This window comes from Lacticaseibacillus camelliae DSM 22697 = JCM 13995 (assembly GCF_001311195.1).
In the GTDB taxonomy this organism is placed as follows: Bacteria; Bacillota; Bacilli; order Lactobacillales; family Lactobacillaceae; genus Lacticaseibacillus; species Lacticaseibacillus camelliae.
Genome location: NZ_BBAJ01000001.1, coordinates 1 through 57,671 on the forward strand (window position 1 = coordinate 1; position 57,671 = coordinate 57,671).

The 57,671-nt window shown below is 55.5% G+C and carries 38 protein-coding genes, 16 pseudogenes and 1 riboswitch (1 of these 55 running past the window's edge); of the genes and pseudogenes, 34 read left to right on the forward strand and 20 right to left on the reverse strand.

The window, feature by feature from the left end; all coding sequences use genetic code 11:
• The 5 genes and pseudogenes from JCM13995_RS00005 to JCM13995_RS00025 form a co-directional block, all read left to right on the forward strand.
• Positions 1-2,371, forward strand: a 2,371-nt coding sequence (locus JCM13995_RS00005) for a SpaA isopeptide-forming pilin-related protein (protein ID WP_225350598.1), incomplete at its 5' end; no start/stop codon positions are given.
• Positions 2,372-2,507: 136 nt separating this feature from the next.
• Entirely contained in the window at positions 2,508-2,891 is a 384-nt protein-coding gene (locus tag JCM13995_RS00010) for a hypothetical protein (protein WP_156314249.1), read from the forward strand.
• Positions 2,888-3,625 carry a prealbumin-like fold domain-containing protein gene (locus JCM13995_RS00015; protein ID WP_054661231.1) on the forward strand — a complete coding sequence of 246 codons (738 nt, stop codon included), beginning with the start codon at positions 2,888-2,890 and terminating at the stop codon, positions 3,623-3,625. Before JCM13995_RS00010 ends, JCM13995_RS00015 begins: the two co-directional genes overlap by 4 nt.
• 33 nt (positions 3,626-3,658) lie before the next feature.
• A pseudogene (locus tag JCM13995_RS00020) lies at positions 3,659-5,197 on the forward strand (SpaH/EbpB family LPXTG-anchored major pilin); the annotation flags it as partial.
• Between the two features lie 80 nt (positions 5,198-5,277).
• Positions 5,278-6,399 (forward strand): class C sortase, encoded by a 1,122-nt coding sequence (locus JCM13995_RS00025; protein ID WP_054661237.1) that lies wholly within the window; start codon positions 5,278-5,280, stop codon positions 6,397-6,399.
• A 702-nt stretch (positions 6,400-7,101) separates the two neighbouring features.
• On the opposite strand, the pseudogene JCM13995_RS00030 reads toward JCM13995_RS00025, so the two are convergent.
• From JCM13995_RS00030 to JCM13995_RS00045, 4 pseudogenes are all read right to left on the reverse strand, one after another.
• Positions 7,102-8,033: pseudogene (locus tag JCM13995_RS00030) on the reverse strand (GRP family sugar transporter).
• Positions 8,034-8,046: 13 nt separating this feature from the next.
• Positions 8,047-8,432, reverse strand: a pseudogene (locus tag JCM13995_RS00035) (VOC family protein).
• 22 nt (positions 8,433-8,454) lie between these two features.
• A pseudogene (locus JCM13995_RS00040) lies at positions 8,455-9,329 on the reverse strand (ROK family protein).
• Positions 9,330-9,392: 63 nt separating this feature from the next.
• Positions 9,393-10,390 (reverse strand): annotated as a pseudogene (locus JCM13995_RS00045) (zinc-dependent alcohol dehydrogenase family protein).
• Between the two features lie 366 nt (positions 10,391-10,756).
• Between JCM13995_RS00045 and JCM13995_RS15265 the strand changes: the two are divergent.
• From JCM13995_RS15265 to JCM13995_RS00070, 5 genes are all read left to right on the forward strand, one after another.
• Positions 10,757-10,885, forward strand: coding sequence for a LacI family DNA-binding transcriptional regulator (locus tag JCM13995_RS15265; protein WP_225350599.1), 129 nt, complete (start codon positions 10,757-10,759; stop codon positions 10,883-10,885).
• Positions 10,866-11,369, forward strand: coding sequence for a LacI family DNA-binding transcriptional regulator (locus tag JCM13995_RS15275; RefSeq protein ID WP_054661242.1), 504 nt, complete (start codon positions 10,866-10,868; stop codon positions 11,367-11,369). Before JCM13995_RS15265 ends, JCM13995_RS15275 begins: the two co-directional genes overlap by 20 nt.
• Complete coding sequence (locus JCM13995_RS15280) at positions 11,366-11,764, forward strand: substrate-binding domain-containing protein (RefSeq protein ID WP_369385569.1); 399 nt, start codon at positions 11,366-11,368, stop codon at positions 11,762-11,764. Before JCM13995_RS15275 ends, JCM13995_RS15280 begins: the two co-directional genes overlap by 4 nt.
• A gap of 331 nt (positions 11,765-12,095) precedes the next feature.
• Positions 12,096-13,673, forward strand: coding sequence for a hypothetical protein (locus JCM13995_RS00065; protein ID WP_054661251.1), 1,578 nt, complete (start codon positions 12,096-12,098; stop codon positions 13,671-13,673).
• The gene (locus JCM13995_RS00070; protein WP_054661254.1) at positions 13,660-14,502 is read left to right on the forward strand and encodes an LPXTG cell wall anchor domain-containing protein; all 843 of its coding nucleotides are present in this window, start codon (positions 13,660-13,662) and stop codon (positions 14,500-14,502) included. Before JCM13995_RS00065 ends, JCM13995_RS00070 begins: the two co-directional genes overlap by 14 nt.
• Positions 14,503-14,675: 173 nt before the next feature.
• On the opposite strand, the pseudogene JCM13995_RS00075 reads toward JCM13995_RS00070, so the two are convergent.
• From JCM13995_RS00075 to galU, 4 genes and pseudogenes are all read right to left on the reverse strand, one after another.
• Positions 14,676-16,090: pseudogene (locus JCM13995_RS00075) on the reverse strand (glycoside hydrolase family 1 protein).
• A 122-nt stretch (positions 16,091-16,212) separates the two neighbouring features.
• Positions 16,213-17,066, reverse strand: a pseudogene (locus JCM13995_RS00080) (fructosamine kinase family protein).
• A gap of 83 nt (positions 17,067-17,149) precedes the next feature.
• Entirely contained in the window at positions 17,150-18,496 is a 1,347-nt protein-coding gene (locus JCM13995_RS00085; RefSeq protein WP_054661257.1) for a threonine/serine exporter family protein, read from the reverse strand.
• A 199-nt stretch (positions 18,497-18,695) separates the two neighbouring features.
• On the reverse strand, positions 18,696-19,628 hold the full coding sequence (gene galU, locus JCM13995_RS00090) for a UTP--glucose-1-phosphate uridylyltransferase GalU (protein ID WP_054661260.1): 933 nt from the start codon (positions 19,626-19,628) through the stop codon (positions 18,696-18,698).
• 202 nt (positions 19,629-19,830) lie between these two features.
• On the opposite strand from galU, the gene JCM13995_RS00095 reads away from it, so the two are divergent.
• Positions 19,831-20,712, forward strand: coding sequence for a DMT family transporter (locus tag JCM13995_RS00095; RefSeq protein WP_054661263.1), 882 nt, complete (start codon positions 19,831-19,833; stop codon positions 20,710-20,712).
• Between the two features lie 104 nt (positions 20,713-20,816).
• Here JCM13995_RS00095 and JCM13995_RS00100 read toward each other — a convergent pair whose 3' ends face one another.
• Positions 20,817-21,338, reverse strand: a complete 522-nt coding sequence (locus tag JCM13995_RS00100; RefSeq protein ID WP_054661266.1) for a GNAT family N-acetyltransferase — start codon at positions 21,336-21,338, stop codon at positions 20,817-20,819.
• A 21-nt stretch (positions 21,339-21,359) separates the two neighbouring features.
• The gene (locus JCM13995_RS00105; protein ID WP_054661269.1) at positions 21,360-21,602 is read right to left on the reverse strand and encodes a hypothetical protein; all 243 of its coding nucleotides are present in this window, start codon (positions 21,600-21,602) and stop codon (positions 21,360-21,362) included.
• A gap of 160 nt (positions 21,603-21,762) precedes the next feature.
• Between JCM13995_RS00105 and JCM13995_RS00110 the strand changes: the two genes are divergently transcribed.
• A complete protein-coding gene (locus JCM13995_RS00110) occupies positions 21,763-23,253 on the forward strand; it encodes a glycoside hydrolase family 1 protein (protein ID WP_054661272.1) in 1,491 nt (496 codons plus the stop codon).
• Between the two features lie 98 nt (positions 23,254-23,351).
• Here JCM13995_RS00110 and JCM13995_RS00115 read toward each other — a convergent pair whose 3' ends face one another.
• Together JCM13995_RS00115 and JCM13995_RS00120 are read right to left on the reverse strand one after the other, a co-directional pair.
• A complete protein-coding gene (locus tag JCM13995_RS00115) occupies positions 23,352-23,651 on the reverse strand; it encodes a hypothetical protein (RefSeq protein ID WP_379909673.1) in 300 nt (99 codons plus the stop codon).
• 315 nt (positions 23,652-23,966) lie between these two features.
• Positions 23,967-26,796: pseudogene (locus JCM13995_RS00120) on the reverse strand (cation-translocating P-type ATPase).
• A gap of 265 nt (positions 26,797-27,061) precedes the next feature.
• Here JCM13995_RS00120 and pyk point away from each other — a divergent pair.
• The gene (gene pyk, locus JCM13995_RS00125) at positions 27,062-28,507 is read left to right on the forward strand and encodes a pyruvate kinase (protein ID WP_054661278.1); all 1,446 of its coding nucleotides are present in this window, start codon (positions 27,062-27,064) and stop codon (positions 28,505-28,507) included.
• Between the two features lie 170 nt (positions 28,508-28,677).
• Positions 28,678-29,990 (forward strand): annotated as a pseudogene (locus JCM13995_RS00130) (NCS2 family permease).
• 230 nt (positions 29,991-30,220) lie between these two features.
• Here the strand turns inward: JCM13995_RS00130 and JCM13995_RS00135 are convergent.
• A complete protein-coding gene (locus JCM13995_RS00135; RefSeq protein WP_054661280.1) occupies positions 30,221-30,802 on the reverse strand; it encodes a TetR/AcrR family transcriptional regulator in 582 nt (193 codons plus the stop codon).
• Positions 30,803-31,080: 278 nt separating this feature from the next.
• Here JCM13995_RS00135 and JCM13995_RS00140 point away from each other — a divergent pair, with 278 nt between their 5' ends.
• The 7 genes and pseudogenes from JCM13995_RS00140 (at position 31,081) to JCM13995_RS00160 (ending at position 34,772) form a co-directional block, all read left to right on the forward strand.
• A complete protein-coding gene (locus tag JCM13995_RS00140; RefSeq protein WP_054661283.1) occupies positions 31,081-31,821 on the forward strand; it encodes a WxL domain-containing protein in 741 nt (246 codons plus the stop codon).
• 72 nt (positions 31,822-31,893) lie between these two features.
• The gene (locus tag JCM13995_RS14160) at positions 31,894-32,055 is read left to right on the forward strand and encodes a hypothetical protein (protein WP_156314253.1); all 162 of its coding nucleotides are present in this window, start codon (positions 31,894-31,896) and stop codon (positions 32,053-32,055) included.
• Positions 32,049-32,252 (forward strand): annotated as a pseudogene (locus JCM13995_RS17370) (WxL protein peptidoglycan domain-containing protein); the annotation flags it as partial. The gene JCM13995_RS14160 and the pseudogene JCM13995_RS17370, both read left to right, overlap by 7 nt.
• Before the next feature lie 65 nt (positions 32,253-32,317).
• On the forward strand, positions 32,318-32,560 hold the full coding sequence (locus JCM13995_RS15290; protein ID WP_054661286.1) for a hypothetical protein: 243 nt from the start codon (positions 32,318-32,320) through the stop codon (positions 32,558-32,560).
• Complete coding sequence (locus JCM13995_RS00150; protein WP_082397631.1) at positions 32,485-32,928, forward strand: DUF3324 domain-containing protein; 444 nt, start codon at positions 32,485-32,487, stop codon at positions 32,926-32,928. Before JCM13995_RS15290 ends, JCM13995_RS00150 begins: the two co-directional genes overlap by 76 nt.
• On the forward strand, positions 32,928-33,248 hold the full coding sequence (locus JCM13995_RS00155) for an LPXTG cell wall anchor domain-containing protein (protein ID WP_054661292.1): 321 nt from the start codon (positions 32,928-32,930) through the stop codon (positions 33,246-33,248). The genes JCM13995_RS00150 and JCM13995_RS00155 overlap by 1 nt, the downstream gene beginning before the upstream one ends.
• Before the next feature lie 60 nt (positions 33,249-33,308).
• Entirely contained in the window at positions 33,309-34,772 is a 1,464-nt protein-coding gene (locus JCM13995_RS00160) for a lectin-like domain-containing protein (RefSeq protein WP_054661295.1), read from the forward strand.
• 749 nt (positions 34,773-35,521) lie between these two features.
• Here JCM13995_RS00160 and JCM13995_RS00170 read toward each other — a convergent pair.
• The 6 genes from JCM13995_RS00170 to JCM13995_RS00190 all read right to left on the reverse strand — a co-directional run bounded on the left by JCM13995_RS00170 (position 35,522) and on the right by JCM13995_RS00190 (position 44,180).
• Entirely contained in the window at positions 35,522-36,238 is a 717-nt protein-coding gene (locus tag JCM13995_RS00170) for a TasA family protein (RefSeq protein WP_054661301.1), read from the reverse strand.
• A gap of 57 nt (positions 36,239-36,295) precedes the next feature.
• Positions 36,296-36,766 carry a signal peptidase I gene (locus tag JCM13995_RS00175; protein ID WP_054661304.1) on the reverse strand — a complete coding sequence of 157 codons (471 nt, stop codon included), beginning with the start codon at positions 36,764-36,766 and terminating at the stop codon, positions 36,296-36,298.
• A gap of 30 nt (positions 36,767-36,796) precedes the next feature.
• Positions 36,797-40,855 (reverse strand): GH92 family glycosyl hydrolase, encoded by a 4,059-nt coding sequence (locus JCM13995_RS00180; protein WP_225350600.1) that lies wholly within the window; start codon positions 40,853-40,855, stop codon positions 36,797-36,799.
• 337 nt (positions 40,856-41,192) lie between these two features.
• Positions 41,193-41,360, reverse strand: coding sequence for a CAT RNA binding domain-containing protein (locus JCM13995_RS17375; protein WP_369385568.1), 168 nt, complete (start codon positions 41,358-41,360; stop codon positions 41,193-41,195).
• Positions 41,361-41,836: 476 nt separating this feature from the next.
• On the reverse strand, positions 41,837-42,580 hold the full coding sequence (locus tag JCM13995_RS00185) for an amino acid ABC transporter ATP-binding protein (protein ID WP_054661310.1): 744 nt from the start codon (positions 42,578-42,580) through the stop codon (positions 41,837-41,839).
• A 13-nt stretch (positions 42,581-42,593) separates the two neighbouring features.
• Positions 42,594-44,180, reverse strand: a complete 1,587-nt coding sequence (locus JCM13995_RS00190) for an ABC transporter permease subunit (RefSeq protein WP_082397639.1) — start codon at positions 44,178-44,180, stop codon at positions 42,594-42,596.
• Positions 44,181-44,298: 118 nt separating this feature from the next.
• Positions 44,299-44,469: riboswitch (Lysine riboswitch) on the reverse strand.
• Positions 44,470-45,003: 534 nt separating this feature from the next.
• Here JCM13995_RS00190 and JCM13995_RS00195 point away from each other — a divergent pair.
• The 13 genes and pseudogenes from JCM13995_RS00195 to JCM13995_RS16510 all read left to right on the forward strand — a co-directional run bounded on the left by JCM13995_RS00195 (position 45,004) and on the right by JCM13995_RS16510 (position 56,373).
• Positions 45,004-45,977, forward strand: a pseudogene (locus tag JCM13995_RS00195) (mannose/fructose/sorbose PTS transporter subunit IIA).
• 42 nt (positions 45,978-46,019) lie between these two features.
• A pseudogene (locus JCM13995_RS00200) lies at positions 46,020-46,842 on the forward strand (PTS mannose/fructose/sorbose transporter subunit IIC).
• A gap of 48 nt (positions 46,843-46,890) precedes the next feature.
• Positions 46,891-47,804, forward strand: a pseudogene (locus tag JCM13995_RS00205) (PTS system mannose/fructose/sorbose family transporter subunit IID).
• A gap of 108 nt (positions 47,805-47,912) precedes the next feature.
• The gene (locus JCM13995_RS00210; protein WP_054661316.1) at positions 47,913-48,323 is read left to right on the forward strand and encodes a DUF956 family protein; all 411 of its coding nucleotides are present in this window, start codon (positions 47,913-47,915) and stop codon (positions 48,321-48,323) included.
• A 165-nt stretch (positions 48,324-48,488) separates the two neighbouring features.
• Positions 48,489-49,184, forward strand: a complete 696-nt coding sequence (locus JCM13995_RS00215) for a response regulator transcription factor (protein WP_156314258.1) — start codon at positions 48,489-48,491, stop codon at positions 49,182-49,184.
• A complete protein-coding gene (locus JCM13995_RS00220) occupies positions 49,174-50,559 on the forward strand; it encodes a sensor histidine kinase (protein ID WP_054661322.1) in 1,386 nt (461 codons plus the stop codon). Before JCM13995_RS00215 ends, JCM13995_RS00220 begins: the two co-directional genes overlap by 11 nt.
• A gap of 86 nt (positions 50,560-50,645) precedes the next feature.
• On the forward strand, positions 50,646-50,786 hold the full coding sequence (locus JCM13995_RS00225; protein WP_054661325.1) for a teichoic acid D-Ala incorporation-associated protein DltX: 141 nt from the start codon (positions 50,646-50,648) through the stop codon (positions 50,784-50,786).
• A gap of 10 nt (positions 50,787-50,796) precedes the next feature.
• Positions 50,797-52,298 (forward strand): annotated as a pseudogene (gene dltA / locus JCM13995_RS00230) (D-alanine--poly(phosphoribitol) ligase subunit DltA).
• Positions 52,298-53,504: pseudogene (dltB, locus tag JCM13995_RS00235) on the forward strand (D-alanyl-lipoteichoic acid biosynthesis protein DltB). Before dltA ends, dltB begins: the two co-directional pseudogenes overlap by 1 nt.
• A gap of 170 nt (positions 53,505-53,674) precedes the next feature.
• Positions 53,675-53,905, forward strand: a complete 231-nt coding sequence (gene dltC / locus JCM13995_RS00240; RefSeq protein ID WP_054661328.1) for a D-alanine--poly(phosphoribitol) ligase subunit DltC — start codon at positions 53,675-53,677, stop codon at positions 53,903-53,905.
• Positions 53,905-55,155: a D-alanyl-lipoteichoic acid biosynthesis protein DltD gene (gene dltD, locus JCM13995_RS00245; protein WP_054661330.1), complete on the forward strand. Its 1,251-nt coding sequence runs from the start codon at positions 53,905-53,907 to the stop codon at positions 55,153-55,155. The genes dltC and dltD overlap by 1 nt, the downstream gene beginning before the upstream one ends.
• Before the next feature lie 4 nt (positions 55,156-55,159).
• Positions 55,160-55,699, forward strand: coding sequence for a serine hydrolase (locus JCM13995_RS16505; protein WP_082397633.1), 540 nt, complete (start codon positions 55,160-55,162; stop codon positions 55,697-55,699).
• Positions 55,700-55,701: 2 nt separating this feature from the next.
• The gene (locus JCM13995_RS16510; protein WP_082397634.1) at positions 55,702-56,373 is read left to right on the forward strand and encodes a serine hydrolase domain-containing protein; all 672 of its coding nucleotides are present in this window, start codon (positions 55,702-55,704) and stop codon (positions 56,371-56,373) included.
• A 70-nt stretch (positions 56,374-56,443) separates the two neighbouring features.
• Here JCM13995_RS16510 and argH read toward each other — a convergent pair.
• Positions 56,444-57,671 (reverse strand): annotated as a pseudogene (argH, locus tag JCM13995_RS00260) (argininosuccinate lyase) (it continues 156 nt past the right edge of the window).

Here is a 57,671-nt window from a genome sequence, read left to right on the forward strand (position 1 = left end):
AAAATTGAGGAAGCGAAATACCATTCGGTTGATCCGTTTGTGCCTAGTTGCTGTGATGACTTTGGGTAATTTTGCTTATTTGCCTGCCGTGACGACTCGCGGTGATGGAATCGCCCCCCAGGCCGCGGGCGATTATTATCAGGATAATCAGGCGGGACGAGATGACGTGCTTGGGGCTGCTCAACGGTTCCATATTTTTACGCTGAATGCCGACCTGGGGGCCTCGGAAGATGGCAACGTCGCCGCCCAAAGTTTTAACGGGACGCACGATTTTGGCACTTCTCAGGGCCTAAAAGGGATCGAGCCTGACGGCGAGGAAATCAATTACCTGCAAACCATCGAGGGCATTCAAAGCGCGGCCCTAGACTCTGGCCGGTCGCAAAAGTTCGTGACCGGGCCGACCACCTCATTGACATCTGCGGATAACGGTCATGCGGTGGCCATTGCGGGGGTCAAGAACAACACGCTCAAGGCCAATGAGGTTTACCAGGACACTGACGCGGCTCCCTATATTGACTTTAAGACAGAGTTTGATCGGCTGCGGGCAGTGTCGGCACTGTTTGCCAACAAGGGCAAAACGTATCAAAAAACCAATGATAACCTCCTAAGCATCGATCTTAGCGATGATAGTTTACAAAGTGTGCCCTACCCACTGCGGCTCACGAAACAGGCTGAGGATGGCGCCCTTCTTCCTGGCGCGGTTTACCGGCTGGTTGATTCGGCGGGCAAGCCGTTAGATTCAAGTCAGGACGATCTTTGGGTCAATGACGCGAATAAGACGAGTGACCCCACTAAATTCCTGACCGATAAGCAAGGCCAGATCAATGTGTCTGTTTCTAAAGCCGGGACTTATTCCTTTGTAGAGACCACTGCACCCGCTGGGTATCGCGTGGATTCTGAGCCGAAAAAGGTCGAGACGGGGTCAATTCCCGATGCGACGTATGTCAACCTAAGTTGGAAGCAGCTTTATGCGGTTGGCGGCGAGGCGGCGAGCCATATCGATTTTACTGGGCGTGACTTCCACGCCGCCGACGCCACGCCGCTGATCATCGACGTTGATTTCACCGGTTACGATCCAAGCCAGATCGATTCTGGCCGGGCGGGGAACATTTCGCTTCAGGGCCTCACGGGGGATGATCTCAAGGACTCCAGTAAAGCCAAAGTCTTGTGGAACTTTTATGGCTATCCGAAAGACGCCACGATTCCAATCGGCAATGATGATTTTCTGGGTACGATATTGGCGCCAGACGCCAATATTACGGTCAACACTGGCGGTCACGTGTACGGCTCAATCATTGCTAAAAGTGTGAAGACTGGTGACACCAGTCATCGCTGGGATCTGAATTTTCAGTCTACTCCAGGAAGTAATGTCGTTGCGACGGACACGAAAATCCCGACGACCAGCCTCACCATTCAGAAGAAGTGGAAGTCGCTCACCGATGCGGATGCCGCGGGTGAAGCCGGTTTTCAGCTCTATCAGCATCAAGATGGGCACGAAGGCAAGGCCTATGGGGATGTGGTGACGCTTACCGGCAAACTGCAGGATCCGGCCAGTTGGAAGCACACGATTGGTGATCTCCCGATGGAAGACGCAGTCGGGCACAAACTGACATACACCGTTCAGGAAACCGGCGCGAAGGTCGCCGACCACGCTGCCGACACTTATCAGCAGTCGACTGACGGGACGACCGTCACGAACACTCAATACGGCTTGGTGGTGAAGAAGGTTGACGCCGATTCTGGCCAGGAGCTGACTGATGGTGTCACGTTTACCGTCACCGGTCCCGCTGGTTTCGAAAAGACAATCAAACCCGGTGCGACGGCGCCGCTTGCGCCAGGCACGTACCAGATCACTGAGACGACGCCGCCAACCGGGTATCAACTTGATCCCACGCCGCAGACTGTGACATTGACCAAGGACGGTAAGTGGCTGACCGGTGCCGGCAAGGCCCTGGGCACCACCGCGCCAACTGAAGATGGGAAACCAGTCGATGGCCTGTACGTCGATGCGTCTGATCAATATCGCGGTCAGCTCCTGCACGTGGTGAAGACTGACCACAAGTACTTGAGTTTAAAAATCATCAAGCACGACAAGGCCACTCACACCGCGCTTAAGGGTGCGGTGTTCACCCTGACCCCAACTACCGGTGCACCGAAGACGTTGACCACCGGTGATGATGGCACTGCGGTTGATGAGCAGCTTCAGTCAACGGCAAATCAACAGTACACCTTGGAGGAAACGACCCCACCTGGTGGATATGATGCGTTGACTGGGAGTGCCACGATTCAGGGTGATGCAGTGAGTTTGAATGGTGACTTCAAAGGCAATGTTGACATCTCGACTCAAGCAATCAGATCACCCTCACAGTGACCGATACGCCGCGCGGTCGGCTGCCCGCGACTGGCGGGACCGGGCCGCTGCAGGCCGTTTTGCTTAGCGGTTTGGCAGCGTTGATTGCTGTGCTTCTTTTCGCCTGGTCCTGGGTGCAAAAGCGAAGGGAGGAAGCATGATGAAAAAAATCAACTCACTGATTGTGCTCCTTCTCGGCATACTGATGCTGGCCTTTGGCCGCGGACATCCGGTGGCTGCCGCCACGGATGTCCAAGTGACGATTCAGCACGTGGTGAACCAGCAAAGCGCTAGAGGACAGCCGACCCGGCCCGGCGCGTTTGCCCACTTCACCGTTTACGATATGACGGCTACGGCGCATGAGCGGAGTGTCCGCGGCGAGCCGGTTTCAAGGCTGGCAGAAGCGCTGGGCCAAAAGGATGATCAGGCAATCGGTGCCTTTATCAAGCAGCAACATCTGCGACCGGTGGCCAACGTTGAAACTGATGCCGGCGGATCAGCCACTTTGCCGTTTCTGGTGCCTGGGGTAACGCTTATTTGATTGTTCAGACCACGCCGGGCTTTGACCCAACCAATGCCCTGAACGTGAATGAGAAGGCGCTGCCGATCGTCCTGAGTTTTCCGCAGGAGAATCAGGCGCAAGGCGTCACGATCGTCACGAAAGCGGTGCGCGTCCAGCGGGCGGTGTACTTTTACAAGTACGGGCGGTCCGGCCGGGAAACGGCGCCGCTAAAAGGGGCAATCTTTGCCGTTCGCCGAGCGGGCGCGTATCTGACCACCGCACAGCGGTGGCTTCAGACCAAGTCACCCTTGGCCGATCACCGGGTGCTGAAGATGCACTCGCAGGCAGACGGGTTGGTCATGTTGAAAGGGGTTCCGCTGGCGCCTGGCAGTTATGTGGTTCAGGAGCTGAAGGCACCCAAGGGCTATGCACTGACTCGGCAAGCACAGCAAATCAGGCTCAGCATTCCGCGTGCGGACACCATGGCTCAGATCACGGTCAACGGCGTTGCACTGAGGCCGCTGCTTGCCGATCGGGTTCAACGTGGTGAGGCAAGCCGTACTGAGCTGCGCATTTACAACCCAATTAAAGCTGTCCCGCCGAAGACCCCAGGTGGTAATGGCCCGGGGCCCCGTTTGACACATTATTGGGGACATCTCCCACAGACAGGGGAAGCGAAAGCAAGCTTGGCATTGTTAGGATCACTGATTATCGGCTTTACTGTTTACTACTGGAAACGACATTTAAGACAAGGTAGGGAGTGTAACAAATGAAAAAAAGGGACGTTAAAGCACTTTTTAGCGAGTGCGTTACTGATTTTACCGTTGGTGTTGCAGGCGGCCGTGGGGGTCCAGACCGTTGCCGCAGCTGACACACCGGACACCGTGAACATCACGTTGCATAAGCTGGCGTTTGATCATGCGGTTTCGCCAGAGGTTCAAAACGATGGCGAGACCGAACCAGATGCGTTAAAGGCCGGGAAGCCGCTCGAAGGGGCGACCTTTGCCGTTTACGATGTGACCGATCAGTATCAGCAATTATTGCAAAATGGCAAATCCACGACCGATGCGCAGGCGGCGATCCAAAAGGATGCCGCAGCCGGCGCCCCGGCATACGCTAAGCCGGTCAATGCGGCTGCTGCCAGCGATACTGACGCTGATGCCAAGGGTGACACGGATACACCGACTAAGGCGGAAGCGGAGACTAAAACGACCGATCAGGACGGGTTAGCAACGTTCTCTGATCTGCCTGCGACCATCGATGGTCACCATGCAGTTTACCTGTTTGTCGAAACCAGTTCCGTGGTGACCGGTCAGACCACCATTCAGCAGGCCACGCCGCTCGTTGTGGCACTGCCGCTGTACAAGTCTGATAAGACGACGGTTAACAAGGATATCCAGCTGTATCCCAAGAACGTTGAACAAGAGACAGCAACAAAGGATATCACCAATGCTGGCGCGCCAGACAAGGACGGTACCTTTAGCTCACAAATCGGTGCGGTTCTGAACTACTCGATCAAAGCGGCCATCCCAGCAGATCTTTCAGTGGCGAAATACGACAAGTTTGATATTAAGGATACGCCAGATAAAGGGCTAGCAATCGATACTGATTCGATTAAGGTGACCCTAGGTGATACGGAATTAAAGGCAGACACGGACTATAAGCTCACTGCCTCAGCGACAGGATTTTCGATTTCTTTACTGATGGACAAGGATTACTCGCCAGCTGTTCTGGCTGGTGCCGGCAAAACTCTTAATGTGACTTACAATGCAACTATTACTAAGGACGCCGCGGCTGGCCAGCCATTGGACAACCAGCTGACCGTGACTCCTGGCAACAATCCCGGGACGGACATTCACAGTCATCAAAAGCCTGAAATCGGTGAAGCTGACTTTAAGAAGCAAGACGTTAACAGTAAAAAGGGTCTGACAGGCGCGGAGTTTGAAGTCAAAAACAGCGATGGGAAATTTGCTGTGCAAGACCCCGACACCCTTGCAGTGACCTTTACGGATGACAAGGATCAGGCAACCAAGTTCATCTCGGGCGAGGATGGCCTGCTAAAGATTCAAGGCCTGCCATTCGGTGATTACACGCTGACAGAAACCAAAGCGCCAGAGGGTTACGTCTTGAGTGACACACCAGTGACGAAGTTTACGGTCAGCGCTGATAGTGATTATTCTGACGTAGGCAGCATTCCTACCGATCAGCAGATCAACAACACACCAAAGGGCATCTTGCCGCACACCGGTGGGATGGGGATCTACATCCTGATTGTCATTGGGCTTGCAGTCATGGGTGGTGCCTTCTTCTTCCTGAAGAAGGGCAGCCGTCACGAAGAAGTCTGATTGATACTAAAACGTCAAGAATGACGAAAAAGCGCTGCTTAGGCGGCGTTTTTTCGCATTAAACAGGAAGGAAGGCCCCGATGTCAAAGCGAAAACAGCGTCCACGCGCCTATCTTGCCACCCAAATCATCGCATTCCTGTTCCTGATTTTTGGTGCGGCGGTTGCCTTATACCCGTTTTACGTGGGCGGGCTGAACGACCTGCTGGATAACTATCGCGCGGCTCAGACTCAGCGAGCAAACCAGAAGAATGCCGATGACCAGCTTGCGGCGATGAGGCGGCGCAACGCAGCACTGAAAAAAAGTGGGATTCATGCGAACGCCGATCCATTCTCGGGTTTGAGTCGAAAGCAAACGGTGGACCTTAAGCATGACATGATTGGGGATGTCATTGTTCCCAAGCTGAAACTGACGGTGCCACTGTTTAAAACCCTGACGGAAGCCACGCTGCAAGTCGGCGCCGCCGTTGTGCCTGGCACATCGATGCCGGTTGGCGGCCCCAACACACATACGGTCATCGCCGGACACCGGGGCTTGGTCGACCGGCGACTGTTCTCCGACCTGAATAGGGTAAAAAAAGGCGATCTCTTTGTCCTGAAGGTGTTCGATAAACACTTAGCCTACAAGGTCTTCCGCATCCAAGTTGTGAAGCCGGATGATACAGATGTCCTCAGGATTGAAGCAGGTAAGGACCTGGCGACGCTACTCACGTGCACACCGTACATGATTAACAGCCATCGGCTTTTGATCACCGGGCATCGGGTGCCATACACGCCCGCGGTGGCACATGATGTCGCCGGGTCGCAGCAGCGCGAGCGTTGGCAGCAGCTCGCTATTTTACTTGCGGCTATTGGGGCACTCTTTGTGCTGGCGTGGGCGATGGGCCGCCGCATTCATACGCTGCTGCTCAGACGGCATGTTTTCAATCTCTTGTTTTATCGCGTTGATCTTGAAGGACATCCGGTTTCAGGCGCGGTTTACCAGCTCTGCAAGAAAAACGGCAAGCCACTGTACAGGCAAGGCAAAGTCCTCGAAGTCAAGTCGGATGAAACCGGTCAGGTGTTTATCGAACATTTGCCAGGCGGGGTTTACCTCCTCAAGGAACTTGCGCCTACCCGGTGGCGGGTGAAAGTCGGTAAGAAAAAAACTGCGCCAACAGAAGCTGCGGTTTTACCCGAAAAAAAGGTCAGGCTGAAGCAGTGACTGTTTCAAATGATCGCTGGGAAATTAAACGATAGAACTGCCGGCAACTGGCCAATTGGGTAGGCTGGCAGGTGTGGGCGCATGCCCGAAAAGTTAAATAATGTAAATTATTATTGATCAGAACGTCAGTGGCGTGATGATTTGAAGTGACGGTGGCGGCTGCCCGTTATCGAATCAGGCGGCTTCCTACAGCAACTGGCCATTGATAGGGAATCAGTTAAGCTCAAAGCGAAAGACAATACGGAAAAAAAGAAGAGAATGTTATTATAATGGCTTGATAAATGGGGTAAACATTATCAAAACCGGCAAATAATCATTCTTCGTGTTTTTCTTGATATATTTTTCAGAATAGATATAATGATTACGTTACAGGCATTAGTCTTGGGGGAGACTTTTGCAGGAGTGTTGGTTCACATCGGGTGCGAGAACTTTGTTCGCGTGCTTGGATCGAAAATCAATTTGGCGATCCCCAGGAAGCTGAGGATCGTTTTTTTATTACCATGGTACTCTGATCGACTCAAACCGGCTTGTTCGTCTGAGTTGACTGAGGCTGGATTGGCATGTTCTCTTCCCCTCCCTATAGTAAAGCCCACCTAGTGAATCACTCACCAGGTGGGCTTTTTTTGCCGAAATGACGCTCATGGCCGCAGCGTTCATCGATAGAGAAGCGGTAGTGGCCGTGACAAACAACAGGAATGCGGCCTACAAGTTAGCAATGATCATGCCGCCAAGGGCCATCAGCAGTGTACCTACAGCGATGTGCCGCATCTGCTGGTGACTCTTGCGCTCATGCAGCAGGAAGATGCCGCAGAAAGTGCCGACAATGACGCACATTTGGGAAAGGGTGGTCGCCACGGTTTGGCCGACCTGGGGGTTGCCCGCCGAAATCAGCATGCACAAGTTGCCGACGGCCCAAGTGAGGCCGGTCAGGATGTTGGTGAACGAGTGCTTTTCGAGGATCAAGTGTTTCTCGTGGAACACTGCGCTGATCAGCACTAGGGCGCCAATGAGTTGGCCGATCGCCTGGGGCAAAATCACGGCGGTCATGTAGGTCAGACCGTGGTCTGCGGCGTGAAAACTGGCAGAGACGATGCCCAGCTTTGCCATCAGGTTCGGGAACACGAAGTAGAGCATAAAGCCTAACGTGGACCAGGCCAGCACGATCAGGCCGTGCCGCATTTTGCTAGGCGCAATTTGACTTGCGCCGGTTTTGCTGCGGCCGGAGATTTGGGTGGCCCCAAAGACGATGATCAAAATCGCTAGGGTGCCAAAGCCCCACATTTTGCCGGTGGTCCAGCCGCCGAGGACGACGGCAGCCATCACCGCGTTGGCTACGATTTGGCCCGCGGTCGACAGCGGTAGGCCAACGGACACACCGAGGTCCTTGTAGGCCAGGTACTGCCCGGTGTTGCCCAGCGACCAGCACATGCCGGAAAGCAGCCCGGTCAACCAGACGCTGGCGGGGATGGTTACGCCGTGCGGCAGGACGTACAGCAGGTACACGCCCAGGCCGAGAACGAGCGCGCCCAGCTGGTGCCGAGGGTTTGCTGCCCGGCGGTGCCGCCGAGCTTGGTGGTAATGGTGGCCATGAGTCCCCAGGTGAGGGCCGGGACCAGTGCGATCAGCAGTGCCATGCCTTAACGCCTCCTAGAGCTTTTGGCAAAATTCGATGGTTTCGTGATTCGGGCCAAGAATGTTGAAGAAGCGGATGCCGTGGTCCCAGAAGCTGGGGATGCTTTGAATCTCGTTTTCGACAATGTTCAAGCCCTGCGCTTTCGCGGCGGCGTAAGTGGCGTCGACGTCGGTGGTGTTCAGTGAGACGTGGTTGATCGCGCCGGCCTGCAGCGCAGGTTGATCGCCTTCCCAGGTCTCGATCATGAGGTCCTGGTAAGCGACAAAACCGCAGCGGTTTGGGCCATTGTGAAAAATGCCGAGGCACTTGAAGCCGATGCTTTCATAGAAACGGATGGTTTCGTCCAGGTTCTTTGCCGGGATCCAATGTGCGAGATCCCGGTCACATGATCCATGATCATGAGGTGGTGCTCCTTTCTCAAATTACCGGTTGTATTCCTTCAGCGCCAAGCGTAGTTGCCAATTGTCGCCGAGCCGTTGTCTTTGGCCTGCGGCATGGTGAGGTACTGATCCAGTGGGCCGACTGCCACGTAATCATGGAGCAGCTGCTTGAACTGGGCGCGCACCTTGACCAGCAGTGGTTCGGAAATCACCCCGCCGCCGAAGACGATTTTGTTCGGCCGGATCGTCAGGGTACTTTGGATCGCGGCCTGAGCGATGTAGTACGCCAGAATGTCGAAGACGTGGTCGGTCAGTGGCACATCCTTGCCGGGTTTTCCCAGCCGGGCTTCAAAGGTGGGTCCCGAGATGAGGCCTTCCAAGCAGTCGCCGTGGAACGGGCAGATGCCCTTGAAGTTCAGGTCGTCCGGGTGACGCTTGACATAGACGTGGCCCATTTCGGGGTGGCCCAGGGTGCCGAGAAACTGGCCATTTTCCACGACGCCGGCGCCGACCCCGGTGCCCACGGTGTAGTAAACCAGCGAGGCGATTTTTTCGTTGAACAGCGAGGCGAGTACGTATTCGCCGTATGCCGAGCCGTTGACGTCGGTGGTCCAGGCGATGGGGCCCTTGAACTGCTGACGAATGGCGCCGACAAAATCGGTGTTCGACCAGCCAGGCTTGGGCGTGTTGGTGATGTAACCGTACTTGGGCGAGTGGCGGCGGATCTCAATGGGCCCAAATGAGGCGATGCCCATGGCCTTGAGAGCGGGGAACTGCGCGAAATAGGCGTTCACCGCGGCCAGCGTTTCCCGCGGCGTGGTGGTCGGGATGACCTGCCGCGACTGGGTGTGATAATTTTCATCGCCGACCGCACAAACGAACTTGGTGCCGCCGGCTTCGATACTGCCTAATTGCATGGTGAGACTCCTTTCCAAAAACGCAGAAGAGCCGCCTGAGCGACTCTGCGTGATCTGACCGGTTTAGCCGACTTTAACGACGGCCTTGGAGACGCCGGCGACCTTGCCTTGCAGCACGGGTTCGACCTGGTTGAGTTCCAGTTCGTGGCTGATCAGGGGATCGACGTTGACCTTGCCGCTGGCCAGCAGCGCGATGGAATCTTCAAACGCGTGCGGGTTGATGAAGGAGCCTTGGATGGTCAGCTGCTTTTGGTAAATCTCATATGTGTTCATCTGGAAGTGGGCGTCTGGGTGGCCGACGCCGAACATCAGGACCTGGGCCCCTTTGCGGGTGGCGTTGACCGCTTGTTCCTGGGTCTCCGGCTTGCGACCGCTTCAACGACGATATCGTAGTCGCTTGGCAGGGTGTCGCGGGTGGTGTTATAGGTGTTCTTAACGTTGAACAGCTTCTTGTTGAGCGCCAGTTTGTCATCGATAATGCCGGCAAAATCGACCTGGTGCACGCCGTATGCCTGCAGGATCTGAACGAACAGCTGGCCCATGAAGCCGTCGCCGATGACCAGTGCCTTAGCGTAAGGCGTCAGGTGCAGCAGCTGCACCCCGTGAACCGCGCAGGAAATCGGCTCGATGGTCGCGCCGGCCTTGAAGGAGATGCTGTCTGGCAGTTCGTAAACAACGGAAGCCGGCGCGGTGAAGTACTCCGCCAGGCCGCCGTTGCGAGTCACGCCGACCGCGGACAGGTGGTCGCAGAGTTCTGGACGACCGGTGCGGCAGTAGTAGCACTGACCGCAGTAGATGTTGGGGTCCACCGTGACGCGGTCGCCGACTTTGACATTGGTGACGTTTGCGCCGACCGCGGCGACAACGCCGGAGTTTTCATGGCCGAGGACAATTGGTGGGACGGCCTTGGCGGAACCGGGCAGGCCGTTGTACAGCGCGTGATCCGTGCCGCAGATGCCGGCGTACTTGGTTTGCACCAGGACCTCGTTCGGTAAGACGCTCGGCTTGGGCAGATCCTGAATTTCCATCTTCTTAACAGCAGTGAGTACTAAACCTTTCATGTTAATGACCTCCGATTTAAAATGCGTTGGCGGGAAAAGTCCCAATTTTGAGTAAACGTTTACTCAAAAGCCAGAAAATGACAGCCCTGTTCTGACCAGGCAGCCAGAGCTAAGGCCTAAATGCGTAAGCGCTTACCCAACGCTCAATTCATATTCTAAACGCTTTCATGAGTTTGTAAAGCCCTAATGAGCGAGAATCTGAATTTATAAAATCTCATAACTATTTTGCGGATGCGTTTGCGCAATTTTTTTCTAAGCCAACCGAAGCCGTCACACCAACGCTTCTCTTTATTCGTCAAGACAGCTAAAATGAAGCTGTTGCGTATGCGCTTACGCGAAGACTCGACGTTGAGGAGGACCATTACCATGCGTGTGACCATCGAAGATATTGCGAAAAAGGCCGGCTTATCCGCCGCTTCCGTGTCGCGAATTTTAAACAACACGGGGCGCTTTTCCGAAGCCACAGCGAAAAAAAGTGCGGGCCATTGCGGATGAGCTTGGTTACTACAAGAATCGCTCCGCGTCAGACCTAGCGAGTCACACGCAGACGACGCTGGGGGTCATTAACTACCCGGCGGAAACCGACTCCAACTTTCACGTTATTCGCGGCATTACCGAGCAGGCGCGGCAAAGTGACGTCGACGTGCTGATCATGATCGCCGAGCGGGATGATCAAACCGCCATTCGCAAAGTCGTGGAGGACTTGATCGAGCGGCGCGTTTTCAGCATTCTTTTCCTCTCTGTGCACCCCGACCAGGCCATCATCGACCTGATCAAGCGCGCCGGCATCTACCCGCAGGAAGTCGCCAGCGCTTACGCGCTCGATTTGTCTTACGTATCGTCCAACGACTACCAGATGGGCCAATTGGCCACGCGCACGCTGATTGACAAAGGGTACAGCCGCATCGGTTTTGTCGGCGCGACCCGGAAAAGGACATCGTCGGCACCCAGCGGTTTGCCGGCTACCAGGCAGCGCTGAAAGCGGCGGGGATCACGTACCGGCCTGAGTGGCTGTTCGTTGGCGATGGCAAGTACAGCTATCAGTCCGGTCTCGATGCGGTGCCATACTACACCGATAACGCCGACGTCGACTCCGTGTTTGCGACCTCCGACGATGGCGCGCTGGGTATTATTAACGGTTTGATCGACCGCGACGGCGCCTTCACTCACCAGTGGGGCATTATCAGTACCGACGGCTCCCAAATCTGTGAGCAAACCCGGCCGAAGATCTCCAGTGTCACCCAGGACTTTAACCTGATCGGCCGGATGGCTGTCGATGAGGCAGTTCGCGCCATTACAGACTTGCCCAAGGAGAAGCGTCAAATTGATGTGCCGTTCAGGCTGGAGCTGCGCGAAACCACGCCCGCAAAATAGAAGAATCGATAGATGGCGATGAAATTCTGTGAGGGTTAGTGATCACGCTGCCTATTGTGCGACTGCCTTTTTCGCAGTATATTATTCGTTGTATACGCACGCATAACTTCAAAAAATGGTTGGCCAACCTAGCAAAGAGAATCTTGAAATCAAGCATTTGCATATTAGTAACAAATGCGTTGATTGTCAGGGTTATTTCTTGGATAGGTTGGCCATTTTTGCGCACTTTTTACCATATGGGTCGCGTGTGTCGGGGGAATGTTTTTGGGCGTGTGTTCAGCAGTTCAGCATCAGCTCAATTTTGATTTTTATCTTTGGAGGAGGATCTTTTATGACCACAAACAGTAAACGTCTTATTTATACGTCGATGGCTGCCATCGCCTTGATGGCAGTCAAGGCGGCACCAGTTCATGCCGATACCAGCGATACAGCCAGCGCTGCAACCGATGCCCAAGCAACAACAGCCGCCGCGCCAACGAATAAGGCTAATAAAGCCATGGCGACAACTAAGCCAAAGTCACAAGCGGAGTATGATGCAAATGTGGCGGCTGGGCAAGCCGACGTTAATGCCGCGCAGAAGACGGTCAACCAGGACCATCAGACAGCTGATCCGGCAAACGCAGCAGTGACTAAAGCCCAAGCCGCCGTCAAAGAGGCAACCAAGGCTCAGCAGGCCGCCCAGGCGAATGCTGATGGCACGGCTATCAAGAGTGCAGCGTCAGCCCAGGCTGCAGCGCAAAAGGCGCTCGATGGTGTTCCTGCCGATCCGACTCAGGATGACCAAGATGCTGCCAACAAAGCAGTGACCAATGCCGCAGCCGATGCGGCTGCGGCAAAGACCGTCCAAACGGCCGCTGGCAAGGCCGTTGAAACTGCTCAGGGGAACGTTGACGCAGCACAAACTGCCGTCACCCAAGCTAAGGCAGCCCAGGCGGCGAAGGGAACGGCCATTGACATTTCCGGAGACCCTGCAGTAGTCAAAGCAACTAGCGAGGTGACCGCCGCTCAGAAGGCTGTCGATTCTGCCAAAGCGAACGTGACATCTGCCACCAAGGCCGCCAATGCTGCGAAGACAGCCAGCACTAAGGCCGCTGCGGCTGTTACCGCTGCCCAGGCAGCATTAGACAAAGCAAACGCTGAGTCTGCTACGATCCCTGGTAAAACGATTGCGGAGCACGACTATAATACTGCTAATTGGCCCGACTCTAAGCCTGCCAGCAAGACGACTACCGTGGTGACCGTTAATGGAGATCCATCAAAGTACACTGTAAACTGGTCAAATGTTGTCAAATACTTCTACCAGTATTTAAACGAGTTGCGAGCGGCGAACGGGGTCACTGGTAGTCTTGCACCTACTGATCGAGGCATGGCGTATGCGAATAAACAGGCCGCGGCGCAGACTGGGGTTCTGGAACACAAAAACGTACAACCCAATTCCGGTGAGAACTTGGCCGGTACATACCCTAGTTCTTGGTACGGCAGTGATCAGGAGTTTGCGTACAGTCTCTTGATGGGATGGTTTGACGAGTCGGAGAATGTCTTTCCTGCTGGCAGCAGTCTTCATTATGGACATCGTACAAACTTACTGTTTAGTGAAATAGCGGATAGCGGACTAGGATACAATCCAAAAGTTAATGCTGTTGCATTCGACTACTATATGAAGGACGAATCACCTGAGGATTACCCATCATATGAAGACTATATGGCCGCATACGACGCTATAAATGCAGAAATAAATCCATCACTTGCCGTTTCTCAAAGTCGTGTCGGTCTGGTTAACTACAAGTTTGTCTACGTTTCTGGTACGAAGCCCAGTTCCAAGGCAGCGGATGTTAAAAAAAGCGACGGCTGCCTTGACCAAAGCGAAGGCCAACTCGGAGACAGCAAGCCAGGCTTTGACTGCGGCTAATGCAAAAGTAACATCGGCTAACACTGCTTTAGCAGCGGCGCAGAGTCAGCTGACGACGGCTAAGGATAACTTAGATACTGTCAAAACAACCGCGACGCGCAGTGCTGAAGCCGCGCAATCCGAATCAGACACTCAGCTTCAGCAGGCAGTGGACGCCGCGCAGGCCAAATTGGAGTCAGCTCAAGTTGCACTAACTGAAGCTAAAGGCGCTAAGACCACCTCTGACGCAGCGGTCAAAACTGCAGAAGCAGCACTGGCTACTGCTCAGCAGCACGTTAAGGATTTAACTGATGCTGCTAATACGCGGGCAAAGTTGCAAAAAGCACTTGACGATGCCAATGCTGCGTTAAAAGCAGCTCAAGACGCTCAGCCTGCTGCAAAGCAAAGCCTCGATGCGGCCAACCAAGCATTAGCTCAGGCACAGGCTGACCTTGAGACGGCAATGGCATCTGCAAAGCAACCGAACGCACAACTTGCTGCAGACACTGCCATCCTCACACAGGCTAAGAGCCTTCTCGCACAGATCAAGGCCAACGTCTTCATCGTGAAAACCGCAACGAAGACACCAACCAAGCTTGCTGATGGCACCAGTGGTAACCGTGCTCAGAACGGCGCCGAGGCTGGTCACCCGAATGGGACGCCAGCTGCCATCCAACTGGCGGCCGCAATTGGGACTCAAATCAATCGCCCGGCTGGTAAGAGTGCGAGTCAAAACGGCAACCAATTACCCAAGACTGGTGATGAAACGAATGCCGCTTTCGCCGCTGCTGGGCTGGGTATTCTGGCCGCACTTGGGAGCCTCGTTGGCTTCAAGCGCCGGCGTGCCTGAGCGCTCAGTGTTTCAGCTAGGTACCTTGACATAAATTTGCGTGATGTCCCCACAATTCACTCTGAGTTGTGGGGATTTTTGTCGGTTCAGCCCTTAAAAACAGTCAGTATTGCGAGATAAGTAATCAAAACGGCGTGGCCGCTTCATCACGAAGCAGTCGCGCCGTTATTGCGCTACTTGTCGAAGACGCACTCACCGTTGCTGGCGATGATCTGCTTGTAAGTCTCAAAGCTGTCTTTTTTGCTGCGGGCGAGGGTGCCGTGGCCCTCGTCGTCGCGGTCAACGTAGACGAAGCCGTAACGCTTGCTCATCTGGCCGGTGCCGGCGGAGACGATGTCGATCGGGCCCCACCAGGTGTAGCCTATGATGTTGCAACCGTCCTTGATGGCCTCGCCGATGGCCTGCACGTGCTGCTTCAGGTAGTCCGCGCGCTCCGGGTCGTGAATGTTGCCGTCCGCGTTCACGGTGTCCTTCATGCCGAGGCCGTTTTCGACGATGAACATTGGGCAGTTGTAACGGTCCTGAACCAGGTTGCAGATCCAGCGCAGGCCGAGCGGGTCGATTTGCCAGCCCCAGTCGGTGGACTTCAGGTATGGGTTCGGCCGGCCGACCACGCCGCCGGTGTCGCCGTAAATCGGCGTGCCATCGGCGTAAGTCGAGGACCGGTAGTAAGAGAAACCGAGGTACTCAGATGGGTAGTCGTGGATCAGCTGCAGGTCGTCTGGGCCCATTTCGAGCTCAAAATGGTGCTCCTTGAAAATGCGTTTGGCATAGCCGGGGTACTCACCGCGCAGCTGAACGTCGGCGGAGATAAACGTGCGCCGCTGGAGCTGCATGGCGCCGAACACGTCCTTGGGTGCCGGGGTCGCTGGGTACACGGCGGCCTGGCTCAGCGACAGCATGATGCCCATGTGTGCGTCTGGCATCAGCTGTTTGGCTAGCCGCACCGCCTTGGCGTTGGCCACGTACATGTTGTGCTCGGCCTGGTACATCTGCTGCGTCTTGTGGTCGACGTCGCCGGTGACGTCGATCGCGGCGGCTGCGAAGGGGATGGTGTGGGTATTGTTCATCTCGTTGAATGTCATCCAGTAATGCACGGTTTTGCCGTAACGCGTGAACAAAACGCGGCAGTACTTTTCGTACAGGTCAATCAGGTGGCGGTCGGTCCAGCCGCCGTACTTATCGTGCAGCGCCAGCGGGGTCTCGTAGTGCTGATGGTGACGACGGGTTCCATGCCCAGTTTGTGCATAGTAGTAAACAGGTCGTCGTAATATTTCAGGCCGGCCTCGTTAGGTTCTGCCTCTTCGCCATCGGGAAAAATCCGGCTCCAGGCGATCGACGTCCGGAAGCAGTTGAAGCCCATTTCCTGCATGTACTGCAGGTCGCCTTGGTAGCGGTGGTAAAAATCAATGGCTTCGTGGTTCGGGTAGTATTTGCCGGGGATGGGCTTTTTGTCAATTTCGCCGCCCAGGCCGTGTGGGGTCACATCGCTGATCGACGGGCCCTTGCCATCCGTCTGCCAGGCGCCTTCCGCTTGGTTCGCGGCAATGGCGCCGCCCCACAGAAATCCTTTAGGAAAAACACTCATAAGTTCTGCCTCCAAGAATAGTTAATGCGCCGAATACACGCTAAGTTCATTTAACCACTGATGGAAGCCGCTTTCAAAACAGGTTGCGAAGGGCAGCGCACGAAGCCCTTATGCGACTGGCCTCAGTCTGCAATGATTCTACCTAAGAGTTGACTCACCGGCCGCGCGTAGCTGCTGCCGAACTTATCCAGGTGCACCATGAGCAGGTACAGCCGGTAAAAGTCGAGCCGCTTGCCCGCGCCGGGTTCGAGCGGTAGATCCGCCGCGTAGGCCTGGTAAAAGCGGTCGTTGAAGCCGCCGAACACGGTGGTGATGCCGATGTCGAATTCGCGGTCACCGTATAGCGCCGCCGGGTCGATCAGCGCCGGCTGGCCATTTGCTGTGAACATGAAATTGCCGGACCACAGATCGCCGTGCAGCAAGACAGGCTGACTGGCGCGTTTGGCCAGCGCGGCGACAATTTTGGCCCGGGCGGCCAGGTAGCGGGTGTGGTCGGCGGCAGTCCACAGGCCCTTGTGCGTGAGCGCGCGGTCCAGCACGTCCAGACGGCGGTCAACGAACAGCTCGGTCCAGGTGTCGGTCCACGCGTTGTCGAGCTGACCGAGGTGCCGGCGTAAGGTTGATCAAAGCCGAAGCGGCCATTGGGACTTTTAACCTGGTGGAGTTTCGCGACTAGATGGCCGAGGGCGGCCTGGTCGCCGGTGCCGCTGGTCATGTAGCTGAGCAAGAGGTAGCCGGCACCATCGATTGCGCCATTGCCCAGCACGCGCGGGGCGTTAATGTCGTTTTCCTGGAATGCTTTCAGACCGGCGATCTCACCGGCATAAAAACTGGCAGGCTGGCCGGGCTGGACTAACAGGAACAACTCGCGCTTGGCAGTGTTCAGGTGATACGCCTCGTTCACGTCGCCGCCGTGAACGCCTTGATACGAAGTTACCGGTTCGATGGGGAGCTGGTCAAGCCAATTTTGATCCATATGATCACCTCGCCTCAATTCTAACGCCAATGGCCAAAAAAAAGTGCTGGGCTCGCCGGCCCAGCACTTTGCGATCATCTAGTTCAGTCGGCGTGACGCCAGCTCTTGTCGGTGAGGATGCGCGCGCAGGCGAGGCCCAGGGGCAAGGCGACGACGATCATCGCGGCCTGGATCAACCAGGTGCCGCCAACGTCGAGGTTGGACAGTCCGAGGTTGAACATGGCGCGATACATGTACAGGCCAGGCACCATGATCACAATGGCGGGCACGGTGAGTGAGATGCGCGGGTAGCCATTTTTCGAATTGACCAGAGACGCCAGCAGGCCGGAAAGCAGTGCGCCAAGAAACGCGGCTGCCGCGGCCGGCACGGCAAAGCCGACCAGCGTCAGGCGCAGCGTGTTGGCGGCGGCGCCGATGAGGCCCGCCGTGGTGGCCATTTTGACTGGGCTGTTGAACATCAGAGAGAAGCCGAAGACCCCGCAGAAGCTGGCGACCAGGCGCAGGCCGAGGAGCGGCCAGAAGCTTAGCCCCAGCGGCAGGAAGTTTTGCGGCCGCAGCTGGATGATCATGGCGACGACCCAGCCGGTCAACGTCGCGACGACGATCGTTAAGATGGCGAACATCCCGCGCTCAAGACCGGAGCGCATGTCGAGCTTTGCCATGTCCAGCCCTGAGGTAATGAAGGGAAAACCGGGAATGACAAACAGCATTGCGCCAATGTAGCCGGCCTCGTGCGCGGCTGCCACATGGAAGGCCAGCTGCAGCAGGGCAAACACACCGGCGTAAGTCAGGCAGGCGGCTGCCACGCCCACTGAGACGTTGGCGAATAGGGTGATGTGACGGTCGAGCATGAGGCGGCGGACCAGGTTCCCCACACCAGCGCCGAAGAAGGCACAAAACATTTCAATGGGACCACCGCCAAGCAGAAACACGAAGGCTGCGCAGGCGAGCGCCGAGGCCAGGCCGACCTGAAACGGGGTGTAATTACCGCGCTTTTTATCAATTTTATCCAGCTCCGTGTGGAGTTGGTGGACGGTCAAATTGGTCAGCGTCTCGGCGAAGTTGTTGACGAAAATATCCATCGCGTGGAGCTTGTCGGTGTTGACGCCGCTGTTGGGCAGCGACATCGTCTGCGAGTAGTGGTGGCCGTGCTCAAAGCACGTGTACTCGATGGAGATCAGGCCGACATCGGCGGCACAGGTGAGCCCCAGCGGCCGGGCGACGCTGTTCATCGCCTCGCGGACGCGCCAAGCCCCGGTGCCGGCTCCCAGCAGCATCAACCCAACGCGGCCGACGATGCTGGCGCGCTCAGCCAGACTGGCCTCGGTCACCAGCACCTCATCGTCCTTGACGAAGTTGTGCCAGTGAATTGTCATGTGATGGTGGCCGTCCGGCACCAGGTCGGACGGGGATGCTTGATGCTGTGTCATGATGGCCTCCGCAGTGAAAAAGTTTACGATTAAGCGTACCACCGAACCGGGCAAGATGAAAGTGGGGCAAGCACTTAAGCCATTTTTCACCTCATCAAAATAGGATTGAAAGGGGGCCTTCGCCGCCGCAGGAAATTTTCATTGGCGCGCAGGGTATGCAAAAACCCCGATCAGAAATCTGATGATTTCTGATCGGGGCTCAGCTGTCAGCAGTTATTTCTTGGCATTGCCCTTCGCCTTGGCCGCGTCTTCTTTTTTTAATGCGGTCGGCGAGTCTGAGAATGTAGTCGTGCAGTTCATCCTTGATTTCCGGGTGAGTCAGCCCATATTCGACGCTGGTTTCCACAAAACCGAACTTGTTGCCGACATCGTAGCGCTTGCCCTTGAACTCGTGGGCAAACACACGCTGGGTCTGGTTCAGCGTATCAATGGCGTCGGTGAGCTGGACTTCGTTGCCTTTGCCCGGCTTCTGGTGCTCCAGAATGTCAAAAATCTCCGGCGTTAGGAGGTAGCGGCCGATGATGGCCAAGTCACTTGGCGCATCGTCAACAGACGGCTTTTCAACGAATTTGCGAACGTTGTACAGGCCCTCAGACACTTCGGTTTCGGGATCGATGACCCCGTAGGCCGACACGTCCTGGTGGGGGACCCGCTTGACGGCGAGGATCGAGGCGTGGGTGCGCTCGTACTCGTTGATCAGCTGCTGGGTGAGCGGCACCTTGTCCATCATGAGGTCATCGCCCAGCATGACCACAAACGGCTCATCGTTGACGAAGGACTTTGCCAGACGCACCGCGTCGCCCAAGCCCTTGGGATGGGTCTGACGCACGTAGAAGAGGTTGACACCCATGTCAGTGGTCGAGTGGACCAGGTTCAGCATTGCTGTCTTGCCTTTTTCCTGGAGGTTCTGTTCAAGCTCGGGGTTCGAGTCAAAATGGTCTTCAATGCTGCGCTTGTTCTTACCTTCGACGATCAGAATGTCGGTGATTCCACTGGCCTTGGCCTCTTCGACAATGAACTGAATGGTCGGTTTGTCGACGATCGGAAGCATTTCCTTCGCCAGCGCCTTGGTGGCAGGCAGGAAGCGAGTGCCGAGCCCGGCTGCCGGAATAACTGCTTTTCTAACTTTCACGATGGTCCTCCTTGGTATTTTGTTCTTTAATACCTCTATTATACGCATGACTAGGCGAAAGCGGTACCTCGGACGATTATTGATGCCCGGTTTGGGCGGCACCTGATGGGCCAAAATGTGGTCGCACGGCCGCTTAAGCAATATCCGTGAGGTAAGTTTATAATGTTGACTTAATGATTATTTCAAGTAGGGGGACGGCCATTTGCAAAAAGAACAATCACGTGCCGGCCATTTGGCAGCGCTGTTCACGATTCTGCTGTGGGGGACGACTTATATCGCGACCAAGGTGCTGCTGAGGCACTTTGGCCCGCTCGAGATTTTACTCACGCGGTTTGTGATCGGTTATTTGACGCTACTCATGATGCGGCCAGGTCGCGTGAGGCTGGCGCGGCCAAAGCAGGAATGGCTGTTTGTTTTTGCCGGACTCAGCGGCATCACCTTATACTACCTGCTTGAAAACTTAGCGCTGACCCAAACCACCGCCAGCAACGTGGGCATCATCGTCACGATCTCCCCGTTTTTCATGGCGCTGCTGACGGTCGTCTTTCTGCACGCCAAGCTGCCTAACCGCTGGTTTTACATTGGGTTTGTGGTGGCGATGAGCGGCGTGATCCTGGTCAGCGACCACAGTGAAGTCGCGATGGTCGGTCACTGGCTGGGGGACGCACTGGCCGTTCTGGCCGCGCTGGTCTGGGCTGTTTATTCGCTCCTGACGGCCAAAATAGGGACGCTGGATGTGAATCTGATTCAGGCCACCCGCCATACGTTTTTTTATGGGATCTTATTCATGCTGCCGCTGACGTGGCTGTTTGGCTTCAAGCTGGACTGGCATGAGCTGGTGCAGCCGGTCAATCTGAGCAACTTCCTGTTTCTGGGCATCGGCGCCTGTGCACTGTGCTTTGTGACCTGGAGCTTCGCGGTGAAGCGGCTGGGGACGGTGCGCACCAGTGTCTACATGTACCTGGTACCGGTGATCACGCTGGCCTTTTCCGTGTGGCTCTTGCACGAGCCACTCACGCCGCTGATCATGCTGGGGGCCGCACTGACTCTGGTGGGCCTGTGGCTGTCCGGAAAAACAGCCTAGCGCTGGTTAGCAAAAGACCCATGGCAGCATTGCCATGGGCCTTGGCTTAAATTCAGGCTGTTTCACGTGAAACGGCAGGGCGGGTCAAACCTGGCCGTTGCGTTTTAAAGCCCAAACGCCGGGTCGTATTCAAGCCGGCCGGACACGTTCTCCAAGCCGCCTTGGCGAATCGGTTTGATCATGAATTCGGCGCCTGTGAAGGGACCGGTAATGTCATACTGACTAGCCGGCAGGTAACCGAAGCGGCCGTAAAATTTGGGGTCGCCAAGGATGCTGATGGCCATGCGCTCGTCTTCACCAGCCTGCATTTCCAGGTATTTGATGAGGTTGCTGCCCACGCTTTGGTGCTGGTAGGCAGGCAACACGGCCAGCGGGGCCAGGACAAATACCGGCCAAGTTTGCGCGTCGCTGATGATCTTGGCCGCGGAGAGCAGGGCGCTGCCGATCACGGCACCGTCGTCGCTGGTGGCAATGACATCGTAGTCGGGATCGTAGGTGGGACTCTTGCGCAGTTTCTCGACCAACTCCGCTTCGTGGCCGTCGGTGTGGGCGGCCCCGGCGAAAGCCTGTCTGATGACGTCAAGGCTGGCGTCAAACTTTTTCGGGGTAATGGGTTCAATTTTCATCGTTATAAACTCCTTTGGTAATCAGGCGAAAAACAACATGACGATCATGACCCCAGCGGCGAGGACGAAGCCCCAAGGAATCAGGCGCTTGTAGACTGGCTGCGGTTCGCGTCGTAAAGCCAGGTACAAGCAGAGCGCGCCGACCGGTGGGAAGACTAAGGCGAGCCAGCCGATTTGGTGCAGCCACTGCAAGCCCAGCTGAGGAATGAGGTAGCCCGCCGCAAGCACCCAGTCAGGCGATGTGGTGCGGTCAGATTTAACCATGGTGTGTGCCTTCTTTCTAGTGACAAGCGTAGCACATCAAGCCGCTTCGGCGGGTCTTGAATAAAAAAAGTGGCATCGTTTTCACGATTTCTGGGTTACACTGATCATGTCCGCTGGCAGCCTTTGGCGACCAGCGGTGAGCCAGAAAGGAGTTTTTAACTTGGCATTTGATGATCACTTTTTGTGGGGCGGCGCCACTGCCGCCAACCAGTATGAGGGCGGCTACCGCGATGGTGGCAAAGGCCTGAGCACCGCCGATGTGATGACTGCTGGGGCTTACGACAAGCCGCGCCGGGTCACCTGGAAGAATCCGACCACCGGCGCAACCGGCGGCACCCCGATGCAGTTCGGCCAGGCCGGCCGGCAGGTTCCAGAAGGGGCGGAGCCGGCAGTATTACCCGGGGAATATTACCCTAGCCACATTGCCACCGACTTTTATCACCATTACCAGGAAGACATCAAGCTGATGAGCGAAATGGGCTTCAAGGTGTTCCGCCTGAGTATTAACTGGGCGCGCATTTTCCCAAATGGGGACGACGAAGAGCCTAACGAAGCGGGTCTGGCCTTCTACGATCACGTCTTCGATGAGTGCAAGAAGTACGACATTGAGCCGCTGGTGACATTGTCGCACTACGAAACCCCGCTGAACCTGGCAATCAAGTACAACGGCTGGGCGAGTCGCAAGCTGATCGATTTCTTCGTGAAGTACGCCACGACGGTCATCGAACGTTACAAGGGCAAGGTGCACTACTACCTGACCTTTAACGAAATCAACATGATCGACATGAGCGGTTTTCTCGGCGGTGGCATTATCAACGCGACCGAGCAGACGCGGGCCCAAGGGGCGCACAACCAGTTTGTCGCCAGCGCACTGACGGTGCGGGCGGCCCACAAGATCGATCCCGATGTCAAAATTGGCCAGATGCTGGCTTACAGTCCGCTGTATGCGCTGACGGCCGACCCCAACGATCAGCTCAAGGCGCAGGTCGACATGCAGGATACCTACTTCTTTGCCGATGTCCAAACCGGCGGGCACTATCCGGCCTATCGCCTGAAGAAATACGCTCGTGACGGGATCAAGCTCGACGACACGCCAGAGGATTACGAATTACTGGCGCATTATCCGGCCGATTTTCTCAGCTTTTCCTGCTATGGTTCTAACACCGTTACGACGCACAAGACGGCAGGCAGCGATGCCGGCAACTTCATGGCGGGTGTCAAGAATCCGTACCTGAAGACCAATGCCTGGGGCTGGGCGACTGACCCGCAGGTACTGCGCATTGCGCTGAACAACCTGTACGACCGCTACCACAAGCCACTGTGGGTCGTTGAAAACGGCATTGGCTGGGCCGATGAACTGACCGCTGATGGCAAGGTCCACGACAGCTATCGCATCGAGTACCTGCAGCAGAACATCGCGGCCATGCGCGATGCCGTAACGCTGGATGGCGTCGATCTGATGGGCTACACGATGTGGGGCTGCATCGACCTAGTTTCCGCCGGCACCGGCGAAATGAAGAAACGGTACGGCTTCGTGTATGTCGACCGCGACGATCAGGGTAATGGCACGCTGGCCCGCACGCCGAAGGATTCGTTCTACTGGTACAAGAAAGTCATCGCCACCAACGGCGAAGACCTCAGCAACAACTAGCCTTGGCTGGCCACTGACACGGATCGTGCTGGTGGCCTTTTTGGTGGCTTACGGCGCAAAAAAGCCCAACCGCTGAGGCGGCTGGGCTTGGTGAACCATCAGACGAGCGGCTCATAAACCAACTCGACCAGGTTTTTGTGGGACGCGATGTTGATGCCGGAAATCGGCTGGTCGAGGATCTTCTGATACTCATCCAGCACGTCGTTAGGCAGGGGCGTGAGCAAGTGTAAATCATCGATCACGTCGCTCGAGGTGTCAGTGGTGCTGAGGTCAGTAAAGAGGTCGATCTTGCTCATGCAGTCGAAAAGCAGGTCGCTCAGCTGCGATTGCGGCTTGCCGTTGCCGTCAATGATCACGACTTGCGAGTGGTTCAGCGGTTGGTGCTCAATCTGAAGCATTTTGATGGCGTGATAAACATCCACAGTTTTCACCTCACTATTGTTACCCCGATTGTAGGCATTCTGCTGGGAAAATACAACGACGAAACTGTGGGGCAGAGGATGGTCTCCGGCGGGATTCGGCTGGAACGTGGCGGATACCGCTTCGAGCCTCGCAAGCGAGTCTCTCAGTCGGATCTTGTTGTAAGCGGCAGCTGCGCATGGCTTAGAGTATGCGGCAAAGCCGCTTACTCTAAGCTCAAGCCGCTAACAACAATTTCGCCACTGAGCCGATCCCGCCTCCGACCATCCTCCTTCTGCGCCCCCGTTGGAGTGTCAATCGGCCTCTGGGATTTCGTTAGGTGAAGCGGACTGGGATTTGCCACCTTTTCCTGGACGCAGCGCCCAGTAGAGTTCCTTCAGGCCCGACAGGATGAAGGTTGGGATCGCCGGCAGGAAGATCACCGCCGCGTACAGCGGGGTCGACAGCGGCGCGGTGCCCATCACCTCGTTGAAAAACGGCATGAGGGTCACCAGCAGGGAAGCGCTGGCCGCAAAGCCCACGGCCATGAGGAGGCGAGGGTTGTTGAACGGATTGCGGCGGAACAGGGTGCGGGTACTGCGGGCGTCAAACACGTGCCACAGCTGGCCGAACACGAGGGTCAGGAAGGCCAGGGTCTGGGCCTGGCCGGCGGACATGCCGCTGGCAGCGCCCCAGACGAAGGCAACGTAGACCAACCCACCCATCACAGTGCCGCGCACGAAGATGCGGGTGAGCACGCCGGACAGGATCGACTGCTTCACGTTGCGTGGCGGCCGGTGCATGAGGTCCGCCTCCGGCACGTCGTAACCCAGTGCGAAGCTCGGTAAGGCGTCGGACACCATGTTCACCCAAAGCACCATGAGCGCGGTCAGCGTCGGTGTTGTCGCCGCAACCTGGCCGATCGGCTGAGTCATCAGCAGGACCCCAAAGAGCAGTGCGAGGACCTCGGCGACGTTGGTCGTCAGCTCGTGGCGCATGAAGTTTTTGATGTTGGCAAAATGGTGCGGCCGGCGCGGACGCTGTTTTCAATGGTCGTGAACTGGTCGTCCAGCAGGATCAGGTCGGCGGCGTCCTTGGTCACCTCGGTGCCGTTGATGCCCATGCGATGCCGATGTCTGCGGCGCGCAGAGCCGGGGCGTCGTTGATGCCGTCACCGGTCATCGCGACGGTTTCACCTTGGCGCTGCAAGGCGTGAACGATGCGCTGCTTGTGCTCAGGCGAAACGCGGGCGTACACACGGATGTCCGGCGCGAGGCGGAAGAGGGTGTCGTCATCCATGGCGGCCAGCTGCTTTCCTTCGATCACCCGGGCGTTCGGGTCGGTCACGATGCCAAGCTTCAGCGCAATGGCGCGCGCCGTCACAGCGTGGTCGCCGGTGATCATCACGACATTGATGCCGGCCTGGTGCAGCTCCTTCACGCTTTGCCGGACTTCCGGGCGCGGCGGGTCGATGATGCCGGCGATCCCGAGCAGGGTCAGGTGCTGCTCGAGCTGGGCTGTGGTGCCGTGCAGGGCGAGCGCCTCATCGATGTCGCGGACGGCAACGGCCAGTGTGCGCAGGGCCTGTTCGGCGAAGCGGTTCACCTGGTGTTCGACAGCGGCGCGACCCTCTGCGATGGGGATCATTTTGCCGTGGTCCTCGATCAGGTCAGTTTTTGCCAGCAGCACGTCCGGCGCACCCTTGGTCAGGACTTGGTACCGGCCGGCGTCCTTGATCACGACGCTCATCATTTTCCGTTCAGAGTCAAACGGCAGCTCGCGGATGATGTCGATGTCCAGCGCCTGGTCCTTGTTGAGCACGGTGTCGCGGTCGACCCCGCTCTTGTGGCCCATAACGATCAGGGCCACGTCGGTTGGGTTCCCGTAAGGCTGGCTGCGGCCGTCTTCGTCCGCCTGGATCGCCGCATCGTTGTTCAGGACACTGGCAAGCATGAAGCGGGTGAAGCCCGGCGTGTCGTCTTCATCATCGGGCAGAATTTCGCCGACCGGTTCGTAGCCGTCGCCTTCGACGACGTAGCTGGCACCGTTGGCGTAAAAGCGCGTGACGGTCATCTGGTTGCGCGTCAGGGTGCCGGTTTTGTCAGAGGCAATGTAGCTGGTGGCGCCGAGGGTCTCGACTGAGTTCAGTGACTTGATCAGGCCGTTGTTCTTTGCCAGCATGGTCGCACCGATCGTCAGCACGATTGACAGCACGGCCGGCAGGGCATCCGGAATGGCGGCCACCGCTAAGGCGATGGCGGTTGACAGGGATTCGGCAAGGACCTCAAAGGACAGTGTACCGGTTTGCTGCACGGCCTTGACCATTTCAAGAATCAGCGTGAAGGCGACGATGATGATCGCGACAATCATCAGCTTTTTGGAAAGCGCAGCAATGGTGCGCTCAATCGGTGTTTTCTTGGTTTCGACCTGGTTGAGCAGGGTCGCAATTTTCCCCAGCTCGGACTGCATCCCGGTGGCCACGACGACGCCCAGGCCGTTGCCGTGGGTGACCGTTGCGCCGGAGAAGCCCATATTGGTGCGGTCGCCGACTTGGGCGTCGCCGTCGAGGGCGTGGGTCTGCTTCTGGACCGGCTCGGCCTCGCCGGTCAGGTGGGCCTCGTTGGTTTGCAGCTCGGCACATGGAGCCAGCGGACGTCGGCTTCAATGAAATCGCCGGTTTTGACGCTGACAATGTCGCCGGGTACCAGCTGGCTGGCCGGCACGGTTTCCCACTCCGAGTCGCGCAGGACCTTGGCGTGGTGGTCGGCCATGACCTTCAGGCGTCCAGCGATTTCTGCGCACTTTTGGCCTGCCAGAAGGACAGGCCGGCATTAATGAAGATCAGTAGGAGGATCGCGATGCTTTCGTACACGGCGGCCATGCCGTGAGCCGGGTCGTCGCGCACGAAAAAATCGTAGCCGGCGCTGGCCCATGCGAGTCCGACAGCAATGAACAGGATGATGACCAGTGCTCCTTCAGGCTGAGCAGGAACTGCTTCCAGGCCGGGGTCTGCTTGGCCTGCGCTAAGGCGTTTTCGCCGTACTCGCTGAGGCGAGCCGCCGCTTCCTGCTGGCTGAGGCCGGTACTGCGGTTGGTGTGGAGCCGGTTTAGGACGTCTGCTTTATGTTCGTTGTGGGGGTTCATTTTATTCCTCCTTGGAAGACAAAAGGGCACAGCGTGCAAGCGGCTTTCCTCCCCGAGAAAGCAAACTTGAGCGCAGCGCCCAACCGAATGTCTAGTATTGATTACCTAAAGCTTAACGGAACGATAATTATGTTGTCAAGTTTACTGCCTTAACGATTGGTAAAAGAAAGCGTTTGTATTATTGGCTGGATTCCTCTAAAATAAGCTTGTGACTGCATTCACGTAGTCAACTTAAGTAGGGCAATTAAGAGTATGGAGGACAAACATGCGCAAGACAAAAATCGTGTCGACTCTGGGGCCGGCATCCAATGACTTAGAGACCATCGTCGCCTTGATCCACGCTGGGGCCAATGTGTTCCGCTTTAACTTTTCTCACGGTGATCATCCTGAGCAGCTGGGCCGGATGAACCTGGTCAAGCAGGCAATGAAAGAAACCGGCATCAAGGTGGGGCTGATGCTCGACACCAAGGGCGCCGAGATCCGCACCGGTGAAAACGTTGACGACGCCGTGTTCCATTACGAAACCGGCGACAAGATCATCCTGACGATGAACACGGGCATCCAAAACGTCAAGGACCGCATTGACGTGACCTACGCCGGCCTCTTTGACGACGTGGAAGTCGGCGGCCAGATCCTGTTTGACGACGGTCTGCTCGGCACGACCATTTTGTCGAAGGACGCCAAGAAGCGCGAGCTGACCCTGGGCGTGCAGAACCCGGCGGAACTCGGCAGCAAGAAGGGCGTCAATGCCCCTGGCGTGTCCCTGAAACTGAAGGGGCTGACAGACAAGGACCGCGACGACATCAAGTTTGGGGTCGAGCAGGGCATTCACTTCATCGCGGCCAGCTTTGTCCGCAAGCCAAGCGATGTCCAGGACCTGCGTGACTTGCTGGAAGAAGTCGGCGGCCAGGACGTGCTGATCATCCCTAAGATCGAGTCGCAGGAAGGCATTAACAACGCCGACGAGATTATCCGGCTCGCCGATGGCGTCATGGTGGCGCGTGGCGATATGGGCGTCGAGATCCCTTACGAAGAAGTGCCAGCCGTTGAGCAGGAGCTGATTCACAAGGCCAACCTGATCGGCAAGCCGGTCATCACCGCGACCCAGATGCTGGATTCGATGCAGGAGAACCCGCGGCCGACGCGTGCCGAAGTCACCGACGTTGCGTTTGCGGTGCTGCAAGGCACCGATGCCACTATGCTCTCCGGCGAATCCGCCAACGGGGACTACCCGGTCGAATCCGTCCACACCATGGCTGTGATCGACGAGCGTGCAGATAAAATGCGGCCGCTGCACAGCCCCGTGTTGAACGAACTGAAGCAAAGTGGTTCCATCACCACGACGACGGCGATCGCTGCGGTCACTGCCGCCGAGCGCGTTTCCGCCAAGGCCATCATCACACTGACCTCCAGCGGCTACACCGCCCGTCAGATCAGCCGGTTGAAGCCGGCGGCGCCGATCATTGCGCTGACTTACACTGAGCGCACCGCGTCTCAGCTGTTGCTGTCATGGGGTGTGACCCCAATGGTGCTGCCGAAGGGCGACGCCTATGAAGACTTGATCGCACAGGCTGAAAAGCGCCTGATCAAAGAAGGGGTGGTGGCTGCAGGTGACGTGATCGTCATTGTGGTCGGGCTGCCCTTATACCAGGCAGGTTCAACTAATAACGTGCTGATCTCGCGGGTCAACGAGGACGGGGCAAAGGACTAACAAATCCGAACAAGAGAGAGAAGCCGGTGAAGGTCGGCTTCTCTTTTTGCCTAAAATCGGCTAAAACACGAACATTAAATTAGTCCAGTTGTACTATTTACAATTTTAGCCGAATATTCTATGATGGGTTGCGTGCTGAAATGAAACTTTCAGAAAGCAGGCAATTATTCATGAAACAAAAGCTTCTAGATTACTTCGAGGTCGATGAACTGGGCACCACGGTGCGCCGGGAAATCCTGGCGGGCTTCACCACGTTTATCTCGATGGCCTACATCTTGTTCGTCAACCCGTCCGTGCTCGGCGCGGCCGGAATGGACAAGGGCGCCGTCTTCACGGCGACCGCCTTAGCCAGTGCACTGGGCTGTATCCTGATGGGGGCGCTGGCCCGCTACCCGATCGCCACGGCACCGGCTTTGGGCATTAACGCCTTCTTCGCGTACTCGGTCGTCATTGGCATGAAGATCCCTTGGCAAACCGCGCTGGCCGGGGTGTTCGTCGCCAGTCTGATTTTCATTTTGATCACGATCTTCAAGCTGCGGGAAATGATCATCGATGCGATCCCTGCCGACCTGAAGTACGCGATTTCCGGCGGGATTGGGTTGTTCATCGCCTTTTTGGGGCTGAGCAACGGCAAGCTGATCACCGCCAACAAGTCGACAATTGTCGGTCTGGGTTCGCTCGAGAATCCGCTGGTGTGGCTGACCATTTTTGGGTTGATCGTGACTGCGATTCTGATGGTTAAAAAAGTCCCAGGCGGGATTTTCATCGGGATGGTGTTGACCATCATCCTTGGTCTCGTCACCGGTCAAATCAAGCACCGAGCCGGCTGATTTCCTTGGCGCCCAGTCTTAAACCGACATTCGGCGTGGCCATCAGGCATGTCGGCGACATTAATACGTTGCAACTGGCAGTCGTGGTCCTCACCTTCCTGCTGGTCACGTTCTTTGATACAGCGGGCACCCTGGTCGGCCTGGCCAACCAGGCAGGGTTCATGAAGGACAATAAAATGCCGCGCGTCGGCAAGGCGCTGGCCTCAGACTCCACGGCCATGCTGGTCGGCTCAGTGCTCGGCACCAGTCCTGTTGGGGCCTATGTTGAATCCTCAGCCGGCATCGCGGTCGGCGGCCGCACTGGTCTCACCGCCATCACCACCGGCGTGATGTTCCTAGTCGGCATGATTTTCTCGCCACTGCTCTCAGTCGTTACTGACCAAGTCACTGCCCCGGCACTCATCATCGTCGGCGTGCTGATGGCGCAGTCACTAAAGAATATCAACTGGTCGAAACTGGAAATTGCCATTCCGTCGTTTCTGATCATGATCGGCATGCCGCTGACCTACAGCATCTCCGACGGCATTGCGCTGGGCTTTATCATGTATCCGATCACGATGATTGCGGCGCACCGCGGCAAGGAAGTATCCCCAATCATGTACGGGCTGTTCTTCGTCTTCATTGGGTTCATGTGGATCCTGAACGTCGGCTGACGAGGCGTAATTAGATAGTGATAACAAGGCGGTGCAGCCCCGAGTGGTTGCACCGCCTTTTTGACTGTGGAGAAGGGAGAATAAGCCTAAGCTTTTTTCAGAAAAGTGGTTCAAATGCTGTTAAGGCGCAAGTCAGCGGGCAAATAAGCACTAATTTTTTCGGCGGGCCATTTTACGTTCAACAGGATGAATCATTTTTACTTCCATATAAAGGGTCAACTGGCAAGTGATCAGAGTTGATGGTTAATAGTTTTGGTGGTTGTCGCTGGTCCCGGTAAGCCCAGAGTGGCCAAAACTTGGTTGAATTCGTTAACTTGTACGGGCAGGTTTGTCAGCGCCTGGTCATTGATAAGTTGGCTGATGAAACTGTACGTGAGGACGGCCAGATGCTGCGAGACCGCGAGGGAGCAGGTCAGCTTGATCCCGCGCCGACTGAGGTCCCGTTGAAATAGGCAAGTAATGTGCTGGATGGCGATCTGCTGAAAGCTGGCCTCAGCCGTGTTGATGTTGCTCAACAGCTTCGCGTGAGGCAGCAGGTCAGGATTTTCTTGGCAGGAAGAGACGACCAGGTTGATGGGACACCGGTTCAGGAACAATGCCGTGAGCTGCTCAGTTGTCTCCTCAATCAGCGCGCAGGCTAGGGCGTACTTATCCTGATAGTGATTGTAAAAAGTGCTTTGGCCAATTTCCGCGCGGCTGGCGAGCTGGCGCACGCTGATGGTTTCAAAGGACTGCTCTCTCAGCAGCGCATAAAACGCGTTGGTGATGGCGCGGTGCGTCTTGCGCACCCTTAGATCGCTGGAATTTTGCACATTATCTTCTCCTCACACAGAAAGCTCGACTCTGGCGAAGTGAATAGACTCCGACTGCATTGTAGTCGGGTCCCTTTTTGGTCTACAAGCATAAGCACCCGCGTACTGGGCAGTTCCGTTCAGGATGACCAATAATGGTCAGGACTGCTGAAGTCACCACCAACGCACAGCGGCGCGCGTTTATACTCCCCTTGTTTAGAGTAGTGATACTGGCGAAAACTCTAACGATTTGTTTTTGACGACGGATTGCATCACGTCAATCAAGGAGGGTATTAGGAATGAAAAAGACATTATTTGTGACGGCCGCGGTCGTGGCAATGACGGCGGCAGGTGCACTGACAGGAGTGCAAAGCGTATTTGCGGCAGATGCCAATGGAAATGCCCAAGGAACAACCAACGCCGAGTTCAAGGTAGAGGCCGGTAGCGGTGGTACAGATGGCGGCGACACTGGTAATGACAAGGATCTTATTCTTAACAAGATTCCGGACCTAAGATTTAATCTTGATGGTACTAGCAACGGAGCCGACCCTAAGGTTGGAAATATCATCAGCGGGGTAACTTTGAAGTATGCGGATGGAAATGTGGAGACTAAAACCAACGATAATGCTGAGAACCAAAAAGGACTCATTGAAGTCTTGGACTATCGCGGCACTAATGCCGGATGGAACTTGTCTGCTCAGGTTGGCAAACCGACAAATGGCAAGACCACCCTGGAAGGCACGCTGACGTTGCACGCACCAATCTCTATGTTTACCAATGCGGACGTGACAGCGGCAGGGAATACTGTTGCAGGCACCTTGACGGCTGGCGGTGCAAACGTTCAAATCTGGCAAGCAAAGGCCGCTGTTGCTGGAACTGATGCTCAGCATCCTGCGACTCCTGGCGAAGGGGCCGGTACTAACGATGCGACTGTAGACAATGGCACGACATTTGATATTGCATCAAATGCTAGCGCCACCACTGGTCAGTACGATGCGCTTGTCACCTGGACGCTGGCTGGCACACCTGAGATGAACTAAATCTCTACGGGTGACACCATGACGGCCAAGGAATTGTCTTGGTCGTTTTGCTTATAGATTGGGGGAACAGGCGTGAAGGTGCGGAAATGGTTGATGGGTGTGATCCTGATCGCCGGCAGTTTTTGGCTGCAAACCGGGCACGTGGTGCAGGCGGAAGGCGCGAGTTTTTCGGTGAGCCCACAAATCCCTGAGAATCACGCTCGGCGGTGTCGAATTACTATGATCTGGTGGTAAAGCCGGGGACAACACAGAACCTATCGCTTTCGGTTACCAACCGGACGGCGGAAGTGCGGCACGTGCGCCTGAGCGTGACTGACGCATGGTCGCAGTCGAATGGGCAGGTCAGTTACAGCCCCGGTGCGCCGGCGGACGACTCGGCCGAGCACCGGCTGACTGATCTGGGGCCGGCACCAATGACGCTGACCCTGGCACCCAAGGAAGTGAAAACCGTCACGGTCCCGCTCAAAATCCCCCGGATGGGTTCCGGGGGGTCCTGTTGGGTGCGCTATATCTCGTGGATAATGAGCGGTCGGGCGGCGAAGAAAGTGGCGGGGTGGCCATCAAGAATCGGTTTGCCACGGTCGTCGGCGTGCAGCTGCAAACCTCGACCGGCGCGATCAATGGCATCGTCCCGCACTTGAAACTGCTGCGGGTGGCGCCGGCGTGCACGATAACCAGCCCAGTGTGCTGGCGACCCTGCAAAACGATCGACCGACTTATTGGGGCAAAATGCGGCTGAAGGCGACCGTCACCAGGCGCGATCAAAAGACGGTCGTCATGCAGCGCGAGGCGGCTAATTACGCCGTGGCCCCTAACTCGCATTTTAATTTTGCGGTAACGAACCAGAAGGCGCTGGACCCCGGCGACTACACGCTGAATCTGGCGGTGACCGGGCCGCATGGGCATTGGCAGTTTCGCCGCAATTTTTCCATTCTGGTCGGTGAAGCGGAGAGTATCAACAAGGAGGTCGGCCTTAAGCGGCGGTTCGTCATGCCGTGGTGGGGCTGGGCGCTGATTGGCCTCGCGCTTCTGGTAGTGGTCGCGGCCTGCTGGTGGGTGCTGCACCGGCCAAGTAAGTCGCTGCTTCGTGAAAGGAGGGAGGCTTGATGCACCGAATACGAATTGGGTTGATCATGCTCGTACTGGCGGTGATTGCCGCGCCGGCCTCAATGGTGGGTGCAAGCGCCGAATCAGGGGCGACTGTTGCCGAGTTCGTGGTGACTGGCAAAACGCCGCCGCAGCAGAAACCGGCCCCTCCGTCGGTCGTGCACTATTCCCCGCGTGACCGACTGCCTGGCACCGGTGACACGCGGCAGTTGCCGCACACCGGTGATCAGACCAACCACTGGCTAGTGATTCTTGGCGGAGTTGTGATTGGCAGTTTGGGCCTGGCAGCGATGGTGAGGAGGGATGATCGTGAAGCATAAACGTTTTGCGCTTGTCTCAGCCATTGTGGCGGGAGCCTGGCTATCGGCAGTCGGACCGCCGTGGTTCAGGCCGCGCCGGCCGCAGATTACTTGCCATGGCTGACCGGATCGTACCCGGAACCGATTGATCCTGCCACGGGGCTCCCGGCCTTTGTCCCTTTTGAAGAGGTGATGAGCCCCCTTTCTGGAACGAAGGACTCCAGCAAAGTTCTAACAAATGGAGATGGGAACCACGTCGCTGTAAAGGTGACGGATGGGCCGACCCAAAGCGGCTCGATTTGGAGCACCTATACGCTGGATCTGACCAAGAGCTTCGATGCACGAATGAACCTTTACTTTAATTCGGGCACAGATTTAGGCGACGGCATGGCGTTCGTCATGAGCGGCGCCAAACCAACCCAGGTCTATGGCATTGGCTCGGCGCTTGGTATCTGGCGGTCTCAGCTTAGAGATGGCGCGAAAATGGCCGCGCTGCCCAAGAGCTTTGCCATTGCCTTTGATACCACGGATAATCACGATCGCCAGGACCATAACGTTGTCCAAAAAGGGGCCGGTCAGTATGTCGGTTGGGGTTATCCAGCGCAACCTAACCAGTCCGCCAAAAGCTTAGGAATGCTGGGTACTGGGCTAGAAGACTTGCCGATTCAGTGGGCTTCGGGCAACAGTTATGGCGATCCGGGCTTGGGCGGCTACCAGGCGCTCGATAATGCGATGACTGACGGCACGTGGCACCCGCTGCACATTCATTGGGAGGCAGCAGGGGACGGTGGCGGCACGTTCTCGTTTCAATTCGCGGTTGGCAGCGAGGTTGTTGACCAGTCACTGACCTGGTCTCAAGATGATGTCGCGCGGTACTTTGACGGCACAACCGTTTACTGGGGCTTCACTGGGACGGCTGGGGCGTACGTTGAAGATGCAGTGGTCGCTTTTCAGAGCATTCCCGGGGTGTTGGATAACGGTATGACGGCCGAGGTGACTCAAGGCACTGTGTATCCGCGATCCGTCCTGAGCCAGGACTACACCATCACCTACGATCCAAACGCCAGCCTTCAAGCCTGGCCGCAACCGAGTGGTGGGCAGCAGAGCGCCTTGTACGCCCAGCTGCTAACCGGCAGTCATTACGGGTTTGTGGTGGCTAACGATGGTAACATTCACCTAGACCTAGGCGGCGGGAAGGAGCTGTTAGCCGATATCCCGGCCGGTGAACAGCCCGGCGATATAACTGACCGGGCAGGCAATTCGGTGAGGTATGTGAATAAGATCGCCCTAGATACTGTGCCGCCTTTTCCTAAAAACATGACGGTGCAGACGCTTAAGTTCAGCGCGCCGATCATCGCAAGAGAGGTTGGTGGCGCCGAAACCGTATCTGCCGGGACCGTGATTGGCAATAACGGCCAGGCGACGGCCAATGTTTCGCTGCCAGCTGTGGTTCCGGAGCCGCTGACCCTCGATGCGGTACCGAGCTTCAAGTTTGGTGAAGGTGATGCACCGAAAATCACCGTGGGTGAGCTGATCGATGGCTGAACGCCAAGCCGGGCATTGCCTCGGGGAACATTTCTGCCGCGATTCCTGATGGCGCGACTAATCGCCTGACAGCCAAAATGGCGTCTTTTCAGCTAGGACCAGGCTACCAAGCCGGCAGCGCGCACCTGGCCTTTTCTTACAATGGGGCCATTCACACGCTGACAGACAATAACAGCGAGACAGAGCTTTTTAATGTGACCGGCAGTCAACTGCCCGATGGCACGGTGTCGAACCCGACTCTCACGATTGCGCCATATGCGCACGCAACCGTCGGCGTGCATAAGAGCTGTATTGAGTGGACCCTGACCTCCTCGCCGCCAATGAGGTAAGTAACACCTGCGTCAGCTAAGTCGTGGGGATAGTTCATAAGCCCAGGGCCGCCACTAAACGGGACGAAAAAGGCAACCGACGATTGGTCGATTGCCTTAATTTTGTATGAAAAGAGAGGACCTCTAAATGGGTAAAATTTAGTCTTCAACACCAGTTGACATAGAGCCGAAAAAGGGATTGCGAGCTGGCGATTCAGCGGTAGTCATTAGGAACGCAAAAGCCCCACCACCATCATCGAATGAATTCCGATTCTTCATCCGGTAACGGCGACAGGGCCTCGTATTCGCTGCGTTCGGAGACAGCCAATAGTGTGTTGTAAATTCTGTGTAATACTAGGTGATAATAAGGGTATTTCTAGAACTAAAACCTAAGACGTATGACAGCAATGATTTAATACAGTGTTTGGAAAGGTAAGTGAGTTACCGATTGGCGAGTGCGCGCAGGTGTGCCAATGCGTGCTGCGCTTGTGCATGGGTCGCTGAGGCGTCCTTAGAGGACCTTGTCGTTGGATTTTCCAATGGCAGAAGGTCGTCTTGAGTGAGTCCAAACGACTTCTTCATGGCACCGTCGAGCACCTGCGTAGTCTCCGTCTGGAGGTCAAGCTTGATGGCTGCACCTTGGTATTGGTTGCCCATCACGTCACCGTTGAAGGAATCAATCGCCTTGATGTTAACCGTCGTGCCCGGATCCAACAGAACGTAAGTTGCGCCAGACTTATCAGTGAACCAGTAAGCACCATCGTTGTCGAAGTAATCACCAGACGCTGGGCCAAAGACAAAGTTGATAGCGTTAGATGACGCAGCTTCGAACTTGCGCTGAGCGGCTGGAATCACCTTCATGTCGTTATCTGCGTAAGCAAACTTGATTTGATTGGCGTTTTTGATGCGCGTAACACTTGCCAGGGAGCCTTTGTTGGAAATCGTACCAGGCAAATCTACCTGGGTCCCCGGTTCGTAATTTTTTGAGACGTCCGGGGTGGGAATGTTAGTGGTTGTGCGCATCGTGCCAATTGAGATGTTTTGCGTAGACTCGCTACTAGCAGTGAACCAGGCGTAGGTGCCGCCGCCAACGCTCAGCAGTAATGCCGCTAGGGCTGCTGCAATTTTGCCACGGTTACTAATATGGAACTTTTTCATGATCTTTCTTCTCCTTCTGAGCTAGGATAATGATTTGGCGTAGTAGCCATAGCCCAATTAATACGCTGGCTGCGAAAGCCAGCCAGCTGGCTGCTGGAAGAACAAGGCAACGTATCCAAGGTAGGGAATCACCAGCATTAACTTACCAAGCACATTTGCGCACGAAGTCAGTCTGGTATCTTCATAAGTATTAGCATCGCCTTTGGTTTCAAATCGTATGTCACCTGATCTTTTGGGTATAGCGACAACTCTGTGGGTTAGTACGGTGCCATCGACATTAGTGGAGATAATGTCTCCAGGGCGGATCTCGTGGGGATCAACTGATCGTGTGACGATTAAGCTGCCAACAGGCATCCGCGGGGCCATACTCCCACTTTGAACGACTCTGAAAGAAAGCGTGCCAGATGCCTGGTTGTAGAAGAGGCGATTGATACCAGTGAGTAGTAATAGCCCAAAAGCAATCAACAAAGCTAGGTTACATAGCCAACTGACGATGCGATGCTTGTTCTTTGGTTTGGATACGGACATTGCAATCCTTCCTTAACTAATTAGAAGTAACTAATTTGATACACGGACCAGCGTCTTGGCTGTGGTACCACCAGGGGCGGTCACATAGACGTAGCTCATACCGGATTTCTTGGCCGTTACCGTGCCGTCGGCGGAAACTGACAGAACATCGTCTTTCTGAACGCTCCAGATCAGGTCTTGGGCGTTGACACCTGTAGGGGTGGCGTTGAGCTTGATCTTCTGACCGCGTTTGACAATGTTCAGATTGGAATTGTTCAGCTTGACAGTCGCGTTCGTATCTTTCATGTCGCCAAGCAGTTCAATTTCGCCAATCTTACCTTCGCCGCCGTTGAACTGGATGCGATAGTGGCTGAAGGCTTTGTTCTTTTGGTCAACCAGGTAAGGCTTGGTCTGTTGATCATAGGTGAAGCCGACCTTGGTCTGGGTGCCGACCTTGGTCCACTTCTTGCCATCGTTGGAGCCGAGTACTGTGACAGACTTGAAGGTCGTATCCTTGTTGATGTTGGTCAGGGTCATCAGGCTGACAACGCGGGCCTTATCCAAGGTGACGTCGATGGTTGAACCATTCTTCACGTCAGTTGCGGTGTCACTGTTGTTATCAGTCAAGTTCTTCGCATCAGGAATTGCACTGTCAATCTTGACTGCCTTATCAAAGGCATCGGTCTTGACGTAAGGCGCCTCGGTGCCTTGGGTCAGGGAAGCAGGCTTATCTGATGGCTGGGTTCCGCGTGTCTTGTTCGGTGTTGCCGACATGTTGAAGGTCAAAGTGCCGCCCTTCATAAGGTCCTTGTAGTTCATGTACAGAGTGGAAACCGGCTTACCATTAAAGGTGACGCTGTCCACGTAGACATTTGTCTTGCTGTTGTTCGGTGCGTTGACGGTCAGCGTCTTGCCGTTTGGCAGCTGAACGGTTGCTTGATCAAACAGTGGAGAGCCCAGGACGAACTGGTTGGTCGCAAGGTTCTCTGGGTACAGCCCGAGTGCAGAGAGGATGTACCATGCAGAGGCTTCACCGTTATCTTCGTCACCTAAGTAGCCTTGACCGAAATCACTGCCAACATATAGGCGGCTCAGAATGTCGCGAACATACTTCTGAGTTTCGTAAGGCTTGTTGGAGAAAGCATACATATAAAGAATGTCGTGTCCTGGCTGGTTGCTGTGTTCGTATTCGCCCAGTTTGCCTTCGCGTTGTTCACGCGCTTCGTGAATCACAAAGTCACCTGGCTTCCAGTCGCCTGGTGTGGTGACAATTTGGTCGAGCTTTTGACCCAACCCGGCTGGACCACCGTACAGGTTGGCTAGGCCATTACCATCTTGCGGGACTGGTACTGCACCGTAGTCAAACGCATTTGTTTCTGTGTAGTCATGAGCCCATGAGCGGGGATCAAACGTGCTTGGCGTGGAGGTCCAACTGCCGTCAGTGTGCTTACCTTTGAACCAATCATCGGTCGCGGTCTTGCCACTGCCATCAAAGAGGTTGACATAGCTCAGCGCACGGTTCTTGAAGTACTCGGCTGCCCCTTTATCGCCCTTCTTAAGCGCCATCTGATAAAGGCCATAATCACTGATGTAGCCTTCGACTGACCATGAAAGGCCTTTGTCATCGGCTTCTGCTGGAACGTAGCCAATAAATTCAGACTGGTTTAAGTCAGTCCGGCCACCGTTAACCAAGTCCGTTGACTTAACTGTGGCGTTCTTCAAGGCTGCCTGATAAGCGTCATCACTGTCGAATGGAATGCCCTTGTTTAATGCATCGGCAAAGATGATGTCCTGGTTGGTGCCGACCATACTGTTGGTGCCACCCGGAGCGATCCAACGCGGAACCCAGGTGCTGTCCTTGAAGTGCTGGGTCAGGCCATTCAGGTAGCTGCTTTCCTTGTCAGGAGACAGTAGGGAGTAAGCTGACCAAGCAGTGCGGTAGGTGTCCCAGAAGCCGTTGTTGTAGTACATAACGCCATCTTTGGCGACCGGGTGCTCCATGTCGCCGCTGTACGGATCACTGTGAATCCACTGTGGCTTGTCATTTGTGCCCTTGTTTTCGCCGTAGAACGTCGGATACATGTAAAGGCGGTACAGGTTGGAGTAAAGTGTGGTCTTTTGAGCATCCGATGCGCCTTTGACTTGGATCTTGTTCAGCACAGAGTTCCAGTCGTTGGTAGTCTGGTTTTCCAGTTGACCAAAGGTGGTCTGCGCCAGCTCAAGGTCGTAGTTCTTCTTGGCTTGCTCTGCGCTGATAAACGAGGTGGCAACCTTCATGGTGACTTTGTTGCTATCGAAGCTGACGATCCCTTGTTTGCTGTTTTCAACCTTGGCCTGGGTGTAAGGCTGGTCAAAGGTCCCGTAGACGTACATCTGCTTCATGCCGTTATTACCGTTCTTTGTAATCTCGGTGAAGGAGTTGGTGGCCTTGTCAAAGGTAAGAGTACCGTCGCCCTTGGAGGAGTCAAAAATTACGTTCTTGTTTTTGGCCGAGTCGGCAAAGTTAAACTCAGTAATGGAACCGTGCATGCTTGGCGTCAAGCTGATCGAAGAACCGGCTGCGGCACCGCCGTCTGGGAACTTGATTGAGTAAAGTTGAGGCTTGGCAACTTCATCATCGTGGCTGAAGTTGGTCTCGTACTTGGTGTGGTCAATGTCAGCACCACTTTGAACCTTGCTGGCATCGATGGAAGTATTAGCCATGAATTGCCAAGTGCCGCGGTCGCCAACCCAAATGGATGGCTCGTGACTGATGGTGATGTGCTGGAATTTCCGGCCGCCATTTTGCTGGTATTGATACATCGTATCATTGCCGTATTCAGTAACTGGGGCCCAGAAGTTGAAGCCGTTTGGCACGGTCGTTGCCGGTACTGTCAAGCCGCGGGAAAAGTTTCCGTTAGAGTTGGTCCCGCGCAGCGTGTTGACGTAATCAACTGTACTGTTGATCGTTCTTTTGGCTTCATTACCAGAGAAGACCTTTACGTCATCCAGGAAGTTATCAAAGGTCTTCCCAGCGGTGGCGTTATCGTCTTCGAAGCTGACCATCATCTTGGTAATAGTCTTGCCAGCGGCGATTTCACCAATGTTTGTGGTGATCTGGTTCCACTGGTTGTAGTACAGTGACCGGGAATCACCTTGGGCTTCGGGTGTGACTTCAAACCCATCGGTACTGGTAGGTTTGAGGTCGCTCAGGTGTGTACCATCTGAGAACTCCAGGTCCACACTCATGTGCATCGGTGTGTACGAGTAATCGTAGTGGTTGTCATAGTTGTGCTGACCATCAGACGGATAGATCTTGTACTGTAGGTTTGTGTCCTTTTGTACCTTGAGATTTAGATTATCAATAATGTCATTGTGGGCATAAACCTTACCGGAATCAGTGACCTTGCCTTTAACTTCCAGAGCTTGCGCCCCTGTCCAGCCGACGTTGTTCTGTTGGTTAATGGCATCTGTCGGCCCGTTACTGAGTGTAGTTGCCATTTCTGATTTAGCGCCGGTGTCTTTGACGCCAGTCCCCAGAACTAATCCAGAGAATTGAGTCATCGGGGCACCGCCGTTTTTGCTTACGACCAGTTTAAACTGGTCGTAAGCTTTACTGGTTTTGATCTTGTAATTATTGTAAGTTTCCCGGCCGGAGAATGTCTGGTTGGTTTGCTTATCAATTGAAGTCCAGTTCTTTCCGTCGTTGCTGGCAAGTAATTCCCAGTCCGCCGGGTCACGGGTAGGCTCGTCATTGGCGGAGCTAATAGCATATTCCCCAATCTGTTCTGGCTTCGTAAGTGAAAAGCTAACCGAAATATTCTGACCGTTATTCTCGTTAGTATTGAATTTTGTTCCTACGTTCCCATCAAATAGATTCTGCTTGGTTTCCGAATCAGGGTTAAAGTCTGAACTTCCTTTAATGCTTGATTTATCGACCTCTGCACTGACATCACCGTCGACAACACTGCCGTAAGAAGCGGTAACACCTTTGGTGCCGAGCTTTGCATCAGTTTGATTGAGCTGAACTGGTGTCTTCTCATTTGCTTCAAACGACGTAAAGAACGACGAGGTGTCGTTCGTGCTACCTGCCGCGTGAGTGTACTGATTGTTGGTTGGTGCTAGGCTCATTAAAACCCCTGAGCAAACTAGTGTAACCAGCAATTCAATCTTTCTCTGCTTCTTCATGCTGAACCCCTTTTCCGCATTGCATTATAGAAAAAGTCAACTTGCTGTTTGGTCAATCCTGTCACTGTAAGCTGAAGGTACTGCCAGAAGCCCACGAATTAGAGTTTTGTACTCAGCTAAAATGACAATGACCGGTCCCAAACGGGTTATCCTGTGGACGAAAATAGTTATTAGTAAGCTGCAAGCGGTGCTGTTAATTAGATGCCACCCCTTTTCCCAAAGCTTACCGACAACTAGCGTTAGCTAATCGCTTTGACCAATCGTGCTGTTGAACAAAGACTTATTCAACCTGGGCCCAATCGATCTTATCGCCAGGATGCGCATTGAATCCTACGCCGCACCCCACGATAATTTTCGCGGTGCCGCGATCGTCCACCTGTACTAAATTGTTGTTGATCCGACGTGTAATCTTCACTTTCACCACCCCAAAGACTATATTTGTACACACGAATTTAGCGCTGTATAAAAATGACCTAATAACTTTAAGTTATTAGGTCATGCCGGAATTGTCCGTAACAAACCAACGTTAAAATCGCTTACACGTGAATGCTATCACGAACTTTGGCCTTGTCAACCTTATTTTACCTGTATAAACAAACACTATGATTAAAATCACAACGTTTTACAAGGGGTACCAATGCAGCGGAAAAATGATTCGGCTTAATGGGGCGCGTACCTGACAGTCAAGCTTGCCACAATAGCATAACAGAATTTATAAATGCAAATAACATATGGAAATTTTTGGGCCAACGGTTAAAAGTCGTCTTGCCGGGAAACTCTTTTTTATATGCGGCTTCAAGCGTCACAAGGGGGCTCGACTTGTCAGCTTTACCACCACTTTAGCTGATAGCGAAAGTGGCGAAGAATGATTCCATCGAATCATTCTTCGCCACTATGGTTAGTCTGTTTTATGCTGATGACGGATTAGATCCGGCTCAGGTAGCGCTTCAAGAAGTCCTGGGTGGCCTGTTGCTGCGGGTGACCGAAGAGTTCGTCCGGCTTGCCGGTTTCCGCGATGACGCCTTCGTGCATGAAGACGACTTTATCTGAAACGTCGCGGGCAAAAGCCATTTCGTGGGTGACGATGATCATCGTCAGCCCAGTGTGGGCCAGAGCGGTCATGGCGTTCAGGACGTCGTCGACCATTTCGGGGTCAAGGGCCGAGGTCGGCTCATCGAACAGCAGGACCTCGGGATCCATGGCCTCGGCCCGGGCGATGGCGACCCGCTGCTGCTGGCCACCGGAAAGCTGGGCCGGCTTGGCGTTGACGAACGGATCCATGCCGACACTGTTCAGCAGTTCCAGCGCATGCTTTTTCGCCTCGTCGGCGCCGCGGTTGAGCACGGTTTGCTGACCGACCATGACGTTTTGCAGCACAGTCAGGTTGTTGAACAGGTTAAACGACTGGAACACCATGCCGACATGGGCGCGGTACAGCGGCAGGTTAAAGTCGTCGGTCAGGATGCTTTTGCCGTGGAACAAAATGTCGCCATCCGTTGGGGTTTCGAGCAGGTTGACGTTGCGTAGCAGGGTCGACTTGCCGGAGCCGGAGCGGCCGATGATGGAGACCACCTGGCCTTTGTCGACTGTTAGGTTGATGTCCTTTAAGACCTCGTGAGTGCCGAAGGACTTTTTTAAATTACGCACTTCAATAATGGGTTCTGACATGTTTTTGTCCTCCTTACTTGATCTTTGGGGTGTCAACTTGCATCTGGTTGGTCATCAAATCGTAATCCTTGGGCCCATCCATCCGCTTTTCGACCAGTCTGAACAGCCGGCTGATGGTAAAGGTGAGCAGCAGGTAGATCCCGGCGACGACCAGGTAGGTGTGGAAGAACTGGAAGTTCTGACCCGCCACGGTTTCGGCGCTGAAGAACAGTTCGGAAACGGAGATGACGGACAGCACTGACGTATCCTTGATGTTGACGATGAATTCATTGGTGACGGCCGGCAGGGAATTGCGAATCGCTTGCGGCAGGATGACCTTGGTCATGGTTTGCCAGTGGGTCATGCCCAGCGCGTGTGCGGCTTCGAACTGGCCGGAGTCGACAGAGGTGATGCCCCCACGGATGATTTCAGAGATGTAAGCCCCGGTGTTAATAGACACAATGAACAAGGCGGCCACGGTACGGTCCATGTTGACGTGAAACGCGAGGGCGGCGCCGTAGTAAACGACGGCGGCCTGGACGATCATTGGGGTGCCCCGGAAGACTTCAATGTAGACGGCGAGCAGCCAGTTGCCGATGGCCCGCAGACCGCGTTTGCCGCGGTTCTTGGGTACCGGGGTGGTGCGGGCGATGCCGACCAGCAACCCGATCAGGAAACCAACGACGGTCCCAATCAGGGAGATGAACAGCGTCATACCGGTCCCACGCAGGAGCATCGGGCCGTACTGCTTCAGCAGGGCGACGAACCAGTTGCCCTGACTGGTGGTGGATGGCTGGTCCGCGACGGCCTGGTTCATTAACTGATCACGCTCTTTTTGCGGGATCTTTGCCAGCTCGGCGTTGATCTTGGCCTTGTCCGGGTCGTTCTTACGGATCCCAATCGCCAGATCCACGTCCTCCGGGTTGGTCTTGAAGCCATTTTTCTTGGAGAAACGCAGGTAGGTCAGATCGGGGTTGGCATTTTCGGCGGTGATGCCCTCAGGCACTTCGGAGACATAGCCGTCGATGGTGCCGGATTCAAGCGCCACCCGCATGGCGGGGAAGTTATCCATGGCGGGTTCCTTGATGACGCCCTTCATTTGCTTGATGGCCTGATAGTGGAAGGTCGACAGCTGCGCCGTGATCTTGGCGTTCTTGAAATCATTGATGCTCTTGGCTTTGGCGTACTTACTGTCGCGGCGTACCACGACGGTCAGCTTGCTGGCGTAGTAGGTATTGGTAAAATCGATGGTCTTGCGGCGTTCAGGCGTCGGGCTCATGCCCGCGATGATGGCGTCGATCTTGCCGGAGGTCAATGCCGGCGGCAGGCCATTCCAGGACGTCTTGACGACGACGACCTTTTTGCCCAAGGCCTTGGCGACCTTCTTGGCCATCTGGACGTCATAACCGTTGGCGTAATCCGAGCTGCCTTGGATCCTGACAGCGCCGTTCGCGGCCGTGTTTTGGGTCCAGTTGAACGGGGCGTAGCCGGCTTCCATGCCGACCTTGAACGTGCCCTTGGTTGCGGCGGCCACGTGCTGTGGCGTGCCGGCGCTGATGCCCGCCGCCACGGCGAGCAGTGCGAGACCGCTGACAAGGCGGCCCCAGAAATGCTTCTTCATCATTAAAAACTCCCTTCGTGTTGTCCCAAGTTAACTTGGTGAACCACGCGGGAAATAGAGAAGTAAAAAGGCCGGCCTATAAGTGAAATAGGCCGACCGATGATTTCAGTGGTTAAACCAGAATCATAGCGCTCCGAAGCTAGGCTTCGACAGTCCAGCGGGTTTCCCCAAACTGGCCCAACGCGCCCTGCCCCTGTGGCAGAATGCGTTTCGGCGGATTCGCTTACGGCTGATTCAACGTGACAGGCACTCCTCAGCGTTCGTCGTTTCCGCGACCTCTATTTCTTAGTGGTAAATTCAGTTGTCGCTTGCCAGTTTATGCGTCCGAAACCGCCGTGTCAAGGCGTTTGCTTAAGATAACGGTTTCAGCTGTGACCACCTGGGATACTGTCACAGGCGGTGAAGGTTATTGCGTTGGGCAAACCCTTAAGCTAGGGAGATGGCCTATCATCTCTTTCTGAGGCTTAGTCGCGGTTTGTATGAATTATTTTACTAACTAAAGGTTTATTCATCGATTAGAATTTTGTTTGTGGCCGGCGGTTTGTCGGCCTGTGTTAGAGAATGACGAGACTGGTACGCGTTTCAGACAAAAGCGGTTCGGATCGTGCGCTTAGCCAAAATTAATCATAAAAATTTTTTAGCCGCGAGCCTTAGTAGTAAGTGGTGTTTCATGAAAACGATTGTTTTTTTGAAGCTTCAACCTTTGCAATCGCAACCATTTTTGTGCAAACTATCTGCTGGACCGTGACACGTCACCCAACTTTTTGAGTTAAATCCGAATGGTGGCGCTATCAGTCTAAATACATATAGGAGGCGACAAACAATGGTCGGAATCATCCTTGCTAGCCACGGCGATTTTGCCAAAGGCATTATGCAATCAGGTCAGATGATCTTTGGTGAGCAGAAGAATGTTGAAGCAGTGACATTCCAGCCCAACGAAGGCCCGGACGACTTGAAAGCACACCTCGAGGAAGCCATTGCGAAGCTCGACTCAGATGATCAGGTCCTGTTCCTTATCGATTTGTGGGGCGGCTCTCCGTTCAACCAGTCTAACGGGTTGTTCGAGCAGCACAAAGATAAGTGGGCCATCGTCACTGGGTTGAACCTACCAATGCTGATTGAGGCATACGGTTCCCGTTTGTCCATGGATTCAGCGCACGATATTGCGGCGCACATTATTGAGTCAGGTAAAGACGGTATCAAAGTCAAGCCTGAAGAACTGGCACCAAAGGCGGTACCTGCTGCAGCACCAGCGCAGCACGTCAGCGGCGGTAAGCCAGGGAAGATGAGTTACGTTCTGGCTCGGATCGACTCTCGTCTGCTTCACGGGCAAGTTGCGACGCTTGGAGCAAAGAGACCAAGCCAACGCGGATCATTGTTGTATCGGACGGTGTCGCACACGACAAGCTGCGTAAACAGCTGATCACTGAAGCGGCCCCATCAGGTGTTAAGGCTCACGTCATTCCAATTGATCAGATGATCAAGATCGCCAAAGACGACAAGCACTTCGGCGGCGAAAAAGCGTTGCTATTATTCGAAACACCGGAAGACGCGAAAAAGGCCATTGACGGCGGCGTGCCGCTGAAGGAACTGAACGTTGGTTCCATGGCGCACTCAGTCGGCAAGGTTCAGCCGAACAAGGTCCTGGCCTTTGACCAGACCGATATTGACACGTTCAAGGCCTTGGAAAAGGAAGGCGTCACCTTCGATGTTCGGAAGGTCCCAACCGACAACAAGGACAACATGGACGCAATCCTCAAGAAGGCGCAAGACGCGCTGGATGCACAGAACAAGTAGCAATAGATTATATTCCTAATTAAATTTAAGGAGGATATTCACATGGATTTGAACTTTCTTCAAATCATCGGGGTCCTCATCGTGGCGTTCCTGGCAGGGATGGAAGGGGTTCTTGATGAATTCGAATTCCATATGCCAGTTGTAGCGTGCACGCTGATCGGGTTGGTCACTGGCCAGCTCATGCCTTGCCTGATTTTGGGTGGGACCTTACAGATGATTGCCCTTGGCTGGGCCAACGTTGGTGCCGCGATTGCACCTGACGCTGCCTTGGCTCAGTTGCTTCTGCTATTATTCTGGTTCTTGGCGGTCAGGGCCGTGCCGGAGTTAACTCCGCGATCGCCCTTGCGGTTCCGCTGGCGGTTGCCGGCCTGCTGCTGACCACCTTGGTTCGTACGGTTGCAACCGCGGTTGTCCACCTGATGGACCACGCGGCTGAAGAAGGCAGCTTTAAGATGCTGGACTTCTGGCAGTATGTTGCCATTGCTTTGCAGGGTCTGCGTATCGCGATCCCTGCCGGCTTGATCCTGGCTGTTGGTGCCGGTCCTGTTCGTTCCCTGCTTGGCCTCATGCTAAGTGGTTGACGGATGGCCTGGGCATCGGTGGTGGCATGGTCGTTGCAGTTGGGTACGCCATGGTTTTGAACATGATGGCGACCCGCGAAGTATGGCCATTCTTCATCATCGGTTTCGTTTTGGCAACCATTTCCCAGTTGACCCTGATCGGCCTTGGCGCGATCGGTGTGTCCCTGGCGCTGATCTACCTGACCCTGTCCAAGATGGGCGGTTCTTCTAGCAGCAATGGCGGCTCTTCTGACAACAATGGTGGCTCCGGCGATCCAGTCGGCGACATCATCGACAACTATTAGAGAAGGAGGTAGAAAAATATGGCTGATACAGCTGAAGTACAAGCAAGTTTGGCTGAACACAAGTACAGTTTAACGAAAGCTGACCGGATGAAGGTTTGCTGGCGTTCTACCTTCCTTCAGGGTTCATGGAACTACGAACGTATGCAAAATGGTGGCTGGTGCTACTCCTTGGTTCCTGCCATCAAGAAGCTCTACACGAAGAAGGACGACCAGATCGCCGCTTTGAAGCGACACATGGAGTTCTTCAACACTCACCCGTACCTGGCTTCACCGGTTATCGGTGTGGTCCTGGCGCTGGAAGAGGAACGTGCCAATGGCGCCCCAATCGATGACGTTGCCATCCAGGGCGTTAAGGTCGGCATGATGGGTCCTCTGGCCGGTGTCGGCGACCCAGTCTTCTGGTTCACCGCTCGTCCTATCCTTGGTGGTCTGGCTGCGTCCTTGGCGCTGGCTGGGAACATCATGGCCCAATCATTTTCTTTGTCGTTTGGAACCTGATGCGTGTGGCCTTCATGTGGTACACCCAGGAATTCGGCTACAAAGCCGGGTCTCGGATCGCGGACGACATGTCCGGTTCCCTGCTTCAGGATGTGACCAAGGGTGCTTCTATCCTCGGGATGTTCATTCTGGGTTCTCTGATCAACCGTTGGGTCACCGTTAAGTTCACCCCAGTGGTTTCGACGATCACTCAGCAAAAGGGTGCTTACATTGAATGGTCGAAGTTGCCGAAGGGCGCTGCGGGCATCAAGGAAGCACTGACTGAGCAGGCAAACGGCCTTTCTCTGGACAAGATGAAGGTCACCAAACTGCAGAACAACTTGGATCAACTGATTCCAGGTCTTGCAGCGCTGCTGCTGACCCTGCTTTGCATGTGGCTCCTCAAGAAGAAGGTTTCCCCAATCGTTGTTATCTTGGGCCTCTTCGTTGTTGGTATCGTGTTCCATGTCTGGGGTCTCATGTAAGTTTAGACCTGTTGGCCTCGGGGCGTCAGCTCCGAGGCTTTTCTTTTGATGAGGCGCCACGGCTGCGTGGCGTATAATAAACAGTAAAGTGGTAAAAGAGGGATATCGATGCAACAACCAGTGAAGTCAATCAATACGAAAGTCGACTTGACCGTCGATGCCACGTCTTACATGGGCATCGCCGATTACGGGAAAATGATGATCGGCGATCGCGGTCTCGAATGGTACGCCGACAAAAACGTCCAGAAGTACATCCAGATTCCTTGGGGTGAGGTGACGTTCGTTGAAGTCACGGTGATGTTTAAAGGCAAATACATTCCCCGCTTTACCGTTCACACCAAAACCAGCAGCAATTTTCCGTTTGCAACTCGGGATCCGAAACGCACACTGCGCGCGATCCGGGTCTACGTTGACCCCAAGAATCTGGTCCAGTCACGCACTTTTCTCAAGATCCTGGGGGGCTACCTACGTAATATTAAGTCGCGGTACTTCACCAAGGATAAACAAGCTAAAGATTAGATCTGAGGCCGATGACCGTTGCCTCTGCCAGTGCGGCAGGGGCTTTTTGGCGTGCAGCCGAGGGCGTTAATTGCCCGGGAAATGTTAAGATAACAGAACTGAAAGACGGTTGGGGCGGCCTGGGTGCTAGACTGGATAAAGACTGTAGTGGAAGGGGTGGCCATGGTGGCAGCAACGATCCTATTGGTAGAAGACGAGGCGGGGTTGATTTCATACCTGGATTCCGAATTACATTTTGAGGGGTACACGGTGTTGACTGCCCAGGATGGCCAGGCGGCATGGGATACGTGGCAGGCCAAGCAGGCGGAGATCAATCTGATCCTGCTGGACTGGATGATTCCCAAGCTCGACGGACTGGAAGTGATGCGCCGCGTGCGCAAGACGTCTGATGTGCCCATCATGATGATGACGGCGCGCGATTACGTGGGTGACAAGGTGGCTGGTCTTGATAACGGGGCCGATGATTACATTACCAAGCCGTTTGAGATCGAGGAGCTGTTGGCCCGCATTCGGGTGCTGATTCGCCGGGGGCAGCACCTGGTGCCCACGACCTATACCGTTGGGGACCTTACCCTGGACACCAAGGCCCGGCAGGTGCGCCGCGGTGGTCAGCTGGCTCAGTTGACGCAACGTGAGTATGACCTGCTGCTGGTGCTGATGCAGCACCGCGGGGAAGTCTGCACCCGCGACCAGCTGCTGGATGCGGTGTGGGGCACGGAATTTGACGGTCAGGCCAACATTGTGGATGTTTACGTCCGGTACTTGCGGCAAAAACTTGAATGCCCGGATGAACCGGCGCTGATCCAAACGGTCCGCGGTGTGGGCTACATGCTGGAAGAGGCGGCCAGTCATGCGGGGTAAAAGCAGCAGCGCGGCCCGGATGGCGCGTGCCTACAACGGCTTAATTGTTGCGCTGATGCTCCTGATTTTTGTGTCGGTGATCAGCGTGGTTGGCGGCCGTCTGATCAAGAACAAGCGCGACGATGCCGTTCAAGTGATGACGACGCTCCAGCACACCTTTGCGCAGCACGAGCCAGACTGGGATTACTGGCGTGACAATGCCCCACTAAACACGCGCCTGACCTTTGTTCGGGTGCGGGTCCGCCAGCCAGACGGCCGCGTCAGCGATTACTACACGCGGCACACGAAGGATTTTCTCGAGGATAATTTCAGCACCTGGCCGTTATCCTCTAATGTGCAGTACCAGCGCGGCCAAGGTGTGTATTATCACGTTGAAAAAGTCGTCAAGAAGGCGGGGTGGCGCACGACTTACTCAGTGTGGCTCAGTCTGAACAACATGATTGAGATCTTCAAACTGATTTCGCTGATGACCCTGTTGGTCACGGCGTTTGGTGTCATCATCGGGACACTGGGGACCTCACTTTTGGCCAAGCGGCTGAACCGTCCGCTTGTGGCGCTGACTGAGGCGACGAAGCAGATCACTGACCAGCCCGATGCCAACTACCACGAGCGCTTGCCGGTGCCGGAAGCGCCACAAGAGGTCCGCGAGCTTTCGCAGGAGTTTAACCGCCTGCTGCACTCGCTGAACGAGCAGGTGATCCGGGATAATCAGTTTGTTTCCGATGCCTCGCATGAGCTGAGGACGCCGCTGACGGCGATCCGCGGCCATGTCGCACTGCTGCGGCGGCACGGCACTGAGCATCCGGAGCTGATTCCGGATTCGCTGGCGGTCATCGACGACGAATCGATGAAAATGCAAAAGCTGATCGAAAGCCTGCTGGCGTTGTCGCGCATGGACCACGCCGAGGTCCAGGTGGCAGCATTTGACGTCGCTGGGCTCGCCCGCCGGGTGGTCAGCCGCTTCCAGCCGCAAAGTAAACAAAATCTTAAAGTCGTGATGCCAAGACGGCTGATGGTCCTGGCAAATGCCGAAAGCGTCGAGCACGCGCTGTTATCTTTGCTGTCCAACGCGAATAAATACGTTCCAGCTAACACTATTGTCACCATCAGCGGCCAACCGGTCGGGGATCACGTCGAGCTCAGTGTCGCGGACCTCGGTCCGGGCATTCCTGACAGCGAGAAAGCACGTGTGTTTGATCGCTTCTTTCGGCTCGATGAATCCCGGTCCAAGGCCATTTCAGGCACTGGGCTGGGGCTGGCCATCACGCGCCGGCTCATCACGCTGAGCGGCGGGTCGATCCGCGTGGTGGATAATCAACCGCAGGGTAGCCGCTTCATGATTAACTTAAAAGCACCGGTTTCTGAAAGTCTTTAATGTGACCTTTAGAAACTGTTCCTGACCGAATAAGCAACGTCCACTACACTGTGGTCGTTGTTTATTTATTTTGCCAAGGAGTCTTCATGATGAAAACATTCTTTGCGCGGCCCGGCGTCCGCTTCGTATTAAAAACGTTATTTTACGCGGTGGTGCTGCTGACGTTGGTATACCTGTACAGCTACCGCGGCGTCGCCGGTGGTCACTTTATCTATAACGAGTTCTAGGAGGCACAAGATGAAATCTTTAATCGAAATTATCGACGAGATCGCCACTTCTCATCCCGACTGGCCCGCGGTCAACACGCTGGGCGAGCTGAAAACATACGGTGAGCTCAAGGCGGCCTCGGACGGGATTGCGGCGGCGCTGCAGGCCCGTCATTTGCCGGCCAAGGCGCCGCTCATGGTGTACTGCGACCAAAGCTTCGCGGCCATCGCCACGTTTCTGGGGTGCGTGAAGGCGGGCCATGCGTACATTCCGGTCGACAGTCACTCGCCCAACGATCGGCTGACCATGATTGAGGAAATCGCGCACCCGGCACTGGTGCTGGCGACCATCCCGCTGCCGCTCAAGCTGAAAACCACGACCGTTGAGCCGGCGCAGGTGAAACAAATGATGGCGGTGGCGCCGACTGAGAACGTCGAACTTTCAGCGGATGATAATTTTTACATCATCTTCACCAGCGGCACGACCGGGCAGCCCAAGGGGGTGCAGATCTCGCACGCGAACCTGATCTCGTTCGTGTCCTGGATGGCGAGCTTCAACTTGCCGCGGCGGCCGCGGATGCTGGCGCAGGCCCCGTTTTCCTTCGACCTGTCGGTGATGTCCCTGTACCCGACGCTCACCGCCGGCGGCTGCCTGCAGATCCTGCCCAAGGAACAAACGGAGAACCTGAAGGCGCTGTTTGAAACGCTGCCGCATGTGCCGGTCGACGTGTGGGTCTCGACCCCCAGTTTCGTGGACATTTGCCTGTTGTCACCGCTGTTTGACGCGACGAACTACCCGGCGCTCAAGCAGTTTTACTTCTGTGGTGAGGAGCTGACGCACGCGACGGCGGAAAAGTTGCGCCAGCGGTTCCCGCAAGCCAAGATCTACAACACATATGGCCCCACTGAGGCCACTGTCGCCGTGACGGCGGTCGAGATCACGGATTCGGTGCTGGCGGATTACCCGCGCCTGCCAATCGCTACGCCAAGCCCGACACCACGATGACGCTGGTGCCCGGCACCGTCCGGACTGAGGATGACCAGCAAGTCGGCGAACTCGAGATCATCGGCCTCAGCGTTTCCAAGGGTTACCTGAACCGGCCGGAGAAGACCGCGGCGGCCTTTACCGAAGAACACGGGATGCGTGGGTACCGAACCGGGGACCTTGGCATCATTGCCGAAGACGGCCTGATTTTCTACCGGGGTCGCACCGATTTTCAAATCAAGCTCAACGGTTATCGAATTGAGCTGGAGGAAGTCGACCATTATCTCAACCAGGCGCCGATGATCCATCAGGCGGTTGCTGTGCCGAAGTACAACGCCGAGCACAAGGTCCAGCAAATGCTGGCCTATGTCGTCCCTGAACAAGGGGAAGAAGGCGGACTGGCACTGACCAAGAAAATCCGGGCCCACCTGCAGCAGGTGATGATGCCTTACATGATCCCGCAGCGCTTCATTTACAAGGCAGCGCTGCCGCTGACCCCAAACGGTAAGGTCGCGGTCAAGGCGCTGATCAGTGAGGTCAACGCCTAATGCTGAATTTACAACCTTACGCGGATCCGCAGTACTTCCTGCTTCTGATGCTGGGCCTACTCCCGGTCATGATCGGGTTGTACCACGGCCACCGCTTCAAAACGTACGAAACGCTGATTTCATTGCTGTTCATTATCCTGATGTTCACCGGCGCCAAGTGGCAGCAGGGTATTGCGCTGATCGGGTACATCCTCTGGCAGCTGGCCATTGTGTTTGGCTATCTGCATTACCGCAAGCACCACAATCAAACCAGCGTGTTTGTGATCACGGTCTTACTCAGCATCCTGCCGCTGGTCATCGTAAAGGTGACGCCGGCGGTGGTCTTGCATCCGTCGCTGCTGGGGTTTCTGGGGATCTCGTACCTGACTTTCAAGGCGGTGCAGGTGATCATGGAGCTGCGCGACGGCACGATGAAGGCCGTTGCTGATGCCGTTTCTGCGGTTCATGCTGTTCATGCCCGCCCTTTCCAGCGGCCCGATTGATCGGTATCGCCGGTTTCAAAAGGATTACGACAATGTGCCCAAGCGTGAGCAGTACTTGAATATGCTGGCGCGGGCGGTGTGGTATCTGTTTCTGGGCTTCTTTTACAAATACATCCTGGGGTACGGGTTCGGCACGGTGCTGCTGCCGCGCATTGAGCGCTCGGCAATGGTTGTCCGGCACATGTACTGGCTGGGGCTGAGTCCGTCGCTGGTCGGCGTGGCGTTTGTCTACTCGATGTACCTGTTCTTCGATTTTGCCGGCTACTCGCTGTTCGCCGTGGCGACCAGCCTGGTGATGGGAATCGATACGCCGATGAACTTCAACCGGCCGTTTCAGGCGCACAACATCAAGGACTTTTGGAATCGCTGGCACATGACGCTGTCGTTTTGGTTCCGCGATTTCATCTTCATGCGCGTGACCTTCTTCATTATGAAGCACAAGCTGATCAAAAATCCGATCCGGGTCTCCCAGGTCGCGTACCTGATCAACTTCCTGATCATGGGGTTCTGGCACGGGGTGACTTGGTATTACATCACGTACGGCCTGTTCCACGCTTGCGCGATCATAATCAACGACATTTGGCTGCGCTTCAAGAAAAAGCACCGCAAGCAGCTGCCGCACAACCGCTGGGCCGAGGCGCTGGCCATCGCCACCACGTTCTGCGTCGTGTGCTTCAGCTTCCTGATCTTTTCGGGGTTCTTGAACACGTTGTGGTTTAAGTAAAGGCTGCGAGGCGGGGCGATTTTAGCCCGACGGCTAGCCTAGCTCAAGACATTACCGGCGTTTTTTTTGCCGGTGAGGGCTTGAGCGTAGCTAGACGCTCGGGCGTTGCCTCGCCGAGCGCGACTAGGTCCTGCCACTATCTTTCAAACAAAAGGAGAAATTAATCATGGATAAAAAAAGCCACTGTACTATCAATATTGAACGACCTCACCGGTGAAGATTTCAGCAATAACCTGGATGAGGATTTATTTGCCTCAGGTTTGATCGATTCTATAGACACGGTCCAACTGCTGCTACAACTGCAATCCCAACTGGGGATGGACGTACCAGTGTCCGAGTTCGACCGCAACCAGTGGAATACGCCTGCTAAGATCATTAAGAAAGCTGAGGATGCGGAATAATGAAACGGCGCCTCTGGCAGATCTTTGGGCCGGTCGTTTTGGCGGCGGTGTTGGTGGTCGGCATCCTGCTCGCCCCACTGCCGAATGGCCGCATGAGCAAAGCCCGGCTTGAGTCGGATGCAGTGTCGCTTTCACCCAATGTGTTAGGCGGTGCTCGGGTCAAAGCGCAGGCGCTGAGCCAGCATTACGTGCCGTTTTTCGGTTCCTCTGAGCTGGCGCGCATGGATCCTTTCCACCCGTCAACGCTGGCCGCCAAGTATCATCGCTCATACCAGCCCTTGTTACTGGGCAATCCCGGGACGCAGTCGCTGACGCATTTTGTGGATGACCAGTCCGAACTGAACCAGCTCAAAGGGAAAAAGGCCGTCTTCATTGTCTCAATGCAGTGGTTCACTCGCCAGGGGCAGATTCCTGCGGCGTTTGACATGTATTACTCGCCGCTGCAACTTTCCACTTGGCTCCTGCGGGCGAAGGGGAACGCTGCCGACCGGTACGCGGCGCGCCGCCTGTTGAAGATGAACGCGCCGGAAAAAAGTACGCTGGACCGGCAGTCGCTGTACCAGATTGCCGCGGGCCGGCCAGTCAGCGGCTGGACGCGGCTGGCACTTCAGACCCGTTTGCGGATGCTGAACAATGAGGATCAGCTTTTCTCTCGGTTCACCCATTCGACGAACTGGCGCCGGATCCAGGATGGGGAGAAACGGCTGCCGGCCAAGGACGACCCGCAACAGCTCGAAGCGCTTGCCGGCCAAATCGCCAAGGCGAGCACCAAACATAACCGCCTGGGCATTGATGACACGTTCTATCGCCAGCGCCTCGGCCATGGCAAGCTGGCCGCGCTACGCGGCAGTCAGCGTCACTTTGAGTACCGGTACGGGCCGGAGTATGGGGACTTTGAACTGCTTTTGCAGCAGTTTGCCAAGAATCACACGACGGTGCAGTTCATCATTCCCCCCATCAATGCCAATTGGGCGGCTTACACCGGCCTGCCGATGGGGAACTATGAGCAGGCGGTTGCTAAACTCAAGTATCAGCTGGCCAGCCAGGGCTTCACGCATGTCGAGGACCTGAGCCGCGATGGCGGGAAGCCGTACTTTATGCAGGACACGATTCATTTGGGCTGGCGCGGCTGGCTGGCCGTTGACCAGGCGGTCAAGCCATTTCTGACCCAGCCGCAGCAGCCGGAACAGTACCGGCTGAACGATGCCTTTTTCGGGGAGACTTGGGCGAAAACGACTAATGTGAGGTAATTTTATGAGAAGAACGCAACATCACAACCGGCGCAAACAGGAGATTCGGCTAAGACTGGTTGTGCTCGCGGTGGCGGCCGTTTGTCTGGTTGCCGGCGGATTTGTTTTGGGGCGGGTGACCGCGCCGAAGCCGCACCAGGCCGCCGTAGTTAAAAAGTCGGCTCAGATTCGTCGAAATAAGCCGTCACGTTCTCGGCAAACGACCGCCGCGGCGGCAGCCTCGCCGGTCGTGCCGCGCGCCATCGCTCAGCCCATTCAGCAGACGTTGACGGCGCGGCTGCAGGCGCAGCATTTTTCCGGAACCGCCATCGTGATTAAGAATGGCAAACTGGTCGCATCGACGAGCTTGGGTCAGGCCAGCGTGAAGCGCCACTTGGCAAACCGTGAGGACACGATGTTTGAGATCGATTCGCTGCAGAAAAGTCTGACAGCGGGCCTCGTGATACAATTGCTCGATGCTGGGAAATTAAAGTTGACGACTCCCATCGGGGACTTTTATCCGCGGTTTAAAAACCAGCCGCGGATCACGGTCGGGACCTGCTGAAAATGCGGTCGGGGTTGAAAACGGTGGGCACGCTGGCACCCAAGTACCAGTCTGACAGGCAGTTGGTGGATTACGTCGCGGCGCATGTGACCGATGATCCCCACCAGTTCGGGATCTGGCAGTACACGGCGGTCAATTACGTCCTTCTTGTCGGCATCGTGGAAAAAGTGACCGGGCAGTCATACGAGGCCCTGTTCAAGCAGGCGTATATCGATCGGCTGCACCTGAAACAAACGGTGATGGCGTATCACCTTCGGCCGACCATGAACTACGCCTCAGGGTACAACGTTCAGGGCCAGAACTCATACGCGAGTCAGCAGTTAACAAGCTTGGATCAGATGCACGCCGAACTAGGCACCGGGCAGGTGTACATGAGTGCCTTAGATTTTTACCGGGCCACGCGGTCTTTGATGACAGGTGATCTGCTCGGTGGCACGCGGGCACAGCTTTACCGGCCAGGTCAACCCAACCTGTTTTACGATGCCGGCTTCTATCAGAACGTGCCTGGGTTCCTGCGGGCAAACGGTTCCGGTTACGGGTACATGACCACGATGCAGCTGTCGCGAAACGGGCGCGATGCCGTGGTGATCCTGGGCAATGTGCAGGGCCGCAGTCGTGCCGGTATCATTGCGCTGGCCGGGCAGCTCCGGCAGCAGTTTCTGCAGGCAAAATAAAGCACCGGGCCGCAGTTTTGCGACTCAGTGCTTCAAGTCAAGGGGTGACCAGAGATGGTCGCCTTTTTGATTACTGATGGGTCTTGATGATGGCTTTGGCGCGGGCCACTTCCTTGTTGACGTTGGTCACAGCGGTGCCGCCCAGGCTGGTGCGGCGCTCGACCGCGGCCTCAGACGTCAGCTCCTGGTAAACGTCTTCCTGAATCTGCGGGGCGGCCTCCTGAAGCTCGCTTAGCGGCATATCCTGCAGGCTCTGGTGCGTCTTGATCCCGTGCAGGACCAGCTTGCCAACGATGCCGTGGGCCGTGCGGAACGGCACGCCCTTGGTCGCCAGGTAGTCGGCCAGCTCGGTGGCGTTACTGAAGTCGTTGATGGTCGCATCGTGCATTTTTTCCTTGTGGACCTTCACGGATTCCAGCATGCCGGCGAAGATGTGCAGGGAGCCGAGAATAGTGTTGTAGGTGTCAAACACCGGCTCTTTATCCTCTTGCATGTCCTTGTTGTAGGCCAGCGGCAGGCTCTTCATCGTCGTAAGCAAGCCCATCAAGCGCCGTACACCCGACCGGTCTTGCCGCGGACCAGCTCGGCAAAGTCGGCGTTCTTCTTCTGCGGCATGATCGAGCTGCCGGTGGCGAACCTGTCATCCATTTCAATGTAGTTGAAGTCGTACGTGCACCACAAAATCAGCTCTTCGGCCAGCCGGCTCAGGTGCTCCATGAGAAGCGCGGCATTGCTAAGAAATTCCAAGGCAAAATCGCGGTCGGACACGGCGTCGAGGCTGTTGTGGTAAACCTCGTCAAAACCGAGCTCATCAGCCACGTACTCGCGGTCGATGGGGAAGGTGGTGCCGGCCAGCGCGGCGGCGCCCAGCGGCAGCATGTCCGTGTGCTTCTGGTTGAATTCAAAACGCTCGTAGTCGCGCTGCAGCATCTCAAAGTACGCCAGTAGATAGTGGCCGTAAGTGATCGGCTGGGCGTGCTGCATGTGGGTGTAGCCCGGCATGATGGTCCCGGCGTTTTCCTCGGCTTTTTCCACCAGTACCGTTTGCAGGTTGGTGATGGCTTCCTTGATTTCCGGCAGGCGGTTTTTCAGCCATAGGTGAAAATCGGTGGCCACCTGATCGTTGCGGGAGCGCGCAGTGTGCAGCTTGCCGGCGACCGGACCAATCAGGTCGGTCAGAAGGCTTTCCATGTTCAGGTGGATGTCCTCGTTCTCGACGGTGAAGTGCAACTCTCCGGCCTCGAGGCGCTGCATCAGGACGTTCAGGCCGTCTTCGATGGTCTTGGCGTCCTTTGCCG

Bases quoted from the DNA above. Each gene is read 5' to 3' on its own strand.
- JCM13995_RS00010 (WP_156314249.1), top strand. From the start codon at position 2,508: ATGATGAAAAAAATCAACTCACTGATTGTGCTCCTTCTCGGCATACTG.
- JCM13995_RS00025 (WP_054661237.1), top strand. From the start codon at position 5,278: ATGTCAAAGCGAAAACAGCGTCCACGCGCCTATCTTGCCACCCAAATC.
- JCM13995_RS15265 (WP_225350599.1), top strand. From the start codon at position 10,757: ATGCGTGTGACCATCGAAGATATTGCGAAAAAGGCCGGCTTATCCGCC.
- JCM13995_RS00065 (WP_054661251.1), top strand. From the start codon at position 12,096: ATGACCACAAACAGTAAACGTCTTATTTATACGTCGATGGCTGCCATC.
- JCM13995_RS00085 (WP_054661257.1), bottom strand. From the start codon at position 18,496: ATGACACAGCATCAAGCATCCCCGTCCGACCTGGTGCCGGACGGCCAC.
- JCM13995_RS00100 (WP_054661266.1), bottom strand. From the start codon at position 21,338: ATGAAAATTGAACCCATTACCCCGAAAAAGTTTGACGCCAGCCTTGAC.
- JCM13995_RS00105 (WP_054661269.1), bottom strand. From the start codon at position 21,602: ATGGTTAAATCTGACCGCACCACATCGCCTGACTGGGTGCTTGCGGCG.
- JCM13995_RS00115 (WP_379909673.1), bottom strand. From the start codon at position 23,651: ATGCTTCAGATTGAGCACCAACCGCTGAACCACTCGCAAGTCGTGATC.
- pyk (WP_054661278.1), top strand. From the start codon at position 27,062: ATGCGCAAGACAAAAATCGTGTCGACTCTGGGGCCGGCATCCAATGAC.
- JCM13995_RS00140 (WP_054661283.1), top strand. From the start codon at position 31,081: ATGAAAAAGACATTATTTGTGACGGCCGCGGTCGTGGCAATGACGGCG.
- JCM13995_RS00155 (WP_054661292.1), top strand. From the start codon at position 32,928: ATGCACCGAATACGAATTGGGTTGATCATGCTCGTACTGGCGGTGATT.
- JCM13995_RS00170 (WP_054661301.1), bottom strand. From the start codon at position 36,238: ATGAAAAAGTTCCATATTAGTAACCGTGGCAAAATTGCAGCAGCCCTA.
- JCM13995_RS00175 (WP_054661304.1), bottom strand. From the start codon at position 36,766: ATGTCCGTATCCAAACCAAAGAACAAGCATCGCATCGTCAGTTGGCTA.
- JCM13995_RS00180 (WP_225350600.1), bottom strand. From the start codon at position 40,855: ATGAGCCTAGCACCAACCAACAATCAGTACACTCACGCGGCAGGTAGC.
- JCM13995_RS00185 (WP_054661310.1), bottom strand. From the start codon at position 42,580: ATGTCAGAACCCATTATTGAAGTGCGTAATTTAAAAAAGTCCTTCGGC.
- JCM13995_RS00190 (WP_082397639.1), bottom strand. From the start codon at position 44,180: ATGAAGAAGCATTTCTGGGGCCGCCTTGTCAGCGGTCTCGCACTGCTC.
- JCM13995_RS00210 (WP_054661316.1), top strand. From the start codon at position 47,913: ATGCAACAACCAGTGAAGTCAATCAATACGAAAGTCGACTTGACCGTC.
- JCM13995_RS00220 (WP_054661322.1), top strand. From the start codon at position 49,174: ATGCGGGGTAAAAGCAGCAGCGCGGCCCGGATGGCGCGTGCCTACAAC.
- JCM13995_RS00225 (WP_054661325.1), top strand. From the start codon at position 50,646: ATGATGAAAACATTCTTTGCGCGGCCCGGCGTCCGCTTCGTATTAAAA.
- dltD (WP_054661330.1), top strand. From the start codon at position 53,905: ATGAAACGGCGCCTCTGGCAGATCTTTGGGCCGGTCGTTTTGGCGGCG.
- JCM13995_RS16505 (WP_082397633.1), top strand. From the start codon at position 55,160: ATGAGAAGAACGCAACATCACAACCGGCGCAAACAGGAGATTCGGCTA.
- JCM13995_RS16510 (WP_082397634.1), top strand. From the start codon at position 55,702: ATGCGGTCGGGGTTGAAAACGGTGGGCACGCTGGCACCCAAGTACCAG.